53 protein-coding genes, 1 tRNA gene, 1 pseudogene and 1 riboswitch (1 of these 56 cut by a window edge) are annotated in these 56,458 nt (G+C 65.8%); of the genes and pseudogenes, 31 read left to right on the plus strand and 24 right to left on the minus strand.

Annotated elements, in window-relative coordinates:
* Nucleotides 1-15 precede the first annotated feature (15 nt).
* Nucleotides 16-282, minus strand: coding sequence for a hypothetical protein (locus KO490_RS02540; protein ID WP_252726979.1), 267 nt, complete (start codon nt 280-282; stop codon nt 16-18).
* A 191-nt stretch (nt 283-473) separates the two neighbouring features.
* A tRNA-Gln gene (locus KO490_RS02545) sits at nt 474-548 on the minus strand.
* 96 nt (nt 549-644) lie between these two features.
* Between KO490_RS02545 and KO490_RS02550 the strand changes: the two genes are divergently transcribed.
* A complete protein-coding gene (locus KO490_RS02550) occupies nt 645-1,817 on the plus strand; it encodes an NAD(P)/FAD-dependent oxidoreductase (RefSeq protein ID WP_216017837.1) in 1,173 nt (390 codons plus the stop codon).
* Here the strand turns inward: KO490_RS02550 and KO490_RS02555 are convergent.
* Genes KO490_RS02555 through KO490_RS02570 form a run of 4 tightly spaced genes read right to left on the minus strand, consistent with a single transcriptional unit; the run spans nt 1,814 to nt 6,300 of the window.
* Nucleotides 1,814-3,121, minus strand: coding sequence for a mechanosensitive ion channel domain-containing protein (locus tag KO490_RS02555; protein ID WP_216017838.1), 1,308 nt, complete (start codon nt 3,119-3,121; stop codon nt 1,814-1,816). The genes KO490_RS02550 and KO490_RS02555 overlap by 4 nt on opposite strands.
* Nucleotides 3,121-3,963 (minus strand): 3-deoxy-8-phosphooctulonate synthase, encoded by an 843-nt coding sequence (kdsA, locus tag KO490_RS02560; protein WP_216017839.1) that lies wholly within the window; start codon nt 3,961-3,963, stop codon nt 3,121-3,123. Before kdsA ends, KO490_RS02555 begins: the two co-directional genes overlap by 1 nt.
* Complete coding sequence (locus tag KO490_RS02565; RefSeq protein ID WP_216017840.1) at nt 3,960-5,663, minus strand: capsule biosynthesis protein; 1,704 nt, start codon at nt 5,661-5,663, stop codon at nt 3,960-3,962. The genes kdsA and KO490_RS02565 overlap by 4 nt, the downstream gene beginning before the upstream one ends.
* Nucleotides 5,647-6,300, minus strand: coding sequence for an ABC transporter ATP-binding protein (locus KO490_RS02570; RefSeq protein ID WP_216017841.1), 654 nt, complete (start codon nt 6,298-6,300; stop codon nt 5,647-5,649). The genes KO490_RS02565 and KO490_RS02570 overlap by 17 nt, the downstream gene beginning before the upstream one ends.
* Nucleotides 6,301-6,463: 163 nt before the next feature.
* Between KO490_RS02570 and KO490_RS02575 the strand changes: the two genes are divergently transcribed.
* The 4 genes from KO490_RS02575 to KO490_RS02590 all read left to right on the plus strand — a co-directional run bounded on the left by KO490_RS02575 (nt 6,464) and on the right by KO490_RS02590 (nt 11,452).
* Nucleotides 6,464-7,060: a uracil-DNA glycosylase family protein gene (locus KO490_RS02575; RefSeq protein ID WP_216017842.1), complete on the plus strand. Its 597-nt coding sequence runs from the start codon at nt 6,464-6,466 to the stop codon at nt 7,058-7,060.
* A 113-nt stretch (nt 7,061-7,173) separates the two neighbouring features.
* Nucleotides 7,174-8,139, plus strand: coding sequence for a TAXI family TRAP transporter solute-binding subunit (locus KO490_RS02580; protein WP_216017843.1), 966 nt, complete (start codon nt 7,174-7,176; stop codon nt 8,137-8,139).
* An 87-nt stretch (nt 8,140-8,226) separates the two neighbouring features.
* On the plus strand, nt 8,227-11,034 hold the full coding sequence (locus tag KO490_RS02585; protein ID WP_216017844.1) for a TRAP transporter permease: 2,808 nt from the start codon (nt 8,227-8,229) through the stop codon (nt 11,032-11,034).
* A complete protein-coding gene (locus tag KO490_RS02590) occupies nt 11,027-11,452 on the plus strand; it encodes a universal stress protein (RefSeq protein ID WP_216017845.1) in 426 nt (141 codons plus the stop codon). Before KO490_RS02585 ends, KO490_RS02590 begins: the two co-directional genes overlap by 8 nt.
* Here KO490_RS02590 and KO490_RS02595 read toward each other — a convergent pair.
* Nucleotides 11,449-12,735 (minus strand): hypothetical protein, encoded by a 1,287-nt coding sequence (locus tag KO490_RS02595; RefSeq protein ID WP_216017846.1) that lies wholly within the window; start codon nt 12,733-12,735, stop codon nt 11,449-11,451. The genes KO490_RS02590 and KO490_RS02595 overlap by 4 nt on opposite strands.
* Nucleotides 12,736-12,880: 145 nt before the next feature.
* Between KO490_RS02595 and KO490_RS02600 the strand changes: the two genes are divergently transcribed.
* On the plus strand, nt 12,881-14,476 hold the full coding sequence (locus KO490_RS02600) for a peptide chain release factor 3 (RefSeq protein WP_216017847.1): 1,596 nt from the start codon (nt 12,881-12,883) through the stop codon (nt 14,474-14,476).
* A 39-nt stretch (nt 14,477-14,515) separates the two neighbouring features.
* On the opposite strand, the gene KO490_RS02605 is transcribed toward KO490_RS02600, so the two are convergent.
* The gene (locus tag KO490_RS02605) at nt 14,516-14,938 is read right to left on the minus strand and encodes an OsmC family protein (protein WP_216017848.1); all 423 of its coding nucleotides are present in this window, start codon (nt 14,936-14,938) and stop codon (nt 14,516-14,518) included.
* A 55-nt stretch (nt 14,939-14,993) separates the two neighbouring features.
* Nucleotides 14,994-16,163: a deoxyguanosinetriphosphate triphosphohydrolase gene (locus KO490_RS02610; RefSeq protein WP_303462989.1), complete on the minus strand. Its 1,170-nt coding sequence runs from the start codon at nt 16,161-16,163 to the stop codon at nt 14,994-14,996.
* Between the two features lie 77 nt (nt 16,164-16,240).
* Between KO490_RS02610 and KO490_RS02615 the strand changes: the two genes are divergently transcribed.
* Nucleotides 16,241-16,564, plus strand: coding sequence for an iron-sulfur cluster assembly accessory protein (locus KO490_RS02615; RefSeq protein WP_216017850.1), 324 nt, complete (start codon nt 16,241-16,243; stop codon nt 16,562-16,564).
* A 54-nt stretch (nt 16,565-16,618) separates the two neighbouring features.
* On the plus strand, nt 16,619-17,404 hold the full coding sequence (gene xth / locus KO490_RS02620) for an exodeoxyribonuclease III (RefSeq protein WP_216017851.1): 786 nt from the start codon (nt 16,619-16,621) through the stop codon (nt 17,402-17,404).
* On the opposite strand, the gene KO490_RS02625 is transcribed toward xth, so the two are convergent.
* Entirely contained in the window at nt 17,401-18,288 is an 888-nt protein-coding gene (locus tag KO490_RS02625; RefSeq protein ID WP_303462990.1) for a cation diffusion facilitator family transporter, read from the minus strand. The two genes, xth and KO490_RS02625, sit on opposite strands and share 4 nt — an antisense overlap.
* 244 nt (nt 18,289-18,532) lie before the next feature.
* Between KO490_RS02625 and KO490_RS02630 the strand changes: the two genes are divergently transcribed.
* Entirely contained in the window at nt 18,533-19,696 is a 1,164-nt protein-coding gene (locus tag KO490_RS02630; protein ID WP_216017853.1) for a BCCT family transporter, read from the plus strand.
* Between the two features lie 40 nt (nt 19,697-19,736).
* On the opposite strand, the gene KO490_RS02635 is transcribed toward KO490_RS02630, so the two are convergent.
* Nucleotides 19,737-20,072, minus strand: a complete 336-nt coding sequence (locus tag KO490_RS02635; protein ID WP_216017854.1) for a hypothetical protein — start codon at nt 20,070-20,072, stop codon at nt 19,737-19,739.
* A gap of 136 nt (nt 20,073-20,208) precedes the next feature.
* Entirely contained in the window at nt 20,209-21,981 is a 1,773-nt protein-coding gene (locus KO490_RS02640) for an extracellular solute-binding protein (RefSeq protein ID WP_252726980.1), read from the minus strand.
* A 332-nt stretch (nt 21,982-22,313) separates the two neighbouring features.
* Here KO490_RS02640 and KO490_RS02645 point away from each other — a divergent pair, with 332 nt between their 5' ends.
* Nucleotides 22,314-23,096: a 3-hydroxybutyrate dehydrogenase gene (locus tag KO490_RS02645; protein ID WP_303462991.1), complete on the plus strand. Its 783-nt coding sequence runs from the start codon at nt 22,314-22,316 to the stop codon at nt 23,094-23,096.
* A gap of 88 nt (nt 23,097-23,184) precedes the next feature.
* On the opposite strand, the gene KO490_RS02650 is transcribed toward KO490_RS02645, so the two are convergent.
* Complete coding sequence (locus tag KO490_RS02650) at nt 23,185-23,514, minus strand: host attachment protein (RefSeq protein WP_216017857.1); 330 nt, start codon at nt 23,512-23,514, stop codon at nt 23,185-23,187.
* Nucleotides 23,515-23,553: 39 nt separating this feature from the next.
* The gene (locus KO490_RS02655) at nt 23,554-24,765 is read right to left on the minus strand and encodes a pyridoxal phosphate-dependent aminotransferase (RefSeq protein WP_216017858.1); all 1,212 of its coding nucleotides are present in this window, start codon (nt 24,763-24,765) and stop codon (nt 23,554-23,556) included.
* An 81-nt stretch (nt 24,766-24,846) separates the two neighbouring features.
* Between KO490_RS02655 and KO490_RS02660 the strand changes: the two genes are divergently transcribed.
* The 3 genes from KO490_RS02660 (at nt 24,847) to KO490_RS02670 (ending at nt 26,118) form a co-directional block, all read left to right on the plus strand.
* Complete coding sequence (locus KO490_RS02660; RefSeq protein ID WP_216017859.1) at nt 24,847-25,191, plus strand: helix-turn-helix transcriptional regulator; 345 nt, start codon at nt 24,847-24,849, stop codon at nt 25,189-25,191.
* On the plus strand, nt 25,184-25,492 hold the full coding sequence (locus KO490_RS02665) for a succinate dehydrogenase assembly factor 2 (RefSeq protein WP_252726981.1): 309 nt from the start codon (nt 25,184-25,186) through the stop codon (nt 25,490-25,492). The genes KO490_RS02660 and KO490_RS02665 overlap by 8 nt, the downstream gene beginning before the upstream one ends.
* 143 nt (nt 25,493-25,635) lie before the next feature.
* On the plus strand, nt 25,636-26,118 hold the full coding sequence (locus KO490_RS02670) for a MarR family winged helix-turn-helix transcriptional regulator (RefSeq protein WP_216017860.1): 483 nt from the start codon (nt 25,636-25,638) through the stop codon (nt 26,116-26,118).
* A 36-nt stretch (nt 26,119-26,154) separates the two neighbouring features.
* Here the strand turns inward: KO490_RS02670 and KO490_RS02675 are convergent, their stop codons facing one another.
* Nucleotides 26,155-26,583 carry a VOC family protein gene (locus tag KO490_RS02675; protein ID WP_216017861.1) on the minus strand — a complete coding sequence of 143 codons (429 nt, stop codon included), beginning with the start codon at nt 26,581-26,583 and terminating at the stop codon, nt 26,155-26,157.
* 114 nt (nt 26,584-26,697) lie between these two features.
* On the opposite strand from KO490_RS02675, the gene thyX reads away from it, so the two are divergent.
* From thyX to phoB, 7 genes are all read left to right on the plus strand, one after another.
* Nucleotides 26,698-27,603, plus strand: coding sequence for an FAD-dependent thymidylate synthase (gene thyX, locus KO490_RS02680; RefSeq protein WP_216017862.1), 906 nt, complete (start codon nt 26,698-26,700; stop codon nt 27,601-27,603).
* Between the two features lie 139 nt (nt 27,604-27,742).
* Nucleotides 27,743-28,810 carry a substrate-binding domain-containing protein gene (locus KO490_RS02685; protein ID WP_216017863.1) on the plus strand — a complete coding sequence of 356 codons (1,068 nt, stop codon included), beginning with the start codon at nt 27,743-27,745 and terminating at the stop codon, nt 28,808-28,810.
* A 73-nt stretch (nt 28,811-28,883) separates the two neighbouring features.
* The gene (pstC, locus tag KO490_RS02690) at nt 28,884-30,089 is read left to right on the plus strand and encodes a phosphate ABC transporter permease subunit PstC (protein WP_216017864.1); all 1,206 of its coding nucleotides are present in this window, start codon (nt 28,884-28,886) and stop codon (nt 30,087-30,089) included.
* Nucleotides 30,086-31,441 (plus strand): phosphate ABC transporter permease PstA, encoded by a 1,356-nt coding sequence (gene pstA / locus KO490_RS02695; protein WP_216017865.1) that lies wholly within the window; start codon nt 30,086-30,088, stop codon nt 31,439-31,441. Before pstC ends, pstA begins: the two co-directional genes overlap by 4 nt.
* Before the next feature lie 21 nt (nt 31,442-31,462).
* Nucleotides 31,463-32,260: a phosphate ABC transporter ATP-binding protein PstB gene (gene pstB, locus KO490_RS02700; RefSeq protein WP_216017866.1), complete on the plus strand. Its 798-nt coding sequence runs from the start codon at nt 31,463-31,465 to the stop codon at nt 32,258-32,260.
* Nucleotides 32,261-32,279: 19 nt separating this feature from the next.
* Nucleotides 32,280-32,993 carry a phosphate signaling complex protein PhoU gene (gene phoU, locus KO490_RS02705; RefSeq protein ID WP_216017867.1) on the plus strand — a complete coding sequence of 238 codons (714 nt, stop codon included), beginning with the start codon at nt 32,280-32,282 and terminating at the stop codon, nt 32,991-32,993.
* 3 nt (nt 32,994-32,996) lie between these two features.
* The gene (gene phoB / locus KO490_RS02710; protein ID WP_216017868.1) at nt 32,997-33,686 is read left to right on the plus strand and encodes a phosphate regulon transcriptional regulator PhoB; all 690 of its coding nucleotides are present in this window, start codon (nt 32,997-32,999) and stop codon (nt 33,684-33,686) included.
* A 35-nt stretch (nt 33,687-33,721) separates the two neighbouring features.
* Here phoB and KO490_RS02715 read toward each other — a convergent pair whose 3' ends face one another.
* From KO490_RS02715 to KO490_RS02730, 4 genes are read right to left on the minus strand one after another with little or no spacing between them, the layout of a single operon-like run.
* Nucleotides 33,722-34,777 (minus strand): glycosyltransferase family 4 protein, encoded by a 1,056-nt coding sequence (locus KO490_RS02715; RefSeq protein WP_216017869.1) that lies wholly within the window; start codon nt 34,775-34,777, stop codon nt 33,722-33,724.
* A complete protein-coding gene (locus KO490_RS02720) occupies nt 34,774-35,652 on the minus strand; it encodes a lysylphosphatidylglycerol synthase transmembrane domain-containing protein (RefSeq protein ID WP_216017870.1) in 879 nt (292 codons plus the stop codon). The genes KO490_RS02715 and KO490_RS02720 overlap by 4 nt, the downstream gene beginning before the upstream one ends.
* Nucleotides 35,649-37,208 carry a sulfatase-like hydrolase/transferase gene (locus tag KO490_RS02725; protein WP_252726982.1) on the minus strand — a complete coding sequence of 520 codons (1,560 nt, stop codon included), beginning with the start codon at nt 37,206-37,208 and terminating at the stop codon, nt 35,649-35,651. Before KO490_RS02725 ends, KO490_RS02720 begins: the two co-directional genes overlap by 4 nt.
* A complete protein-coding gene (locus KO490_RS02730; protein ID WP_216017872.1) occupies nt 37,205-37,951 on the minus strand; it encodes a CDP-alcohol phosphatidyltransferase family protein in 747 nt (248 codons plus the stop codon). Before KO490_RS02730 ends, KO490_RS02725 begins: the two co-directional genes overlap by 4 nt.
* A gap of 283 nt (nt 37,952-38,234) precedes the next feature.
* Between KO490_RS02730 and KO490_RS02735 the strand changes: the two genes are divergently transcribed.
* The 6 genes from KO490_RS02735 to KO490_RS02760 all read left to right on the plus strand — a co-directional run bounded on the left by KO490_RS02735 (nt 38,235) and on the right by KO490_RS02760 (nt 46,735).
* Complete coding sequence (locus KO490_RS02735; RefSeq protein WP_303462992.1) at nt 38,235-41,312, plus strand: response regulator; 3,078 nt, start codon at nt 38,235-38,237, stop codon at nt 41,310-41,312.
* Nucleotides 41,309-42,172, plus strand: a complete 864-nt coding sequence (locus tag KO490_RS02740) for a protein-glutamate O-methyltransferase CheR (protein ID WP_216017874.1) — start codon at nt 41,309-41,311, stop codon at nt 42,170-42,172. The genes KO490_RS02735 and KO490_RS02740 overlap by 4 nt, the downstream gene beginning before the upstream one ends.
* Nucleotides 42,162-43,991 carry a response regulator gene (locus KO490_RS02745; RefSeq protein WP_216017875.1) on the plus strand — a complete coding sequence of 610 codons (1,830 nt, stop codon included), beginning with the start codon at nt 42,162-42,164 and terminating at the stop codon, nt 43,989-43,991. Before KO490_RS02740 ends, KO490_RS02745 begins: the two co-directional genes overlap by 11 nt.
* Before the next feature lie 203 nt (nt 43,992-44,194).
* Nucleotides 44,195-45,253: a methionine ABC transporter ATP-binding protein gene (locus KO490_RS02750; protein WP_216017876.1), complete on the plus strand. Its 1,059-nt coding sequence runs from the start codon at nt 44,195-44,197 to the stop codon at nt 45,251-45,253.
* Nucleotides 45,243-45,917: a methionine ABC transporter permease gene (locus tag KO490_RS02755; RefSeq protein WP_216017877.1), complete on the plus strand. Its 675-nt coding sequence runs from the start codon at nt 45,243-45,245 to the stop codon at nt 45,915-45,917. The genes KO490_RS02750 and KO490_RS02755 overlap by 11 nt, the downstream gene beginning before the upstream one ends.
* A 44-nt stretch (nt 45,918-45,961) precedes the next feature.
* Nucleotides 45,962-46,735, plus strand: a complete 774-nt coding sequence (locus KO490_RS02760; protein WP_216017878.1) for a MetQ/NlpA family ABC transporter substrate-binding protein — start codon at nt 45,962-45,964, stop codon at nt 46,733-46,735.
* Nucleotides 46,736-46,780: 45 nt separating this feature from the next.
* Here KO490_RS02760 and KO490_RS02765 read toward each other — a convergent pair whose 3' ends face one another.
* From KO490_RS02765 to thiD, 5 genes are read right to left on the minus strand one after another with little or no spacing between them, the layout of a single operon-like run.
* On the minus strand, nt 46,781-47,380 hold the full coding sequence (locus KO490_RS02765) for a thiamine phosphate synthase (RefSeq protein WP_216018091.1): 600 nt from the start codon (nt 47,378-47,380) through the stop codon (nt 46,781-46,783).
* Nucleotides 47,377-48,135: a thiazole synthase gene (locus KO490_RS02770; RefSeq protein WP_216017879.1), complete on the minus strand. Its 759-nt coding sequence runs from the start codon at nt 48,133-48,135 to the stop codon at nt 47,377-47,379. Before KO490_RS02770 ends, KO490_RS02765 begins: the two co-directional genes overlap by 4 nt.
* A gap of 2 nt (nt 48,136-48,137) precedes the next feature.
* Nucleotides 48,138-48,335 carry a sulfur carrier protein ThiS gene (gene thiS / locus KO490_RS02775; RefSeq protein WP_216017880.1) on the minus strand — a complete coding sequence of 66 codons (198 nt, stop codon included), beginning with the start codon at nt 48,333-48,335 and terminating at the stop codon, nt 48,138-48,140.
* On the minus strand, nt 48,325-49,287 hold the full coding sequence (locus tag KO490_RS02780; protein WP_216017881.1) for an FAD-dependent oxidoreductase: 963 nt from the start codon (nt 49,285-49,287) through the stop codon (nt 48,325-48,327). The genes thiS and KO490_RS02780 overlap by 11 nt, the downstream gene beginning before the upstream one ends.
* The gene (gene thiD / locus KO490_RS02785) at nt 49,280-50,080 is read right to left on the minus strand and encodes a bifunctional hydroxymethylpyrimidine kinase/phosphomethylpyrimidine kinase (protein WP_216017882.1); all 801 of its coding nucleotides are present in this window, start codon (nt 50,078-50,080) and stop codon (nt 49,280-49,282) included. Before thiD ends, KO490_RS02780 begins: the two co-directional genes overlap by 8 nt.
* A 50-nt stretch (nt 50,081-50,130) precedes the next feature.
* Nucleotides 50,131-50,233: riboswitch (TPP riboswitch) on the minus strand.
* Nucleotides 50,234-50,445: 212 nt separating this feature from the next.
* Between thiD and KO490_RS02790 the strand changes: the two are divergent.
* The 5 genes and pseudogenes from KO490_RS02790 to KO490_RS02810 form a co-directional block, all read left to right on the plus strand.
* Nucleotides 50,446-52,179, plus strand: a pseudogene (locus tag KO490_RS02790) (DEAD/DEAH box helicase); the annotation flags it as partial.
* 233 nt (nt 52,180-52,412) lie between these two features.
* Entirely contained in the window at nt 52,413-53,516 is a 1,104-nt protein-coding gene (locus tag KO490_RS02795; RefSeq protein ID WP_216017884.1) for an ABC transporter ATP-binding protein, read from the plus strand.
* Between the two features lie 79 nt (nt 53,517-53,595).
* The gene (locus KO490_RS02800; protein WP_216017885.1) at nt 53,596-54,666 is read left to right on the plus strand and encodes an ABC transporter substrate-binding protein; all 1,071 of its coding nucleotides are present in this window, start codon (nt 53,596-53,598) and stop codon (nt 54,664-54,666) included.
* Between the two features lie 92 nt (nt 54,667-54,758).
* A complete protein-coding gene (locus KO490_RS02805; protein ID WP_216017886.1) occupies nt 54,759-55,841 on the plus strand; it encodes an ABC transporter substrate-binding protein in 1,083 nt (360 codons plus the stop codon).
* A gap of 55 nt (nt 55,842-55,896) precedes the next feature.
* Nucleotides 55,897-56,458, plus strand: the 5' portion of a protein-coding gene (locus KO490_RS02810; protein ID WP_216017887.1) for an ABC transporter permease. Its footprint extends 737 nt past the window's final position; the window shows 562 of its 1,299 coding nt (coding positions 1-562); it begins with the start codon at nt 55,897-55,899; the stop codon falls past the right edge of the window.

A 56,458-nucleotide genomic window follows, 5' to 3' on the forward strand; every position in this document is an offset into this window, starting at 1 on the left:
CAAACCCGGCGCGGTTCAGACCGCTTCATCGTCGTGGTTGCCAATAATCAGATGCTTGCGACCTGGCAGGCTGTGAAACCAGCTCTCGAATTGTGCCGTATCGTCAGCGCGACCGAAGGCGAAATCTCCCAAGATCCAGACGTCATCATCATGCGCGACGCAGGCCTGGAAGTTAGCGATCAGGGCCGCGTTCATCTCCGCGGTTGAGGCGAAGGGGCGCTTGCAGAAGTCGATGATGCGGTGGTGGCCGAAGTGCAGGTCGGCCGAATACCAGTTGGCCATATCTGTGCCCTCCGTGCTCGTCAGACCACAGTTTAGGGACGAGATCACACCGGCGCAAATGCCTGTTAGTTCAGAAGGATTCTGTACGGCGAGACGTTTGGAATGTCAGCAGATGCCAGTCTTGCCCGAGCAAGATGCCAAATAGAACCGGATAGGTTCCAATCTTCGGCGAACGTCACATTACTGGAAATTGGCTGGGGCGGTAGGATTCGAACCTACGGTACACGGTACCAAAAACCGATGCCTTACCACTTGGCCACGCCCCAACTGTGTGAGGGTGATTACAAAACCCGTCGGGGGGGTGCAAGTCGAAAATTGCAGAAATGTTGTGACTTTTTTCGAAGCCCGATATGCCCCCTTTCATGGAACATTGGGACATCGTCATCTTGGGTGCCGGCGCGGCTGGTTTGTTCTGTGCTGGCAGTGCGCTGGCGCAGGGCAGGCGGGTTCTGGTGCTGGATCATGCCGCCAAACCGGCCGAGAAGATTCGCATCTCGGGCGGGGGGCGGTGCAACTTCACGAACATGGCGACGGGGCGGGATCGCTTCCTGTCGGCCAATCCGCGCTTCGCGGCCAGTGCGCTGTCGCGCTACAAGCCCGCCGATTTCGTGGGGCTGGTGGATGCGGCGGGAATCGCCTGGCACGAAAAGACGCAAGGGCAGCTGTTCTGCGACGGCAAGGCCACGCAGATCACCGACATGCTGCTGCGCCGGATGCGCGGGGCAGAGCTGCGGCTGGAAACGCCCGTCGATGCCGTCGTGCGGGGGGCGGACGGGTTTCGCCTGACGGGGCAGGGCCTAGACGTCCTGACGCCCCGGCTGGTGGTGGCGACGGGGGGCAAGTCCATCCCCAAGATCGGCGCCACGGGTTTCGCCTATGACCTTGCGCAGCAATTCGGCCTGGAAATGGTGGAGACGCGTCCCGGTCTGGTTCCCCTGACCTTTGCCGAACAGGATCTTGCGCAGACCAAGCCGCTGGCGGGCATCGCGACGGATGCGCGGATCGTCCATGGTGGCGGCAGCTTCCGTGATGCGCTGCTCTATACCCATCGCGGGATCAGCGGGCCGTCAATCCTGCAGATCAGCAGCTTCTGGCGCGCGGGCGAGGAGTTGCGCGTGGATCTGGCCCCCGAAACCGACATGGGTCAGTGGCTGCGCGATCAGCGCGGGCAGGCGGGGCGGGTGGCCATCGCGACGGTTCTTTCGCGCATCCTGCCCGAGCGTCTGGCCCATGCCATCGCCGAGGAGGCCGGCCTGACCAAGGCGCGGCTGGCGGATCAGAACAACAAGCGGCTGGATCAGCTGGCCGCACGGATCAACGCATGGACCCTGCGCCCCGTGGGAACCGAGGGTTATCGCACTGCCGAAGTGACGCTCGGCGGTGTGGATACGCGCGATCTGGATGCCAAGACCATGGAGGCCCGCAAGGTGCCGGGGCTGCATTTCATCGGGGAATGCGTCGATGTCACCGGCTGGCTTGGGGGCTACAACTTCCAATGGGCCTGGGCATCGGCAGATGCCGCAGGCCGCGCCTAGCGCGAGGGGGTCAGCAGGTCGCGCCCGTCATCGACGCGTTCGCGCTCGATGATCTCTTCGAATGCCGCGTCGGGGCCGACATCGCGCAGGCGCGGATCGGCGGGGCGGACCCGGTGTTGCGCCGCAGCCAAGGGCGATGCGTCCGGCTGCTCGATCTGGATTCTGTGGACCAGTTCGGGCGGCAGGAAACCTTTGGCGTCCAGCGCGTGATGCAGCAGACGAAACGCCTCGCCCCGGGCAAGTTCGAAATCCGTGCCCTCTTGCGAGACCCAGCCCCCGGCGCGCAGGATCAGATGTTCGGGGCCTGCGGCATCCAGCCATGCGATGGGTTCGGGACGTTTCATCACGAAATCCATCCCCCCGAGCGTCTTGAGCGCCAGGTCGCGCGCGCGCCCCAGATCCGCCGCGGGGTCCAGCGTAATATCCACCATGAAGCGACGTTCGGGATTGCGGGTGAAGTTCGTCAGCACCGCCTTGTAGATGATCTGGTTCGGAATGCGGATGTGATTGCCGTCCAGCGTCAGCAGCGTGGTGCCCCGGCTGGTCAGGCGAATGACGCGGCCACGCAGGCCGTTCACCTCGATCAGGTCGTTGGGATTGAAGGGCTGACGCAGCGACAGAAGCATGGTCGCGACGAACCCCTCGATCGTGTCGCGCGCCGCAAAGCTGAGCGACAGGCCGAAGATGCCCGCAGCCCCCAGCAGCGTGCCCAGAAGCGCGCGCGCGCCCATCAGGTCCAGCGCCACGACAAGCGCCACGATCCAGGCGATCAGGCGGATAGCCTGCGCCAGGAAACCCGCGATGAAGGGGTTGGGCGCGATGTGCGTCAGCGTTTTTTCACGGCGCGACAGCCAGCCCCCCAGCAGCACGATCACGCTACCGACCAGCAGGCCCAGTGCCACGAAGGGCAGGCCCGCGACCACGGCGGTCATGCGCGACTGAAATCGTGCCCGAACCGTTTCCAACCGGGTGGCAAGGTCGGTCGAGGGATGAACCTCGTTCCGGATCGACACCACGCCGTCGACGCGGCCGATCAGCCCCAGAAGGCGGTCGATCGCGTCCTGTTCGGCGACCTCGCCATCAAGCGTGACGATGCCTGCATCGACCTCGGCCTTGATGCCGTCGAATTCGGGAAGCTGTGCAAGGATGCTGCCGATCCGGTTCAGGATCGCCAGATCGGTCGCGCCGATATCCGCGACCGAGATGGTGCCCGCAGGGGTCGCCAGATCGGTCGCGTCCTGAGCGTATGCGGGCGCCGCCGCAAGCGACAGCGCCAGAAGGGCGGCGTGGAGAAAACTGCGCATCATGCGTTCAGCGGATCGGCCTTTGCCAGCTGATCGAACTGCATCAGCGACCGGATCAGTGCGGGCATCCGGTCCAGATGGACCATGTTCGGCCCGTCCGAGGGGGCGTTGTCGGGGTCCTCATGCGTCTCGATGAAGACGCCGCCCACGCCAAGCGCCACCGCCGCGCGGGCCATGACCGGCGCGAATTCGCGCTGCCCGCCCGATGCGCCGCCCAGGCCGCCGGGTTGCTGGACCGAATGGGTCGCATCCATGATCACCGGGTAACCGGTCCGCGCCATGATGGGCAGCGACCGCATGTCGGCTACCAGCGCGTTATAGCCGAAGCTTGCGCCGCGTTCGGTCAGCAGGATGTTGTCGTTCCCGGTCGAGGCGACCTTGGCGGCCACGTTGGGCATGTCCCAGGGCGCAAGGAACTGCCCCTTCTTGATGTTGACCACGGCGCCGGTCTCGCCCGCCGCCAGCAGCAGGTCCGTCTGACGGCACAGGAAGGCCGGGATCTGGATGATGTCCACGATGCCCGCGGCCTTGCGGGCCTGTTCGGCGTCATGGATATCCGTCAGGACGGGGCAACCGAAGGCTTCGCGCACATCCGACAGGATGCGCAGCCCTTCCTCGATGCCCAGCCCGCGCCTGCCCGCAAGCGAGGTCCGGTTCGCCTTGTCGTAGCTTGCCTTGAAGACATAGGACGCGCCCGCATCGGCACAGGCCCGGGCCATGGTTTCGGCGATCATCATCGCGTGGTCGCGGCTTTCCAGCTGGCAGGGGCCCGCGATCACCGTCAGGGGCAGATCGTTGCCGCAGGTGATCGGGCCGATCTTGATGTGTTTCTGTTCGGTCATGTGGAAACCTGTTCGCGAAGGATGGAGGCCGTCAGCGACAACATCAGGTAGATCCCCGAGAAGATCAGCAGTGCCACGATGGTGTTCTGAAACGCCTTTGGATAGGTCGCCTCGTCCGGGGGGATCGGCGCGACCGAGATGGAAAGATAGCGAACCTGCTTGTTCGCCTCGATGCGCGCAGTTTCCATCTGTGCGGCGGCGGCTGCAAGCAGTTCCTGACGCGTGGCCAATTCCGCTTCGGCCACGCGCAGGCGACCGGCCACGGCGGCAAGGGAGCTGCGTTCCTCGCTGCCCTGGGTCAGGGCGGTGCGGGTTTCCTGGATCAACGCGCGCAATCGGGTGATGTCGCCGCGCACGGCATCGACGCGGCTTTGCACGGGCGAGGGGTTCGCCAGAAGCTGTCCCAGCTCCAGCTGCTTCTCGGTCAGCTGCGCTTCCAGCGCGGAAACCTGGCCCATCACGACACCGCTCTCGGCGGCGGGGTCCAGCACGCCCAGCTGTTCCTGCAATTCCTGAACGCGGATCTGGGCGGCCAGCATCTTCGCCTCGGCATCCTCGTAGGATTGCGCGGCGCCGTCCATCTGGTCCGACCGCAGGCGCGAGGTCAGCGTATCGACCTGCTGTTCCGCATAGGAGATGAGCGCGCGGCTGAATTCCTCGGAGAGTTCGGGCGAGGGTGCGATGACCTTCATGTTCAGCACCCCCTCGGTCGGGTCATAGCCGATCTTGACCGAATCCCTGTAGACGCCGAAGGCCTCTTCGTTCGAGGCGTCTGCGGGAAGGCGCTGCACCGGGTCCATCGAGGGATCCTGAAAGGCGCGCTTGAACCCGTGGTCCTGATCCAGCCGCAGCATCGCGTTGCGAGAGGTGAGATAGCTCTGGACCGCCACGGCGTCGGTATTCGTGGACATCGCGGCACCGGCAAGCGCGGCCCCGATGCCTCCGCCCGATCCGCTGCTGTCGGCGGACTGGATCTGGAACTGCGATTCGGTCGCAAATAGCGGGCTGGCCACGTTCGAATAATACCAGCCGACGACGGCCGTGGGCACGAACACGAAGATCGTCAGGCGGACCGCCAGCATGGTCAGGCGCCGGCGTCTGCGGCGCGCGATATCCTGCTGGATGCGGTAAATCTCGGCGGCGCGGCGGTCCTCGGTCAGCTGTTCGCGCGACGGCAGGTTCGGTGTGGCCTTGTCGCCGGGGACGGGGGCCGGGGGCTGGGCGCGGATGGCGGGCGGGTTCGGGGCGGGTTCGGATTGCGCGCGCTGCCCTTCGGAACTGAGGATCTGGCCCACGGCCCCCCGATGCGACGGGTCGATGCCGCGTTCGCGAAGGCGCAGCACGGCCTCCTCTCCGCTGGCAACGTCGATCTTGTGCAGCTGTGCGATGCGGCGTGCGATCCGAAGCTGTCGGTCGGTCAGCTTCTCGGCCCGGATCGCGTCCAGCCGGGCGTCCGGATCGCCCTTCGCGGGGCCGGGCCCGGCGGCCTTCGCGGGCGCCATGCCCTCGAACCCATCGGGGATCTCCTCGGTCGCGGTGAACCGCTTCAGCTTCTCGGCCCGGATCTGCGTGGCATTGGGCAGCGCCTGCCGGGCTGCGGCCCGGGCCACATCCGGGCGTGCCTCGGGACTGCCGAGGCCCGGCTTGACGGATTCCGCGACCGAACCGTGGAAGCGACGTGCCTTAGGCGGTGTAATCATAATATTGCTTCGCCTCGTCCAGGGATTCGAACATGTACAGCTTGCCGTCGCGCAGAACGGCGGCGCGATTGCAGAACTTCTCGATCGTCTTGGGCTGGTGCGACACGATCACCGTGGTGGAGGTCTGCAAACGCTCGAACAGCACGGTGCCCGCCTTGCGGTTGAATTCCACATCGGTGGTCTGGGGCATCCCCTCGTCGATCAGATAGATGTCGAAATCCAGCGCCAGCAGCAGGGCGAAATTGAACCGCTGCCGCATCCCCGCCGAATAGGTGCCGACCGGCATGTCGAAATATTCCGCGATATCGCAAAGCCATCTTGCAAAAGCCGATACGTAATCGGGGTCCAGCCCGTAAATTCGGGCGATATAACGGGAGTTTTCATTCGCACTGTGCTTGCCGACCAGCCCGCCCATGAATCCCAGGGGGAACGAGATCCGGCAGTCGCGGCGGATGCGGCCCTCATCTGGCTGTTCCAGCCCGCACATCATGTTGACCAGCGTCGTCTTGCCCGTCCCGTTCGGCGCAAGTATCCCGAGCGAACTGCCCAGATCGACCCGGAACGAGGCCCGATCCAGGATCACCTTGTGCCGCTGGCCTGTCCAAAATGCCTTGGAAACGTCGTCGAATTCAAGCATGGCCCTAATTTACCGATCAAAATCATTACGGGGCGGGCCTTGCGGGGACCTCGCCCAATGGTCGTGACGCTAAGGGGCCCTCCGGCATGCTGCCCACCTTTGGACCATTTGACACCGCAACCCCCCGTTGTCGCCAGCATCGAGTGCCACGATATTAGATCAAATGACGGATATCTATCGGCTTCAAGAACGGATTTGCGCCTGCAGGTTGTGCGCCGAACGCTTTGCCGCGACGGCGACGCGGCATCGCCCGCGGCCCGTGGCCTGGTTCGCGCCGGGCGCGCGCATCCTGGTGGTGGGGCAGGCCCCCGGTGCCAGGGTCCATGAAAGCGGACGGCCCTTCACGGATCGGTCGGGGGACCGGTTGCGCGACTGGATGGGCGTGGACGAGGCGACCTTCTATGACCGGTCCCGCATCGCGATCGTGCCGATGGCCTTCTGCTTTCCGGGATATGACGCCAAGGGGACCGACCTGCCGCCGCCGCCGATCTGCGCCGCCACCTGGCGCAATCAGGTGATGGCCGCGCTGGCCCCGCGGCTGACACTGCTGATCGGCGGGCATGCCATGCGCTGGCATCTTGGCCGCCGTTCGGTGACCGAGACGGTGCGCGACTGGCGCAGCTTCGGACCCGACACGATCCCGCTGCCGCATCCCAGCTGGCGCAACACGGCATGGTTGCGTCGCAATCCCTGGTTTGCCGACGAACTGCTGCCCGTCCTGCGTGCGCGCGTCGCCACCGAGCTGCGCGAAAGCCGCTGATGCAGTGCGGGGATTGTCAAGACGGCGCATTTGTCTGACGATGAACGGGTATTGCGTCGAAGGTGGCCCCGGCATATTCGCCCCTTCCGCATAGCGACAAAGGGAGAAGCAGCATGAGCAAACTGAAACCGATCCTGTTCGGCACGGCCTTCGCGTTGGTCGCGGGCCCCGCGCTGGCCCAGGAAGAGCAGTTCATCACCATCGGCACCGGCGGCCAGACGGGCGTCTACTATGTCGTCGGTCAGTCGATCTGCCGCCTGGTGAACCGCGAAACCGCCGAAACGGGCCTGCGCTGCACCGCCCCGGCGACCGGCGGTTCGATCGACAACATCAACCAGATCAAGTCCGGCGGCATGACCATGGGCGTGGCCCAGTCGGATTGGCAGTACCATGCCTATAACGGCAGCTCGGATTTCGAAGGCGACGCCTTCGACAAGCTGCGCTCGGTCTTCTCGGTCCATTCGGAACCCTTCACCGTCGTCGCGCGTGCGGATAGCGGCATCGAGACCTTCGAGGATCTGGCAGGCAAGCGCGTGAACGTGGGCAACCCCGGTTCGGGCACCCGCGGCACCTTCGAGGTCGTGCTGGACACGATGGGCATGTCAATGGACGACTTCTCGCTGTCCTCGGAGCTGCGCCCGGCTGAACAGTCGGCGGCCCTGGGCGACAACCAGGTCGATGCGATCAGCTATACCGTCGGCCACCCGAACGGCTCGATCCAGGAAGCGACCTCGACCGTCGATGCGCGCCTCGTGTCCGTGACCGGCGATGCGATCGACGCCCTGATCGAGGAGAACCCCTATTACGCCAAGGCCGTCATTCCGGGCGGCATGTATGCGGGCAACGACGAGGATACCGAGACCTTCGGCGTCAAGGCCACCTTCGTCACCTCCGAGGACATCCCCGAGGAAACCGTCTATCAGGTCGTGAAGGCCGTGTTCGACAATTTCGACCGCTTCAAGGGCCTGCACCCGGCATTCGCCAACCTGACCCCGGAAGAAATGGTCGCCGACGGCAACAGCGCGCCGCTGCATCCGGGCGCCGAGCGCTACTATCGCGAACAGGGCTGGGTCGAGTGATCCGGACCTGACCAGAAGGGCGGCCCCGGCGGGCCGCCCTTTCATCATGAAGCAATAACGACAAATCCAGATCCAAGGGGTGCCGTGATGAGCGAGACGGACAGAGAGGCGGAGCGACGCCAGCAACAGGCCAGCGCGGTCGAGATGGGCGCCTCGGGGCGAGGGGAGCTGAGCCAGGCCGAGCTGGACGAGCTTGTCGCGTCCTCCGATACCGGCGCAAGGACGCCCCCGGGCATGGTCGGTCGGCTGATCCTGGCCGTCGCGCTCTGCTGGTCGCTGTTCCAGCTGTGGATCGCGTCGCCGCTGCCCTTCATGCTGAACTTCGCCATCATCAGCGCCACCGATGCCCGTTCGGTGCATCTGGCCTTCGCGCTGTTTCTGGCTTTTATGGCCTATCCCGCTGAAAAATCGCCCTTCCAGCTGGGTCTGGGGATCTTCGTTCCGCTGCTTCTCAGCGGGCTGTTCATCTACGGCTCTCCGGATGCGATGCCGATCTGGTTCATCGTGCTGGTGGCTGCGGGGCTGATCGGGGCGATCCTGATGGGGTCCCCCAAATCCTGGGTGCCGCCATGGGAATGGGCGCTGGCAATCCTGGGCGTGGTCGCGACCATGTATGTCTTCGTCTTCAGCGACGAGCTTGGCCGCCGCGTCGGCGCGCCGATCACCCGCGACCTGATGATCGCGGTGCTGGGCATCCTGCTGCTGCTCGAGGCCACCCGCCGCAGTCTGGGGCCTGCGCTGATGATCGTGGCGACGGTGTTCCTCGTCTATACCTTCCTCGGGCCCTACATGCCTTCGATCATCGCGCATCGGGGCAATTCGCTGACCGAGGTGGCCAACCACCAGTGGATCACGACCGAGGGCGTCTTCGGCATCGCCCTGGGCGTCTCGACCAGCTTCGTCTTCCTGTTCGTGCTGTTCGGCGCGCTGTTGGACAAGGCGGGGGCGGGCAACTACTTCATCCAGGTCGCATTCTCGATGATGGGTCACATGCGCGGCGGACCGGCCAAGGCGGCCGTGGTCAGCAGCGCGATGACGGGCCTCATCTCGGGGTCGTCCATCGCCAACGTGGTCACCACCGGCACCTTCACCATCCCGCTGATGAAGAAAGTCGGCTTCAATTCGGAAAAGGCCGGCGCGGTCGAGGTCGCGTCCTCGGTCAACGGCCAGATCATGCCGCCCGTCATGGGTGCCGCGGCCTTCCTGATGGTCGAATATGTGGGCATCCCCTATTTCGACGTGGTCAAGCACGCCTTCCTGCCCGCCACGATCAGCTATATCGCGCTGGTCTACATCGTCCATCTCGAGGCGATGAAGGCCGGGATGCAGGGTCTGCCCCGCGCCTATACGCCGCCGCCGATCCTGCGGCGCCTGATGGGCACCGCCTTCATCGTGGCGGGCGTCTGCGCGCTGTCGCTGATCGTCTACTACACGATGGGCTGGATCCGTCCCGCCTTCGGTGCCGCGGCCCCCTATGTCGTCTTTGCCCTGCTGACGGCTGCCTATGTGGCGCTTCTGTGGGTCGCATCGCGCGAGGAACCGCTGCAGATCGACGACCCGAACGAGCCCGTGACCCAGCTTCCGTTGCCCGGGCCGACGGTGCGTTCGGGTCTGCACTTCATCCTGCCGGTCGTCGTCCTGGTCTGGGCGCTGATGGTCGATCGTCTGTCGCCGGGCCTGTCGGCCTTCTGGGCGACGGCCTTCATGATCTTCATCCTGGTCACGCAGCGCCCGCTGATGGTCATGCTGCGCGGAGAGGATCGGACCGGGAATACAGGCGCGGCATCCGCGTTGCGGTCCGGTATCGACGACCTGGTCGACGGACTGATCTCGGGCGCGCGCAACATGATCGGGATCGGCATCGCCACCGCGACTGCCGGCATCATCGTGGGCGCGGTCAGCCAGACCGGCGTGGGCGCGGCCCTGGCCGATGTGGTCGAGGTGCTGTCGGGCGGCAACTTGCTGGCGATCCTGGGCCTGACCGCGGTGCTGTCGCTGATCCTGGGGATGGGATTGCCGACGACCGCGAACTACATCGTCGTCTCGGCGCTGCTGGCCCCGGTCATCGTGACGCTGGGGCAGCAGAACGGGCTGATCGTGCCGCTGATCGCGGTGCATCTGTTCGTGTTCTATTTCGGGATCATGGCCGACGTGACGCCGCCGGTGGGTCTTGCATCCTTCGCGGCCGCCGCCGTGTCGGGGGGCGATCCGATCCGCACCGGCGTCGTGGCCTTCTTCTACAGCCTGCGGACCGCGGCGCTGCCGTTCCTGTTCATCTTCAACACCGACCTGCTGCTGATCAACGTGGGCTGGGTCCAGGGCATCTTCGTCTTTGCCACCGCGACCATCGCCATGCTGCTGTTCGCGGCATCGACCCAAGGCTGGTTCATCGTCCGCAACCGGATCTGGGAAGGCGTGGCTCTGCTGCTGATCGCCTTCACGATCTTCCGTCCGGGCTTCTTCTGGGGCTATGCCTTCCCGCCCTTCGAGGAACGTCCGCCCTCCGAATTCGTCCAGGCGCTGGAGGACAGCGTCCCGGGCGAGGGTCTGCGCCTGCGCATATCGGGGTTCAACGACATCGGCACCCCGACCGAGTTCTCGGCCCTGCTGAGCGTTCCCGAGGGCGAAACGGGCGAGGATCGCCTGGCAGCCGCAGGGATCGAGCTGATCGAGAATGGCGACGAGGTCGTGATCGACAACGTGGCCTTTGGCAGCCCGGCAGCGGATGCGGGGCTGGACTGGGATCAGACCATCATGGCCGTGCGCGCGCCCGCCGATGCGCCGTCGCGCTACTGGATCTATATCCCGGCATTCCTGCTGTTGGCGCTGGTGGTCTGGGCGCAGCGCCGCCGCGCCACGCCGCTTGCCGATGCGAAAGGGGCACGCCATGCATGACAACATCCTTCTGCCGATCGACCTGCAACATCCCGAAAGCTGGGCCAAGGCCCTGCCGGTCGCCAAGCGGCTGGCGGCCGAACAGGGCGTGATCCATCTTCTGGGAATCGTCCACGATTTCGGAAGCTCGATGGTCGCGACCTTCCTGCCGCGCGGATACGAGGAAAAGATCCTTCAGGCGCAGAAGGTCGAGCTGGACCGATTTGCAGATACGCATTTCGACGACCCCGCACGGGTGAAGGTCCATGTCGGGCATGGTCACATCGCGGAAACGATCCTGCGTGCGCAGGAGAAGTATTCGGCCGACCTGATCGTCATGGCGACCGATCAGCCGGACGAGCTGCGAAGCATTCGCGTCAGCCGTGATGCGAACGCGGTCGCGCGGCATTCGCCCGTATCGGTGATGATCGTCCGCTAGGCCGCGATCCCTTCGCGCATCGCAGGCTCGAACAGGTCGGTCAGCACAACAAGGGCGATCAGATCGTCCGTCGTCGCGGCGCGGGTCAAGGCCCGCGCCGCGACGCGTCTGGCGGCCTGCCCGAGGCGGGGATCGGTCGGGCGTTGCAGGTACCTGCGCGCATGGGTCGCCATCTGCAGAAACCCGCGCTCGTCTTCGTCATCGGCGGTCCGGATCCATTTTTCCAGCATCGCGTCGGGAAACCTTTCCGTCAGGGGGGTGGGGCAGCCTGTCATCCACGCGCCCTCGGGGGTGGCGCTGTCGCGCGCAAGGGCGCGGAAATGCTGCGCGGTTGTCGCATCGCCGAAGCATGCCGCCTCGAGCCGGTCGGGGATGCCGCGATGGCCTGTGGGGGCGGGCAGGTCCGATATGCTTGCGCGCATCAGGGCCGCGATCAGCTCGGGCGTGACCTGCGCGGGGGGATTGTCGGCCAGTTTCCTTGCGACATGCACCATGGCCGCCCGGAAGGGCGTAAGCCGTGGCGGGGCGGGCAGGGGGGCGCAGGGACGTCGCCATGTCAGCGCATGAAGCGCGTGGATCACCGCCAATGTGGGGGTGCCGCCCTGGATCAGCGTCTGTTCCCGGGTGCTGCTGTCCAGGGTCCACCCGAAGGACCCGTCCGGGCATTGTGCCTTCATCAGGTGCGCAACATGATCCGACGCATCGAAATCCGGATCGATCAGGATCATCGCCGCGACGGAGTGGCCGAGCGCCGCCGTGTCCCCCAGCAGAACCGATTGTCGCAGCAGGGTTTGCAGCCGGGCATGCACATCGGCAAGGTCCTGGCCAAGGCGCGTCTGCATCACGATCGTCAGAACCGTTCGTGCATCGGCACGGGGCAGTGCGGCCTGGCAGTCGAGATCGGCCGTGAAGGCCAGGCGGCTGGGCAGGGGCAACGAGATGTCCTGGGCCAGTTCCTCATGTGCCAATTGCGACAGGGGGTCGCTTGCCGCGGCAGCCTGGAGCAGGCTCAACCTGCCGGGATCGCGCGCGCCGTTCAATATCTGCAGGGCCGCATCGCGAAGCAGTTCAGGCGTCAGATGCCGTCCAGCCATCACCTGCAAAACGGATCTGCGTCCCCGCATCGCGGTCAGGATCCTGCCCAGTTGCGCGGCCTGTCCCACCAGCGGCAGGGCGGGATGATCCACCGGGCAGGGCATGGGCAGGCTGGCCAGCCGCGCCTGCAGCCAGCCCAGCCCGCGATTGGCCAGAAGCCGTCCTTGCCGATCCCGCCTGACATCCATCTTCGCCCCCCCGATCCGTCGGGGCGGATCATGCGCCGGCGGGGGGATCTGGCAAACCGGGTTTTACCGACAATTCTAGGGGCACCTTCCGGTCGCTGCGACGTGGCGATTGCCTTGTCCACACGGGCGCGGTAAAGCGCAGGCCATGACAAACCGCCCCGAACTTCCGCCCGAAATCGCACGCCGCCGGACCTTCGCGATCATCTCGCATCCCGATGCCGGCAAGACCACGCTGACCGAGAAGTTCCTTCTCTATGGCGGTGCCATCCAGATGGCCGGACAGGTGCGCGCCAAGGGCGAGGCGCGGCGCACGCGGTCGGACTTCATGAAGATGGAGCAGGATCGCGGGATCTCGGTCTCGGCCTCGGCGATGTCGTTCGATTTCGACGGGTTCCGGTTCAACCTGGTGGACACGCCGGGTCACAGCGACTTCTCGGAAGACACCTATCGCACGCTGACGGCGGTGGATGCGGCGATCATGGTGATCGACGGCGCCAAGGGCGTGGAATCCCAGACCCGCAAGCTGTTCGAGGTGTGCCGCCTGCGGGACCTGCCGATCCTGACCTTCTGCAACAAGATGGACCGCGAATCCCGCGAGACCTTCGAGATCATCGACGAGATCCAGGAGAACCTGGCCATCGACGTGGCGCCCGCCAGCTGGCCCATCGGGGTCGGCCGCGATTTCCTGGGTTGCTATGACATGCTGAACGACCGGTTGGAGCTGATGGACCGCGCCGACCGCAACAAGGTCGCGGAATCCATCGCCATCGACGGGCTGGACGACCCCAAGCTGGCCCAGCACATCCCCGAACAGCTGCTGACCCAGTTGCGCGAAGAGATCGAGATGGCGCGCGAGCTGCTGCCGACCTTCGATCGCCAGTCCTTCCTGGAAGGGCACATGACGCCCATCTGGTTCGGCAGCGCGATCAACAGCTTCGGCGTGCGCGAACTGATGAAGGGCATCAGCACCTACGGCCCCGAACCGCAGCCCCAGAACAGCGCCGACCGCGAGATCGCGCCCGAGGAGAAGAAGGTCACGGGCTTCGTCTTCAAGGTCCAGGCGAACATGGACCCCAAGCACCGCGACCGCGTGGCCTTCGTGCGCCTGGCCTCGGGGCATTTCGAACGCGGCATGAAGATGACCCATGTGCGCACCAAGAAGCCGATGGCCGTCAGCAACCCCGTGCTGTTCCTTGCCGCCGATCGCGAACTGGCCGAGGAGGCCTGGGCGGGCGACATCATCGGCATTCCGAACCACGGACAGCTGCGCATCGGCGATGCCCTGACCGAGGGCGAGGCGCTGCGCTTTACCGGCATCCCCAGCTTTGCGCCCGAATTGCTGCAATCGGTGCGTGCGACCGATCCGATGAAGGCCAAGCATTTGGAAAAGGCGCTGATGCAGTTTGCCGAGGAAGGCGCGGCCAAGGTCTTCAAGCCGATGATCGGCTCGGGCTTCATCGTGGGCGTCGTGGGTGCGCTGCAGTTCGAGGTGCTGGCCAGCCGGATCGAGCTGGAATACGGCATCCCCGTGCGCTTCGAGGCCAGCCAGTTCACCAGCGCGCGTTGGGTGGCAGGGCCGAAGGGCAAGGTCGAGGCGTTCTCGAACGCGAACAAGCAGCACATGGCGCTGGACCATGATGGCGATCTGGTCTTCCTGACCCGGCTGCAATGGGACATCGACCGCGTGGGTCGCGACCATCCCGACCTGTCGCTGACCGCGACCAAGGAAATGATGGTCTGAATTGAAGACGCCCGGTCCTGCTGGACCGGGCGTTTCGCATTACGCCATCTTGGCGTCCATGGTGATCTCGGCATTCAGCAGCTTCGAGATCGGGCAGCCTGCCTTGGCCTTGTCGGCGATTTCCATCACCTTGGCCTCGTCGGCATCCGCCGTGATCGAGGTCTTCAGATGGGCCTTCTTGACGGCGAAACCGTCGCCCTCCTTGTCCATCGAGATCTCCGAGGTCGTCTGGATCGCGACACCCGAGATGCCTTCCTGTTCCAGCATCATCGCCAGCGCCATCGAGAAGCAGGAGGCATGGGCCGCGCCGACCAGTTCCTCGGGGTTGGTGCCGGGCTTGTCCTCGAAGCGGGTGTTGAAGCCGTAGGGCTGGCCCGACAGGGCGCCCGACTGGCTGGAAACCTCGCCCTTGCCTTCCTTCAGGCCGCCTTCCCATTTCGCCGATCCGGTCTTGGTGATCATCCGATCCTCCTTTGGTGTCGGGTTGCGTCGGCCAATCAACGCAACCCGGCCCGGATCAGTTCGAACCGTCGGGAAACAGCCGGTGATGTTCAGAAATGGCGAAGCGGTCGGTCATGCCCGCCACGTAATCGAGGACCAGCCGTGCGCGCTCGGTCCGCTCGGGCAGGGCCAGGGCCGCCTGGTGCCACTGCTCGGGCATGTGTTCGGGCGCGTCGAGGAACAGCGGGAACATGTCGTTCACCATCTGCGTGACCGAGGTCCGCTCGACCACGACCGAAGGGGCGCGATACATGCGCTGGAACAGGAAGGACTTGATCGCCTTGATGTTCTGATAGAGCGGTTTCGAGAAACGGATGATCGGCCCGTCCATCCCGCGGATGTCGTCCACCGATTGCGGCTGAAGGCCCACCAGCCGGTTCTGTGCCACGGCGATCACATCCTCGACCATGACACCGAAGACGCGGCGCAGCGCCTCGTAGCGGCGGCGTTGGGCATCGAGATCGGGATAGAGGCGGTCCACTTCGGCGAAGGCCGGGCCGATGACGGGCAGTTCGGCCAGATCATCCTCGGTAAAGAGGCCCGCGCGCAGCCCGTCATGCAGGTCGTGGTGATTATAGGCGATGTCGTCGGCCACGGCCGCGACCTGCGCCTCGGCGCTGGCATTCGTCTCCAGTTCCAGATCCCAGGCGGCATTCACCTCGGCCAGGGCATAGGGCAGGTCGCCCGTGACGGGCCCGTTATGCTTGGCGATGCCCTCGAGGCTCTCCCAGGTCAGGTTCAGGCCGTCGAAATCGGCATAGTGGCGTTCCAGACGCGTCACGATCCGCAGCGCCTGCGCGTTGTGATCGAAGCCGCCATAGGGGGCCATCAGTTCCGCCAGCGCGTCCTCGCCCGTGTGGCCGAAGGGCGGATGGCCCAGATCATGCGCCAGCGCCACGGTTTCCGCCAGGTCGGTGTTCAGCGACAGCGCGCCTGCGATGGTGCGGGCGACCTGCGCCACCTCGATCGTGTGGGTCAGGCGCGTGCGGAAGTAATCGCCGCGATAGGCCTCGCCGTCCTGTTCGACAAAGACCTGCGTCTTGTGCTTCAACCTGCGGAAGGCGCTGGAATGGATGATCCGGTCGCGGTCGCGTTGCCAGGGCGAACGAAAGGTGGACAGGTGTTCGGGGCTCAGCCGGCCGCGGCTGTCCTCGGGCATGCAGGCATATGGCGCGAGTGCGGTCACGAGATGCAGGGCCTTCCTTGCGAGTGTTCGCATCAGACCCTATATTTCCCGGTGTCGGACGAAAACGGGAACGACCCATGAACCTGCCACCCAAAGTCACCGAACGCGCCTATGAACGGCTTGCGGAAATCAACACGGGCAAGGACCCTGTGGCGCTGCGCGTCGCCGTGTCCGGCGGGGGGTGTTCGGGGTTCCAGTACGACATCCGGCTGGATCAGCCCGAAGATGACGACCTGGTGCTGGAACGCAGCGGCCAGCGTGTCGTGGTCGATCCGGTGTCGCTGCCCTTCCTGGCCAATGCCGTGATCGACTTCACGGACGAACTGATCGGCGCGCGCTTCGTGATCGAGAACCCGAACGCTACCAGCAGCTGCGGTTGCGGGACGTCCTTCTCGATGTAAGCCGCCCATCCGGGGCGGTTGCCAAATCCGGGGGCTGCGCTAAAGATGCCGCCCATGAAAATCGCAAGCTTCAACATCAACGGCGTCAAGGCCCGTATCCAGGCGCTCAGCGACTGGCTGGCCTCGACCGATGCCGATCTGGTCGTCCTGCAGGAAATCAAGTCCGTGGACGAGAACTTTCCGCGCGAACATTTCGAGGATATGGGCTGGCGGGTCGAGACCCACGGCCAGAAGAGCTTCAACGGCGTGGCGATCCTGTCGAAGCTGCCGTTGGAGGATGTGACCCGCGGCCTTCCGGGCGATGACGAGGACGAGCAGGCCCGTTACATCGAGGCCACCGTGGTGGGAAACCATGCGGTGCGCATCGCGGGCCTCTATCTGCCGAACGGCAATCCCGCGCCGGGGCCGAAATACGACTACAAGCTGGCATGGATGGAACGCCTGCGCCTGCGCGCCGAGGAGCTGCTGGCATCCGAGATGCCCGTGATCATGCTGGGCGATTACAACATCATCCCCGAGCCGCGCGACGCTGCCAATCCGCAGAAATGGACCGAGGATGCGCTGTTCCGCCCCGAAAGCCGCGCGGCCTTCCGCCGGATCGTGAACCAGGGCTGGACCGATGCGATCCGCATCCGGGATCCGCATGCCACGCGTGGGCCCTTCACCTTCTGGGATTACCAGGCGGGCGCGTGGAACAAGGATGACGGGATCCGCATCGACCACCTGCTGCTGTCCCCGCAGGCCGCCGACCTGATGATCGAGACGGGCGTGGATCGCGACGCCCGCGCCGGCGAAAAGCCGAGCGATCACGTCCCCGTCTGGGTCCGGCTTCGGGACTAGATCACCAGGACGCCCGAATGCTTGGCCTTGTGTTCGGGTTCGACATGGATGGTGATCTGCGCATCGGGCAGAAGCGCCTTCAGCGATCCCTCTATCCGGTCGCAGATCGCATGGGCGTCGGCCACGCTGGTCTGCCCGTCGATCACCAGGTGGAAATCGATGAAGGTCACCGCGCCTGCGTGTCGGGTGCGCAGGTCATGCGCCTCGATCGCGCCGGTCGCCTTGTCCGAGATGATGTCGCGGATCGCCTGCAGCGTCGCGTCGGGGACGGCCTCGTCCATCAGGCCGCCGATGGATGCGGCCATGACGCGCCAGCCCGACCACAGGATGTTCAACCCCACCAGCATCGCCAGCAACGGGTCCAGCACCGCCCAGCCGGTCGCATGGGCCAAGGCGACCCCCAGCAGCACCCCCGCGGATGAGACGACATCCGACAGCAGGTGCCGCCCGTCGGCCACCAGCGCAGGCGATCGCAGCCTGCGCCCCTGCGTCAGCAACACCTTGCACCATATCGCGTTCAGAACCCCTGCGACGGCGTTGATCGCAAGGCCCGTGGTGGGGGCCTCGATCATGCGGGGCGCGCGGAAGGCCTCCCATGCCTCGTGCAGGATCACCAGGGCCGCCACGATGATCAGGACGCCCTCCAGCACGGCCGAGAAGAATTCAGCCTTGTGGTGGCCATAGGGGTGACCGTCATCGGCCGGGCGCTGCGCCACGCAGATGGCGACCAGCGCCGCGATGGCGGTCGCGACGTTCACGATGCTTTCCAGCGCATCCGACATCAGCGCGACCGACCCCGTCAGCCGCCATGCCAGCGTCTTGAGCGCCAGGACCAGAAGCCCCAGCACGATGCTTCCGATCGCGAGTTTCATCGTCGAAGACATGGGGCGCCCCTGTTCCGCCATTGCCGAGCGCGCCATTTGGCAGAAGCGCGCGTCCTTCTCAACCCGTTCGATGTTTTTGATTGACTAAGCAATCAACTTTGATCATTCTTCGGCCATCAAATCAATTTGCGGCCGTATCCGGTCGCGCCGGTGACGGTCTGGCGGCGGCAGTTCAGTACTGACGCTGTGCTTTCACGCGCCGGTTCGCTGCAAGATCGTTAGATACAAGAAGCAAGAACCGTTCATGACGTCGATCATTACCGTCGCATATCTAAGCGTCCTTGCCTGTGCGCTGTTCGTTCTGATCCGCTGGCCGCGGCTGCCGATGCGGGGCGAATCGCCCGTCGGCCTGTTCACGCTGATCGCATTGCTGTTCACCGCCGGTCTGGACATGGGTCTGGTCATGTTGCCGCTGAGCGAATTCCCCGTCTACGAGGAAGACGCGGCCTTCGGCTTCACCAACGCGCTGGCCGTCGAATTCGGCATGTGGGGGCCGCTGGTCTGGCTGATGTATTTCGTCGCGACCTTCTATTTCGTCGCGATCGAACCGAAGCTGAAACTGTTCGAGATCCCGTTGATCAAATGGGTCTACAACCTGACCGTCATCGCGACCTGCTCGTTCACCTGCTATCTGTTCATGACCAGCCTTCCGAGCTATGCGCCCGCGATGTCGCCGGTCGCGGTCTGGGTGCTGGTCGTCACGGTGATCGCCGCGGCCGTTCTCAGCAGCGGGAACATGGCGGTGATGAAATGGCTGGCCATCATCTCCAGCTATGGGTTCGGGACGCTGGCCTTCACGGCACTGGCGATGATCGCCTTCTTCTACAGCCGGGTGGGGATGTCCGATTTCCTGGGCAATATCGGTCTGCTGATGGATTACTTCGCCCATCTGCCGCGCTTCGCGACCCCGATCTCGGATTACCACGAATTCTATCTGTTCTGGTGGTTCGCATGGTCGATCATGATCGGTCAGTTCGTGTCCCGCTTCGTGGGCGGGCTGGTGACCTGGCAGCTGGCGCTGGCGATGGTGTTCCTGCCTGCCATCCCGCTCGGGCTGTGGTTCAGCGTGCTGTTTGTCTATCATCAGGGCGCGATCACGATCCCCGGATGGCTGAACTGGTTCATGATCGGCGTGGGCGTGGTCTTCGTGATCAATTCGCTCGACAGCCTGATCCGGCTCTATTCCGCCAATCTGGGCTGGTCGCGAGAGAAGCTGGGCGACCGCCGATACTATCCGCTGCATTTCGGGGTGCAGCTGGGGCTGGTCGCGGCCTACATGTTCACCCCGTTCGAGATCCACTGGGTGGGGCTGATCGTCGCCGGGCTCTATGGCGTGATCTATCTGCTGCTGATCGCGCGAATGGGACGGCTGAAGGGCATGGGCAAGGCGCCCGCGCCGCAGGCCTGACATGTGAAGACGCCGCCCTTGTGGGGCGGCGTCTTTCGCATCAGCCGTCTTCCGAATTGTCACCGTCATCGCCAAAGCGGGCATCGTCGGAATATTCATCCTCGCCCTCGTTGACGTATTTCGAGCTGAGCCGGATCGACTGGTCGTCATGCACGGGATCCATGACGATGTCCGACGGGATCTCTCCCCGCAGCCATTCGCGCATCTCCTCGCGGATCTCCTCGGCTTCCTGGCCGGTCACTTCGGTCAGGTATTCGACGAAGGCGCGTTGGTCGCCGTCGATCTCGTCCAGATCGGCCTCGTCGGCCTCGGGCCACTTGTCGGTGATCGCCTCGTAGAAGGCGCTCCAGTTCTCTTGGACGTGATGCCATTTCATCAGTAGTAACTCCCTCCTGCGGGAAGGCTGCCCTGCGTCCAGCGGGCAACCCCGGTGATATCCTCGCCGACACCTGCGACGGTGTTGCAGCCAGCCAACGTTGCGCAGGCCAGAATCGTAACCCACAAGATCCGCATCAGTTCGCCTCCTGCCACCAAACATCCGGCATGAAGCCGGGCCAATCTCCGTAAACCGGGATGTAATCAGGGTATTTCAGCCGTGAATCATGGGCCAGCCGCGAAACGGGCGAATAGTTCACAGGTATGACATAACGCCCCGCCGTCAGGACACGGTCCAGTGCGCGCACCGCCGCGACATAGTCGTCGGGATCGGTGGCGGCGGCCATGGCGTCGATCGCGGCTTCGGCGGCGGAGCTGTCCATCCCCATCCAGTTGCGGCTGCCCGGTTCGGTCACGCCCGACGCCCCCCAATAGAGCCGCTGTTCATTGCCGGGCGACAGCGACAGCGCGCGTTCGTACCAGGCCATGTCGAAGGCATAGTTGTTGGTGCGCTGGATGAACTGCGCAGAATCCAGCATCGTGACGGTCGGACGGATGCCCAGGGGGCGCAGGGCCTCGACGAAGATGTTGACCATCTGAAGCACTTCGGACCCGCCGCGCATGGCGCTGCCGTTCTGGTTCAGCAGGATCTCGAAGGTGAAGGGGCGACCGTTCGCGTCGACCATGCGGCCGTCCTGGATGGTCCAGCCCGCCTCCTCCATCAGGGCCATGGCGCGGCGGATCGCTGCACGGTCCATCGCCCGCTCGGCGCCTTCGGGCAGGGAATAACCCTCGATCGCGCCGGGGGGCAGGGTATCGGCAAAGGGTTCCAGCAGTTCGGCCTGCCGGCCAGCCGCAGCCCCGTGATCCATCGCAAGGTAGCTGTTCGAGAAATAGGACGTGATCCGCGGATCGCCCCCGCCATTCAGGATGCGGTTGATGAAGCGGAAATTGAACATCTCGATCATCGCCTGGCGGACCTGCCAGTCGTCGAAGATCGGGTTGCGGGTGTTCATGACCAGCCCCATGATCCCCGAGGGGCGTTCCTGCGGGATCTCGGACAGGGTCACGTCGCCGCGCCGCACGGCGGGAAAGTCGAACTCGCTCTGCCATTTCTGGGCCGACAATTCGCGCCAGACATCGACCTCGCCGGCCTTGAAGGCCTCGAACATGGCGTTCCCGTCGGCGAAATAGTCGTAGCGGATCGCGTCGAAATTATGCAGGCCCGCATTCAGGGGCAGGTCGGCCCCCCAATAGTCCGGGTTCTTGCGGAAGGTGATCGAGCGCCCCGGATCGACCGCGTCGATGACATAGGGGCCGCTGCCGATGGGGGGGTCCAGGCTGGACTGGGTGAAATCCTGCCCCTCGTACTGGGCCTTCTTCAGGATGGGGCGCATGCCCATCAGAAGGGGCAGTTCGCGGTCGATCTCGGTGAAGGTGAAGCGGATGCTGCGCGGGCCGGTCTTCTCCAGCTTCTCGACCTTGGACCAGGCGCCCAGGTATCGCGGATGCCCCTGGGTGCCCAATGTCTCATAGCTCCAGATCACGTCGTCCAGCGTGACCGGGCTGCCATCCGAGAATCGGGCTTCGGGACGCAGGGTGAATTCGACCCAGGACCGGTCGGGGGCGACATCGACGCTCTCGGCCAGAAGCCCATAGAGGGTGAACGGCTCGTCTATGGACCGCATCATCAGGGACTCGGTCACGTGGACGCCCACGCCCCAGGCGGGATTGCCCTTCAGGACCCACGGTTTCAGGCTGTCGAAGCCGCCCGGTTCGGCCAGACGAATCGTGCCGCCAGACGGCGCTTCGGGGTTCGCATAGGGCAGATGGTCGAAATCGGCCCCAAGCGCGGGTTCTCCATAGATTGCAATGCCATGTGCCGGATCGGCAAGGCTTGTCAGAGGCATTGCTGCAACACCGCAAAACAGCCCCACCGCAGCGGCCCGCAGCCGCGCTGACGCGGATTTGTTAAGGTTTTCGTAGATTCGCATTGCCTGCCGCCCCGAGCCTTCTTCTTTGGCAGCATTATCAACAGGCTTGGGAGGGGTGCGTCAACCGAACCGGCAAGTTCGGTGTTGGACTCGGGCGGTTAGTCGCGTATAAATAACTCACTGCTCGATAGGTTTCTTGCCTGTATGAAACCTGCCTCATGACTTGCGCCCGCCTTGTGCGGGCGCCTTTTTTTTCTCATGCTGCAACCGCGAAGGGCATTCCGCCCATCCACAGCAGGAGGTTTCCCGTGTTCGAGAAGTTCCTTGGCGGCAAGACCGCCGTCATCACAGGTTCCAATTCCGGCATTGGTCTGGGCGTCGCCGAACGCCTTGCGCGGGCAGGGGCGGATGTCGTCCTGAACAGCTTCACCGACCGGGACGAGGATCACGCCCTGGCCGAGAAGATCGCCGCCGAACACGGCGTGACCGCGCGCTATATCAAGGCGGACATGTCCAAGGCCGAGGAATGCCGGGCATTGGTCGAACAGGCGGGCCGCTGCGACATCATCGTGAACAATGCGGGGATCCAGCATGTCGCGGCGATCCCCGATTTCCCGACCGAGAAATGGGATGCGATCATCGCGATCAACCTCAGCTCGGCCTTCCATACCATCGCCGCGGCCCTGCCGATGATGCGACAGGCCGGATGGGGCCGTGTTATCAACATCGCGTCCGCGCATGGCCTGACCGCCAGTCCCTACAAATCGGCCTATGTCGCGGCCAAGCATGGCATCGTCGGGCTGACCAAGGTGACGGGGCTGGAAACTGCGCGCGATCCGATCACCGCCAACGCGATCTGTCCGGGCTATGTCCATACCCCGCTGGTCGAGGCGCAGATCCCCGACACGATGCAGAAATACGGGATGGAGCGTGACGAGGTGATCGAGAAGGTCATTCTTGAACGACAGCCCTCCAAGGAATTCGCGACGACCGACCAGTTGGGCGATACGGCCGTGTTCCTGTGCAGCGACGCTGCCGCCCAGATCACCGGCACGACCATCAGCGTCGATGGCGGGTGGACGGCCTTGTGAAGGTTCCGCGCGGCGTCGGGGAACTGGCATTCTGGCTGCTGGGCGTCCCCTTGGGGGGCGTCCTGCTGATGGCGTTGCTTGCGCAGCTTCAGTGAAGCGCAAGCGCCGCCGCCTCGGGGCGGGGCTCTATCGCCTCGGCGATCTCTCGGCGCAGGCGGAACTGCAGTTCCTTGTGGTAAAGCTTGCGCAGCTTCTCCAAAGCACCGGGTTCGGCGATGATCGCGATATCGTCGAACCGATGCTGGCACGCCAGCACGTTCAGGTGATGGGCCAGCGCCTCGATGAAGCGATCCGTGGCCCCCTCGATCGGGTCGAGGGTTCCCGATGGTTGCAGATGCAGCCCGTGATGCGAGACATTACGGAACAGCGTGGCAGAGCGGCCGTCAGCGACGACCACCATGGCGTCATGTGGCAGCATTTCAGGTCTCCAATACAGGCTTGCAGACCCAACGCGCCATCACGCGGGTAAGTTGCAGCCCTCGCAGAAGCGGCGGATGCGGGAGACGGCTTCGCGCAGCTGTTCGTCCGAGGTGGCATAGCTGATCCGGAAATGCGGCGACAGACCGAAGGCCGCGCCGAAGACCACAGCCACGCCTTCCTCGTCCAGCAGCGCATTGGCAAATGCCTCGTCGTCGTCGATGCGCGTGCCTGCGGCCGTGGTCGCCCCGATCAGCCCCGCGATCGAGGGATAGACATAGAACGCCCCCTGCGGCACAGGGCATTCGATGCCCGGGCATTCGTTCAGGCCCGCCACGACCAGATCGCGGCGGCGCTGGAACACCTCGCGGCTGTCGCGGATGTAATCCTGCGGCCCGGTCAGCGCGGCTTCCGCGGCGAACTGGCTGATGGAACTGGGGTTCGAGGTGGATTGCGACTGCAGCTTGGCCATCGCCGCGATCAGCGGGCGGGGACCCGCGCCATATCCGATGCGCCAGCCGGTCATGGCATAGGCTTTGCTGACGCCGTTCATGGTCAGCACGCGGTCCTTCAGCGCGGGTTCGACCTGCGCAGGCGTGCAGAATTCGAACCCGTCGAAGACCAGGTGCTCGTAGATGTCGTCGGCCAGCACCCAGACATGGGGATGGCGCAGCAGCACCTCGGTCAGGGCCTTCATCTGCGCATGGTCGTATCCCGCGCCCGACGGGTTCGAGGGCGAGTTCAGGATCAGCCATTTGGTGCGCGGCGTGATCGCGGCCTCGAGCGCCTCGGGGGTCAGGCGGAAGCCCGCGTCGATGGTGCAGGGAACGACGACCGGTTTCCCGCCCGCCAGCAGCACCATGTCGGGATAGCTGACCCAGTAGGGCGCGGGGATGACCACCTCGTCGCCATCGTCCAGCGTGGCCATCAGCGCGTTGAACAGGATCTGCTTGCCGCCCGTGCCGACCGTGACCTCGGCCGGGGTATAATCCAGGCCGTTCTCGCGGGCGAACTTGTCCACGATCGCGCGTTTCAGCGACGGCGTGCCGTCCACGGCGGTATATCGGGTCAGGCCACGGTCGATCGCCTGCTTGCCTGCCTCGCGCACGTTTTCGGGCGTGTCGAAATCGGGTTCGCCCGCCGACAGGCCGATGATGTCGCGGCCTTCCGCGCGCAGTTCCGCGGCGCGGGTGGTCATCGCGATGGTGGGCGAGGGCTTGATCCGGGCAAGCCGGTCGGAAATGAGGGCCATGGTCGCTGTCTCGTCGGTTTGAACTGCGGGCCGGACTGGCTTACGCTGCCGGGCATCATGCCACAAGCAGGGATCCCGTTCATGAACAGCTATGCCGATCAGGTCGCGACATTGGGCGATCGACTGACAGCGGCGCGCGAAGGTGCGGACCTGGGGGTCGCGCAGCTGGCCGAGGAACTGGGCATCCGCACCGACACGCTGGAGGGCTGGGAGGTCGATCAGGCCGAACCGACTGCCAGCCTGATGGGACGGATCGCCACGCTGACCGGCGTTTCGCTGGTTTGGCTGTTGACGGGCGAGGGGTCGGGGCCCCAAGACACCGCGGCGGGCGCGGCCCTCCGGGCCGAGCTGACCGAGCTGCGTCGCATCCTTGCCGATGCCAGCGCCCGCGTTGAACGATTGCAGGAGGCCCTTGGCAATGTCTGACACATCCGAGCCGCGCGAATACCGGCTGAAGAGGCTGCACATGCGCAGCTGGCGGCGAGGCATGAAGGAGATGGACCTGATCCTGGGCCATTTCGCCGATGACGGGCTGGACCGCCTGACCGACGACCAGCTGGACCTGTATGAACGCATGATGGGCGAGAACGATCAGGACCTGTATCTGTGGATCACCGCCCGCATCGGGACGGACAGCCCGGTCGATCGCGGAGCGCCCGATCTGCTGGTTCCGATGCTTGATCTGATCGCCGATCACGCCGCTGCGCGCTTTGCCGCGGAAAAATAATTCGGTCGCACCGCTGAAAAATCGGCGGCGTTAACCGTCGGTTGTCTTTCCCGTGTCAGTCATGTGGCATGACGCACAGGACAGGACGATCAGATCCAATGCTTGCTCCAGCACATCGTGACCCGCTTCCGTCGGCGGCCAGCATGGCCGAAGCCGCCGGCATCTCGGAAATGACCGAGGCTTACCTGGAATCGCTGCAGATCCTCGAACGGATGCACCGGCTGATGCTGGATCTCATCAAGGACGAGTTCGAGCGTTTGCGCCGCGCGGATCTGACGCCCGTGCAGGCGATGATCCTCTACAATCTCGGCAGTGCCGAGGTGACGGCGGGCGAACTGCGCTCGCGCGGGATGTACCAGGGCTCGAATGTCAGCTACAATCTCAAGAAGCTCGTGGCGATGGGTTATGTCCACCACGAACGCTGCGACATGGACCGCAGATCGGTCCGCGTGCGCCTGACCCCCGAGGGGCAGGAGGTCCGCAATGCGGTCCACGCGATGTTCCTTCGCCATGCCGAGGGACTGGCGATGTCGGGCGTGCTGGAGGATCCGCCGCTGGATCAGGTGAACCTGCAATCGCGCCGGATCGAACGGTTCTGGTCCGAGCAGATCCGCTACATCTACTGACGCCGCCCGCCTTTCGGGCGGACGGCGCGGGCGACCTTACCAGTGGCCGGTATTCTCCATGCTGGCCCAGGGTTCCTGCGGGGGCAGGTGGTCGCCTTCCTGCAGGATCTCGATCGAGATGTTGTCGGGGCTGCGCACGAAGGCCATGTGCCCGTCGCGGGGTGGGCGGTTGATGGTGACGCCCGCATCCATCAGCCTCTGGCACATTTCGTAGATGTTGCCGACGCGGTAGGCCAGATGACCGAAATGGCGGCTGTCCGAGGGCAGCCCCTCGTCGCCATCCCAGTTCCAGGTCAGTTCGACCGGGCATTCGGGCTGGCCCGGAGGCGCCATGAAGACCAGCGTGAAACGACCTTTCTCGTTCTCGATCCGGCGCGTCTCTTCAAGGCCCAGCAGGCGAAAGAACTCCATGGTCCTGTCCAGGTCCTTCACGCGCACCATCGTGTGCAGATAGCGGATATCCATCGTCGTCTCCTTGGTTCCGATTGCGCGCAGGCTCTCATGTCGGGTCATGGTCGGCAAGCTTGCGATCCGGGCCCCGATGCGGCAAATGGCACAGACCAGCCAGAAAGGACCGCCATGCCCCTGACCCCGGAACAGCAGGCCGAGATCGACGCCCTGCGCGAAGCCCCGCAACAGACGCTGCGTGCCACGGTTCCCGGCATGGAAAAGCATCTCTATGTCGCGCACCAGGTGCTGGATCACGGGCTGGTGCGGGTCATCGACTACATGGGCGACGATTCTGCCATCTGCCAGGCCGCGCGGGTCAGCTATGGCCGCGGCACGAAATCGGTTCAGAACGACGAGGGGCTGATCCGCTATCTGATGCGGCACTGGCATTCGACCCCGTTCGAGATGTGCGAGGTCAAGTTCCACGTCAAGCTGCCGGTCTTCGTGGCCCGCCAGTGGATCCGCCACCGGATGGCCAACGTGAACGAATATTCGGCGCGCTATTCGATCCTCGACCGCGAATTCTACATCCCCGCGCCTGATCAGCTGGCCGCGCAATCCAGCCAGAACCACCAGGGCCGGGGTGACATCCTGCAGGGCGACGAGGCGCAGCGCGTGCTGGACCTGCTGCGCGACGATGCCATGCGGTCCTACGACCATTACGAGAGCATGCTGAGCAATGACGGCCAGCAGGGCCTGGCGCGCGAACTGGCACGGATGAACCTGCCCGCCAACATCTATACCCAGTGGTACTGGAAGACGGATCTGCACAACCTGCTGCATTTCCTGCGCCTTCGCGCCGACAGCCATGCCCAGTACGAGATCCGCGTCTACGCCGAGAAGATGTGCGACATCGTGGCGGACTGGGTTCCCGCGGCCTTCAACGCCTTCCGCGACTATCGCATGGATGCCGTCAGCCTGTCGGCGCAGGCCGCTGCCGTGCTCAAGCGCCGCCTTGCGGGCGAGGTGGTGACCCAGGAACAATCCGGCATGGGTGCGCGCGAATGGCGCGAGTTCACCGAACAGTGGGGCTGAACCCGCGGCCAGGATCGCGTCGCGGTTGATCGACACCCCCAAAAGGCCCCCTTTCGCGATGTGCTTGCATCCGAAAGGGGGCCTTGTCACCTTACTGTCACAATTCTCATACATAGGCGTCACATTGGGGGTCTAGGGCATGCCCCATGCGAAACTCTTCCTGCATCGGAGACAGCAAGTGAAAACTTTCGGCCTTACCGCTACCGCAATTTCGGTGATCGCGCTTTCGGCATCGGCTGCCGCAGCCCGTGACCAGATCCAGGTTGCCGGTTCCTCGACCGTGCTGCCCTACGCGACCATCGTGGCCGAAGCCTTCGGCGAGAACACCGACTATCCGACCCCGGTCGTCGAATCGGGCGGCTCGTCGGCAGGTCTGAAGAAGTTCTGCGAAGGCGTCGGCGAGAACACGATCGACATCGCCAACTCGTCGCGCCAGATCAAGGAAAGCGAAATCGAGGCCTGCGCCGCCGCCGGCGTCGACGAGATCATCGAAGTCCGCATCGGCTATGACGGGATCGTCTTCGCCAACGCATCCGAAGGCCCGGAATTCGCCTATACCCCGGCCGACTGGTTCAACGCCCTGGCAGCCCAGATCGTGGTCGATGGCCAGATCGTCGAGAACACCAACAGCAACTGGAACGAAGTGAACCCGGACCTGCCCGAGCAGGAGATCCTGGCATTCGTTCCAGGCACCAAGCACGGCACCCGCGAAGTCTTCGAGGAGAAGGTCATCCTGGCTGGCTGCGAGGAATCGGGCGCCATGGAAGTCTTCATGGCCGAGATGGCCGACGAGGATGCCGCCGAGACCGCCTGCATGTCGCTGCGCACGGACGGTCGTTCGGTCGATATCGACGGCGACTACACCGAGACCCTGTCGCGCATCGAAAGCGCCGCGAACGGCATCGGCGTGTTCGGGCTGTCCTTCTACGAAAACAACATGGACAAGCTGAAGGTCGGCACCATGTCGGGCGTCACCCCCTCGACCGAGACCATCGCCTCGGGCGAATACCCCGTGTCGCGTCCGCTGTTCTTCTACGTCAAGAAGGCACATATCGGCACGATCCCGGGTCTTGAGGAATACGCCTCGTTCTTCGTCGCCGACGAGCTGGCAGGCCCGGACGGCCCGCTGGCCCAGTACGGCCTGGTGTCGGACCCGGAACTGGCCGCGACGCAGGACGCCGTCGCGAACCAGGAAACCATCCAGTAATCGACCATCGGCGGCGCGGCACCGGTCGCGCCGCCAGTCCTTCCCCCCATGCTTTGACGCAAGGAAACGCCTTATGCCGTTGTCCTGGGCACTTATCGCCAGCCTGATCCTGGCCATCGCCGGCTATTTCGCCGCGCGAGGCCGGGCTTTTGCCGCTGCCGGCCCCGATATCCGCCGCCTGCACAGCCGACCCACCTATCACGGCTACAGCGTTGCCCTGACGACCCTGGCACCGGCCCTTGCGATCATGGTCATCGCCTCTTTCCTGCGCATGACGGGCGTGCTGGCCGAACAGGCGGGCGCCTATGTGGGGCTTGTCGTCACGGCCGCGGCCGTGGTCGGTCTGGTCTGGGGGCTGACCCGCATCGGGATCGAATACAAGGCCCGCAACACGGTCGAACGTATCGTGCTGGGCCTGCTGATCCTGTGTTCGACCATCGCCATCCTGACCACCGCGGGCATCGTCCTGTCGCTGGTCTTCGAGACTGGGCATTTCTTCCAGAAGTACAGCTGGACCGAATTCTTCTTCGGCACCAACTGGACGCCGCGCTTCCAGGGAAATTCGAACCTGGGTGTGCTGCCGCTTCTGTGGGGCACGCTCTATATCAGCCTGATCGCGCTGCTGGTGGCCGTGCCCATCGGGATGTTCGCCGCGATCTACATGTCCGAATACGCCAGCAAGCGCGTGCGGGGCATCGCCAAGCCCGCGATCGAGATGCTGGCCGGCATTCCGACCATCGTCTACGGCCTTTTCGCGCTTATCACCGTGGGCCCGATGCTGCGCGACTATTTCGCCCAGCCGCTGGGCCTGGGCAACTCGGGCGCATCGGTGCTGACGGCGGGCCTCGTGATGGGGATCATGCTGATCCCCTTCGTCAGCTCTTTGTCGGACGACATCATCAACGCGGTGCCGCAATCGCTGCGTGACGGCGCGCTGGGGCTGGGGTCCACCCCGTCCGAGACGATCAAGCAGGTCGTCCTGCCCGCCGCCCTTCCGGGCATCGTGGGCGCCGTCCTGCTGGCCGCCAGCCGCGCCATCGGCGAGACGATGATCGTCGTCTTGGGGGCAGGGGCCGCCGCCCGGATGAGCCTCAATCCCTTCGAGGCCATGACCACGATCACCGTCAAGATCGTCAGCCAGCTGACCGGCGACAACGACTTCGCCGCCCCCGAGACGCTGGTCGCATTCGCCCTGGGTCTGACGCTGTTCGTCATCACCCTCGCCCTGAACATCGTCGCGCTCTACATCGTGCGCAAGTATCGCGAGCAGTACGAATGACCGATTTTCCGATGCCCTCGGACGCGTCGCGCAAGCCGTCCAAATCCTCGCTGCTGGTGGCCGATGCCCGCACCCGCAAGCGCAACGCCGCCGAGAAACGCTTTCGTGCCTATGGCGCGGGTGCCATCGCCATCGCCATGCTGGCGCTGGTCATCCTGCTGACCACGATCATCGGCGGCGGTGCGGGCGCGTTCCGCCAGACCTATCTGTCGATCCCCGTGGCGCTGGACGCCGAGGTTCTGGACCCCAAGGGCAACCGCGACCCGGCCGAGATGTCTAAGGTGCTGACCCTGTCCTATGGCCGCGTCCTGGACGCCGCCGTGGTCGAGGCCGTCAAGGCCAACGGGATCGAGATCGACGGTCTGACCCCCAAGGACATGAGCGGCCTCATCTCGAAGGAGGCATCGGCCCAGCTGCGCAACCGCGTGCTGGCCGATCCCGAGCTGCTGGGACAGACGGTCGACGTGAACGTCCTGGTGAACGGCCGTGTCGACGGCTATTTCAAGGGTCGCGTCACGATGGAAAGCGCGGCGGCCGACGGCAACACCTCGCCCGAGCAGCTGAAGCTGGCCAACGTCCTCAAGGAGGGTGGCATGCTGGTCACGCGCTTCAACTGGGATTTCGTGACCAATCCCGACGCGTCCGACCAGCGCCCCGAGGCCGCGGGCGTGGGCGTGGCGATCCTCGGTTCGCTCTACATGATGCTGGTGGTGCTATTCCTTGCCGTGCCGATCGGCGTCGCCGCCTCGATCTATCTCGAGGAGTTCGCGCCCAAGAACCGCTGGACCGACATCATCGAGGTGAACATCTCGAACCTGGCGGCGGTGCCCTCAATCGTCTTCGGCATCCTGGGCCTTGCGGCCTTCATCAACTTCGCGGGCCTGCCGCAATCGGCACCCATCGTCGGCGGCCTCGTGCTGACGCTGATGACGCTGCCCACGATCATCATCTCGACCCGCGCGGCGCTGAAGGCGGTTCCGCCCTCGATCCGCGACGCGGCACTGGGGGTCGGCGCATCGAAGATGCAGTCGGTGTTCCACCACGTCCTGCCGCTGGCCATGCCGGGCATCCTGACGGGCACGATCATCGGCTTGGCGCAGGCCCTGGGCGAAACGGCGCCGCTGCTGCTGATCGGCATGGTGGCCTTCGTCCGCGAATTCCCGGGCGCCCCGCTCGAGGGGCTGTTCGACCCGGCCACGGCGCTTCCGGTGCAGATCTACAACTGGACGCAACGTGCCGATCCGGCCTTCATCGAACGGGCATCCGGTGCCATCATCGTTCTGCTGGTGTTCCTGCTTTGCATGAACGTCCTTGCCGTCATCCTTCGCCGCCGCTTCGAGCGCCGCTGGTGATCCCGGCCGAAAGGAAGAAAAATGTACGACACTAATCGATTGGAGAACGCCGTGGGCCAGGACGACATCAAGATCTCGGCGCGTAAGGTTCAGGTCTTCTACGGTGACAAGCACGCGATCAAGGATGTCGACGTGGACATCCAGGACAAGACCGTGACCGCGTTCATCGGCCCCTCGGGCTGCGGCAAGTCGACCTTCCTGCGCTGCATCAACCGCATGAACGACACGATCCCGATCGCCCGGATCGAGGGCGACATCAAGCTGGACGGCGAGGATATCTACGACAAGCGCGTGGATCCGGTTCAGCTGCGCGCACGCATCGGCATGGTGTTCCAGAAGCCGAACCCCTTCCCGAAATCGATCTATGACAACGTGGCCTATGGCCCCCGCATCCACGGCCTGTCGCGCAACCGCGCCGAGCTGGACGAGATCGTCGAACGTTCGCTGCGCGGCGCGGCCCTGTGGAACGAGGTCAAGGACCGCCTGCAGGAACCGGGCACCGGCCTGTCGGGCGGTCAGCAGCAGCGCCTGTGCATCGCGCGTGCCGTCGCCACCAGCCCCGAGGTGCTGCTGATGGACGAGCCCTGCAGCGCGCTGGACCCCATCGCCACCGGCCAGGTCGAGGAACTGATCGAACAGCTTCGCCAGGAATTCTCGGTCGTGATCGTGACCCATTCGATGCAGCAGGCCGCACGTGTCAGCCAGAAGACCGCCTTCTTCCACCTGGGCAACCTGGTCGAATACGGCGATACCGACGACATCTTCACCAAACCGCAGGACAGCCGGACCGAAGCCTACATCTCGGGCCGCATCGGCTGAACGCGCGAAAGGACAGGACATGAACCGCGACAAGCATATCTCGTCGGCCTTCGACCGCGACCTGGAGACCATCCAGGCACTGGTCGTGAAGATGGGCGGCATGGTCGAGGCCGCCATCACGGATGCCGCCACCGCGCTGGATTCCCGCGACGAGGAGCTGGCAGAGGACGTCCGCCGCAGGGACAAGTCCATCGATGCGCTGGAAATGCAGATCAACGAAGGCGCGGCGCGGCTGATCGCGCTGCGCGCCCCCACGGCGACCGACCTGCGCATGGTGCTGGCCGTGATGAAGATCGCCGCCTCGTTGGAGCGTGTGGGCGATTTCGCCAAGAACATGGCCAAGCGGTCGAACGTCCTGGCCCAGCTGCCCGCGATCGACGGCGCGGGCATGGCGCTGCGCCGGATGAGCCATGCGGTCAGCAAGATGCTGCAGGATGCGCTCGACAGCTATATCCGCCGCGATGCCGACCTGGCCGAGGACGTGCGCCAGCGCGATCTGGAGGTGGACCAGATGTACAACGCCCTGTTCCGCGAATTCCTGACCCACATGATGGAAGACCCGCGCAACATCACGGCCTGCATGCATCTGCATTTCATCGCCAAGAACGTCGAGCGGATGGGCGACCATGCCACCTCGATCTGCGAGCAGGTGATCTATCTGGTCACCGGCGAGCTGCCCGACGAGGCGCGTCCCAAGGCCAACAGCGTTCCGCTGATCGCGGACGAGGCCTGAGCCATGGCGCGTCAGGCCCCTTGCGTTCTGGTCGTCGAGGATGAGGGCGCGCAGCGCGAGGTTCTGCAATACAACCTCGAGGCCGAGGGCTTCGAGGTTGTCGTCGCCGACAACGGCGAGGACGCGCTGCTGCTGGTGCAGGAGGAACAGCCCGACCTGATCGTGCTGGACTGGATGCTGCCCCGGGTTTCGGGCATCGAGGTCTGCCGTCAGGTCAAGGCCGATCCCGCCACGCGCCAGATCCCCATCATCATGCTGTCCGCGCGCAGCGAAGAGGTGGACCGTGTCCGCGGCCTGGAAACGGGTGCGGACGATTACGTCGTCAAACCCTATTCCGTGGTCGAGCTGATGGCCCGCCTGCGCACCCAGCTGCGCCGGACCCGTCCGGCCAGCATGGGCGAGAGGCTGAGCTTCGGGGACATCCTTCTGGATGCTGCCGAACACCGCGTCTTTCGCGCGGGGTCGCCCCTGCATCTGGGTCCGACCGAGTTCCGGCTGCTGTCCACGCTGATGGAGAAGCCCGGCCGCGTCTGGACGCGAGAGCAGCTGCTGGACCGCGTCTGGGGGCGTGACATCTATGTCGACACGCGCACCATCGACGTTCATGTCGGCCGCCTGCGCAAGGCTCTGATGCAGAACGGTGGCGACAACCCGGTCCGCACCGTGCGCGGAACCGGATATTCCCTGGGCTAGGGTATCGGGCGGGGCGCGCGATGCGCCCTGCCGCCTCAGTCGATGCCTTCCAGCGCCATGCCGACGGTTCGCGCCGTGTCGTGCCAATCGGGCAGGTCGCGCCCCGCCATCCACGCGGCCTCTGCCATCCGATCGCGGCGGGCATCGTCCTGCAGCAGCTGGCGCAGCGCCTCGGACAGTTCGGCGATGTTTTCGGGCGCGACGAGGATGCCCGCATCGCCCGGCACCGTATCCGGGACGGCTCCGACGCGGGTGCTGACGATGGGCACTCCATGGGACAACGCCTCGTCGAAGACGATGCCATACCCTTCGTAGCGGGTCGCCAGCGTGAAGATCGAGGCGCGGGAATACAGGTCCTGCAGCCGTGCATCATCCACCCGCCCCGCAAGGTCCACGCGATCCGCGAACCAGGAAGCGGCGATCTGATCCTTCAGCATGCGGACGTGATCGTCATCCCACGGGTTGCCCGCGATCACTGCCCGCCACTCCATATCCGTCAGCCTTGCCAGTGCCGCCAGCAGCAGGTCGTGCCCCTTGCGCGGGTGCAGGATGCCGACCGACAGGATCAGCGGTGGTGTCCGGTGCCGGGCCGGTGCCGCGGCGCGCGCCTGCGTGCCGGGACGCGCAACGGTGATCCGATCCGCTGCGACGTCATAGCGGTCGATCAGCATCTGGCGGGTATGCGGGCTGGGAACCAGGATATGGCGCACCAGCCGCAGGTTGCCGCGTTCGGTCGTGAACAGGTGCTGGCGCAGATCGGCGGGCAGGGCGCTTTCCTGCGCCAGCGGGTGGTGGATCATCGCGACCATCGGCGCTGCCACCCGTTTCAGTTCATCCGTGCGTAGCGCGCCCAGGGCCAAACCGTCGATGATGGCGATGCGGCCGGGGTCGATGCCCTGCAATGCCTTCGTGGCATGGGCCATCTGCGCGTCATCGGGCGTCGGAAAGCTGTCGGCCAGGGACAGCACCTGCATGTCGCGCCCCGCCAGCCGCAGATGCTCGACCAGGTTGCGGTCATAGAGATAGCCGCCGGTCACGGTCTCGATATTGCCAGGAAGCACGAAGGTCGTGGGTCTTTGATGTGAAGTCATGTCCTCGTCCGGGTCAGGGCGACGGTTTCGGCACGCAGGATCACCGCGATGCCGGGCAATGTGGCGGTCAGAAAGACCAGCCCGAAACAGAGACTGGCCGCAAGACCCGCCTCGGGGGTGGCGCCGATCAGCGGGAACATCGCGGCGGCGGCCCCCTCGCGAAGGCCCCAACCCGCCACGGTGACGGGCAGGATCATGGTCAGCAGGATCAGCGGCACGACGATGGCGGCCTCGGCGGGCGCAAGTCCGGTGCCCGTCGCATGGGCGGCAAAGGCGAAGCCCGCGATGTTCAGTGCAGCGATCCCGATGTTCAGCCCGATCTGAAGCGGCAGCATCCGGGCCGAGGTGACGGCTGCATGGATCGCATCGCGGGCGGTCCGCATCGCGACAAGGGCCGCAAGCGCCGCCAGCAGCGCGGCGCCCTCGATCGCCATGCGCAAACCCTGCGGCAGGCGCAGATCATGGGGCAGGGCCAGCGCTGTCAGCAGAATGGCCAGCAGGGCCACCTGACCCAGGCCACGCTCGATCGCGACGGCGGCACCTGCACGGCGCAGCCCACCATCACCGCGCGCCCGCAGCGCGCGTCCAGCATCGCCGACCACGCCCCCGGGCAGCGACTGGTTCACGATCTGCGCAAGGTAATATTCCGATACGGCCCGGCCTAATGGGATACCCTGGCCAAGCGCACGCGCCGTGATCTGCCAGCGCAGCGCCGACAGCAGCGTCTGGGCCGTCAATGCGGCCAGCGCCGCGACCAGCCAGCGCGGATCCGCAGCCGCCAGCAGCCCGACCGCCTGCCGCCCGTCCAGCCCCCACCACAACAGCGACAGGATGCACAGGGCCGCAATGAATTGAAGGCTGCGACGGACATTCATGCCGGGGGCGGTTCCCTGCGACCCGAGAAGGCATTCAGGAACCACATGCGGAAATCCTCCATCGGGTGGGCGGGGCTGGCCTTGGGTGGGATCAGGCCGGAATGCAGGCCCCAACTGGCGGTCAGGTCGACCAGTTCCGCAGGCCCGATGACATGGATCGGCACCTCGTGCCGTTCGTCCAGCCCGATCGAGCTTGCCGCCTGGTGGTCCCCGACCAGCACCAGAAGCGGCGGATCATCGGCATGCCGCAGCGCGTATCCGGTGACGACCCGCAGGATATAGTCGATGGATTTCGCGTATTGCTCGCGCACCCGTTCCCGGTCGCGCCAGACCTCTCTCGGGGTGTCGCCGGATGTGGCCATCGCGTCGAACTGGCGCCCGTCGGTGATGCCGTTCCAATCGACCATGTCGGGGATGGGCACCCAGGGGGCATGGGACGAAATAAGCGCGACCTGCGCAAAGAGATGGCGGGGATCGCCGTCGTCCAGCAGCCGGTCCATCGCGATCATGGTGAACTGATCGGGCATCGTGACCCAGTTGAAGGGCTGGCCACGATACTGCAATGCCTCGGCATCCAGGACGCTGTGGAAGCCCATCTCCTGCGCCTCGGGCCAGGGGCGGGTGATGGCGGGCATGACCGCCGCCGTGCGGAAACCCGCATCCTGCGCGATATGGAACAGGGTCCGCCGGCCGCTGGCCAACGCCGCGCGATACCGCGTCTGTCCGTCGATCCGCAGCCCGTTCGCCAGCGTCGCATGGGCCAGCCAGCTTTGCCCGCCATGGGTGGGCGATGTCAGGAACCCCGAACGCATCGCGATCCCGGCATCGGTCAGGCGCGACTGGGCATCCTGCAGGATGGGCAGATGGCGCGACGCAAATCGCTGCGTGTCGAAGCTGGTCCTGCCATAGCTTTCGAGGAAGACGATGACCACGTCCCGGTCAATCCGGGCCAGCGGCGCCTCGATGGCCAGCGCCTTGTCCTGCTGCGCGGCCACGCGGAAATCGGCAAGTTGGGTCAGGGTATCGCGGGCGGTCGCGATCTGTCGCGCGGCATAGCTGCCCAGAAGCGGGGCGGGTTGCAGCGCGAAGGCGGCTCCGGTGATCAAGACGACTGGAACGGCGGCGATCCGGGGCAGGCGCTGCCAGACGCCGAACGCCCACCAGAGCACCGCGAATATGGCGCAGGTCAGCAGAATTGCCGCGATCACGGTCGCCACGGCCCCGATCGTGCCCACGGACCCCGCGATCAAGCGCAACGACGCATCGATCAGCGGGATGTCGGCCACGATGTTGAACCGCCGCCCAAGGCTGAGCGTCATGGCGATGTCGGCAATCTTCAAGACCGTCAGGCCCCCGATGACCACCACCAGGACCGCTTGAAGCGAACGCGCGGCAAACCCTCGCCCCAGCAGGATCAGCGCAGCGATGCCGATTGCCAGCTCGGGGGCAGGGCGCGCCCATGTTGCGGGGCGGAAGGCGTCGGGCGCGGAAGGCAGCGCGACGATCGCGTGCAGTGTCAGGACGGACAGGATCAGGATGGGCAGCCGTCTGATCAACGATGTCTCCAGAGCCAGATGGCATCCGTGCCGAAGGACCATATCAGCGCGCCCGCCGCAATCCGTCCGATGATGATGCCCGCATCCGGCGACACCATCGGCAATTGCAGCAGGATCAGCGCACCCAGTTGCATCACGCAGATCGCCTTGCGCAGGAAGCTGGGCGGCAGGGGCTGGCGGAACGCATGATGGCAGATGCCCGCCAGCACGAAGAGGTAGCGCATGACGCCCAGCAGCAGGACCTCGGGGCCGATGGGACTGCCCACCAGCGCGTGCAGCGACAGGACGAGGGCCAGCGCGGCATCCACCTCCATGTCGAAACGCGCGCCGAATTCCGAAGACAGGCCGCTGCGGCGGGCAAGCCAGCCGTCGATGCCGTCCATGATCAGGGCGATGCCCGCGACGCTGGCAACCCACCATCCTGCGGGATTGCCAGCGATCAGCGGAACGATCAGCGCGACCGTCAGCGCCGTTCGCATCAGCGTCACGGCATTGCATCCGCCAAACACGCGATGGGGGTAATGCCAGCGCATCAGCTGCGCGATGCCTGCACCTGTCAGGGCGAAGATCGCCATCCCGACGCTGGCCGCCGCGGCAGTGCCCAGAAAGGTGCCCACGGTGGCCGTCAGAACCAACCCCGCGATCAGCGCGACGGGCAGCCCCTTGGGCAGTCGGCCATCACCCACATGCATCAGGGCAGGTCTTCGCAGGTAAGAGATGATCGGCACGGCGAAGATCGGCATGGGGGTGGCCTGTCAAATTGGCATGGCGGTTCGGCTGAACTTATCCCGACTGAACGTATCTTGGTGGCACGATGTTCCGCCAAGCCTTGTGTGCGGACTGCGGCGAATGGGCGCGTCTCTCGACATGGAAGGGCAACGGGTATATGCCGTTTCGAACCGCCCCGGATGACGACCGGGCGGCGAATTTTCGAAAATTTCCGAAATTCTACTGAACCAAACCGACCGTTCGGGGTTTGCGTTATGCAGTCGTTTGTCCTGATGAGGCGTTAATACAGGAATGTCCGTGAATTCCAAGGATCTGACCATTTTCGGGGCGGTCTTCGCCTCGTTGCTTGTGTTGCTGATAATCGAGCCGAACGTGCCGCTCGGGACCGCCGTCTGGCTGGGTTACGCCATTCCGCTGGCGCTGTCCTTTGCCAGCCATCGCCAGTGGCTGCCGCCCATCGTGGCATTGGTCGCATGTGCTGGAATGGTCTATGGTTTCGCCGCGGACCGGACGGGCATCGATCCGCGCGTCGCCATGGTCAACCGCACGATGGCGGCTGCAATCTTCCTGACGCTGGGCGTGATGGGGCGGGCGCTGATCCGCAACCGGACCCGGCTGCTGCGCGACGAATGGACGAACGAGGCCCGCATCGACCTTGCCCGTGCGATCGAGGGTGAACTGTCGCCCGAAAAGCTGTCGCATCGCGTGTTGGAAACCCTGTCGCCGCGTATCGGGGCGCGGGCGGGGGTGCTCTATATCCGGCGTAACGGCATCTTCGAACGTGCATCGAACTGGGGCGTGGACGAGGACAGCCTGCCGGGCAAGATCATGCCGTCCGGTGGACATCTGGCGCGCTGCGTGTCCGAGGGACAGGCGCTGACCCTGCAGGTCAAGGCCGACGAGGCCATCGGCTGGGGGTCGGGGCTGGCACGGGGACGGGCCGCGCATACGCTTCTGATTCCGCTCAAGGATGGGCGTCAGGTCAATGGCGTGGTCGAGTTCGGTCTGGACCGGTTGCCCTCGGACCGGCTGGAACAGCTGGCCGACCTGATCTCGGAGCAGCTGGGCATCGGCGTGCGCACCGCCCTGATCCGTGAACAGGTTCAGGAACTTCTGGAAGAAACGCGCCGCCAATCCGAGGAACTGCGCAGCCATACCGAGGAACTGGCCGCCACGAACGAGGAGCTGGAGGAGCAGACCCGCGCGCTGCAGGACAGCCAGCAGCGGCTGGAGACCCAGCAGGCCGAGCTGGAACAGCAGAACGCCGAGCTGGAAGGTCAGACGCAGGAGCTGGAGGAACAGCGCGACGCCCTGGCCGGCGCCCGCCGCCTTCTGGAGGATCAGGCCGCCGAACTGGAACGCGAGAGCCAGTACAAATCCGAATTCGTCGCGAACATGTCGCACGAACTGCGCACGCCCTTGAACGCGCTCCTGATCATGTCGCGCCTTCTGGCCGAAAATCGCGGCCGCACCATGTCCGACGAACAGGTCCGTTGGGCCGAGACGATCGAAAGCTCGGGCAAGGATCTGCTGGCCCTGATCAACGACATCCTGGACCTGTCCAAGATCGAGGCGGGCAAGCTGGATCTTGCGCGCGATCATATCGACCCGTCGCAGCTGACCGACAAGTTGCTGCGCGGCTTCGAGGTGCAGGCGCGGTCGAAGGGGCTCAAGATCGCAGCCGAGATCGCACCCGATCTGCCGGTTTTCGAGACCGACCGCACGCGCCTGGAACAGATCCTGCGCAATTTCGTGTCCAACGCGCTGAAATTCACCGAGAAGGGCCGCATCACGCTGGCCATCACCCGTCACGGTCAGGAAATCGCCTTTGCCGTCAAGGATACCGGCATCGGCATCGACGCGGCGCAGCACGAGGCCGTGTTCGACGCTTTCCGGCAGGCCGACGGCACGATCTCGCGCCGGTTCGGCGGCACGGGGCTGGGGCTGTCCATTTCCCGCGAACTCGCGGACCTGCTGGGCGGGCGCATCACGCTGCACAGCACCCCGGGCGAGGGCAGCACCTTCACGCTGATCCTGCCCGCCACGCCCGTGCGCCAGCAATCCGCACCGGCCCCTGCGGCACGTCGCAACACGATGCCCGCGATGCAGGACGACGACGATACGGGCAGCCTGATGTTCCATGCCCTGCAGGGGATCGAGGACGACCGCGCCCAGATCACCGGCGACGACCGCGTGATGCTGGTGGTCGAGGATGACGTCGCATTCGCGCAGATCCTGCTGGACCTTGCGCGAGAGCTGGGCTTCCGCGCGGTCTGCGTGGGTCGCGCGGATGATGCCGTGCGGGCCGCGCGGCATTTCCTGCCCCATGCGGTCGTGCTGGACATGGGCCTGCCCGACCATTCGGGTCTGTCGGTCCTCGACCGCCTGAAGCGCGACACGCGTACGCGGCACATTCCCGTCCATGTCGTCTCGGCCGAGGATCGCACCAAGGAAGCTCTGGCCCAGGGTGCCATGAGCTACATGCTGAAACCGGTCGAGCGGGTCGAGCTGGCAAGTGCCATCCGCAACCTGGAGGCGCGGCTGGAAAGCCGTATGCGCCGGGTGCTGATCGTCGAGGACGACCCCGCCCAGATGGAAGGGCTGCGCGCGCTGCTGGCCAGCGACGAGGTCGAGACGATCGGGGCGGGCACCGCCGCCGAGGCGCTGAAGGTCTGCCGCAGCCAGACGATCGACTGCATCGTGCTGGACATGACGCTGCCGGATGCGTCCGGCTTCGATCTGCTGCAGCAGCTGGACGGCGACGGGATGGCCTCTTTCCCGCCGGTCATCGTCTATACCGCCCGTGCGCTGTCGGATGTCGAGGAACAGCGCCTGCGCCGCTATTCGAAATCCATCATCATCAAGGGCGCGAAATCGCCCGAACGCCTGATCAACGAGGTCACGCTGTTCCTGCACCAGGTCGTCACCGACCTGCCCGAGAAGCAGCGCGAGATGCTGGCCGCATCGCTCAGTCGCGACGCGCAGCTGGAAGGGCGGCGCATCCTCGTGGTCGAGGATGACATCCGCAACGTCTATGCCCTGACCGGCGTGTTCGAGCCGCACGGGGCCACGGTCCAGATCGCGCGGAACGGGCGCGAGGCGCTCGAAGCGCTCGGGCGCGTGGCGGACGGGGGCGCGCCATCCGTCGATCTTGTGCTGATGGACGTGATGATGCCCGAGATGGACGGCCTGACCGCCACGCGCGAGATCCGCCTGATGGACCGCTGGAAGTCGTTGCCGATCATCATGCTGACCGCCAAGGCCATGGCCGAGGATCAGAACCAGTGCCTTGCCGCTGGCGCGAACGATTACCTGCCCAAGCCCCTGGACGTGGACAAGCTGCTGTCGCTGGTCCGCGTATGGATGCCGCGATGAGCATCGATCCCGTTCCCGCAAGCCCGACCGAAGGGATCGAGCTGGACCTGTTCCTCGAGGCGCTGCACCGCAGGCATCATTTCGATTTCCGCGCCTACAGCCGCGCATCGCTGGCACGCCGTGCCGATATCGCGCGCGAGCGGCTGGGCTGCGCCACCCTGTCCGAGGCCCAGTCCCGCGTGCTTCACGACCCGGCGGTCCTGCCCGAGATCATCGACGCGATGACCGTGCAGGTCAGCGAGATGTTCCGCGATCCGTCCTATTACCTGTCGTTGCGGCGCGAGGTGATCCCCCATCTGCAGACCTATCCCTCGCTCAAGGTCTGGATCGCGGGCTGCGCGGACGGAGAGGAGGTCTATTCCATGGCCATCCTCTTTCACGAGGAAGGTCTTCTGGATCGCACGATGTTCTACGCGACCGAGATCAACCGCCGTGCCCTGGCACGGGCCGAGGCCGGGATCTACGATATCGACCGGCTGGCGGTCTTCTCGCGCAACTATCAGCAGGCGGGGGGCAAGGGGTCGCTGTCGGATTACTATACCGCGGCCTATGGGCGCGCGGCCATCGACAGGTGGCTTCGCCAGCGGGTGCTGTTCAGCGAACACAACCTGGCCAGCGACCAGGTGTTTTCGGAAATGCATCTGATTTCCTGCCGCAACGTGCTGATCTATTTCGACAATGCTCTTCAGGATCGGGCCATCGGCCTCTTCTCCGAGGCATTGACCCGAGGCGGGTTCCTCGGCCTCGGCGCACACGAGACGCTGCGATTCTCGTCCCATGCGCCGGGTTTCCAGGCCTTCGACGAACCCCAACGCATCTGGCGACGCAGCCCCCAATACGAGACGAGCCATGCCCGATAGACCGATCCGCTTCCTCATCGTCGACGACATCGCAGAAAACATCGCGGCGCTCGAGGCGCTGCTGCGTCGTGACGGGCTGGTCGTGGACCAGGCGCGTTCCGCCGCCGAGGCGCTGGAACTGATGCTGGTGCACGACTACGCGCTGGCCTTCCTCGACGTGCAGATGCCCGGAACCGACGGCTACGAGCTGGCCGAGCTGATGCGCGCGACCGAACGCACGCGCGGCGTGCCCATCATCTTCGTCACTGCGGCCGAGATGGACGAGGCCCGCCGTTTCCGCGGCTACGAGGCGGGCGCGGTCGATTACATCTTCAAGCCGATCGATCCGCTGATCCTGAAATCCAAGGCCGAGGTCTTCTATCGCATCGGTCGGCAGGCCAAGGATCTGCTGCGCCAGCGCGACGAGATGCAGGCCATCGCGCGTCACCGCGACCAGGTGGCGGCCCAATTGCGCGCCCATGTCGACAATTCGCCGCTGGCCTTCGTGGCGCTGTCGCCCGAATTGCAGGTGCGGGCCTGGTCGAAGGGCGCCGAACGCGCCTTCGGTCGCAGCGCCGCCGACATGCTGTCGCAATCCGCACGACAGCTGGGCTGGCTGGACGAGGACGGCGCCCGCCAGCTGACCGAATGGCTGGAGGCCGCGGACGAGGAAGCGCCGCGCTTCTCGACCGAGCTGATGCTGGATCACGCCGATATCGGACCGATCCCTTGCGAGGTCTACGGCTCGGTCCTGAACGACGGCTCGGGCAGCCCGTCCCTGTCGTTGCAGATCCTCGACATCACCGAACGCAAGCAGGCCGAAGAGGTGCGTTCCCTGCTGATCGGGGAATTGAACCACCGCATCAAGAACACGCTGGCCAATGTCCAGGCCATTTCCCGTCAGAGCCTGCGCCAGGCCTCCAGCCTGCCCGACTTCGAACAGAGCTTCGGCGGGCGACTGCAGGCGCTTGCGCGCGCCCATTCGATCCTGTCGGACGCCACCTGGGCCAGCGCGCCACTGGATCAGCTGATCGACGATCAGGTCAGTTCGGGGACGCTGGACGGCGACCGGCTGCATCGCGACGGCCCCTCGGTCGAACTGACGCCCGAGACGATGCTGCGCCTTGCCCTGACCCTGCACGAGCTGGGCACCAATGCCGCGAAATACGGCGCGCTGTCGGTTCCCGACGGGCAGGTCTATCTGAACTGGCAGCTGGACGGTCCGCGCCTGACCCTGATCTGGCGCGAGGAGGGCGGCCCCCCGGTCCATGCGCCAAGCGGTTCCGGCTTCGGGACGACCCTGATCACCGCCGTGGGCGGTGGCGATCCGCGCGCCGTCAGCGTGGAATGGCGCCCCGAGGGCGTGATCTGGACCATCCGCCTGGCCGATGGCGTGCGCCCGCAGCAATGCGCCGAACGCGAGCCCGCCCCCGAGGCCGCGCCCATGCATCACCGCGCCCAGACCCTGAGCGAGAGCCGCATCCTGCTGGTCGAGGACGAGCCCCTGGTCGCGCTGGACCTGCGCCACGAGCTGGAGGATGCGGGGGCCGAGGTCGTGGGCATCGCCCGCACCGTCCCCGAGGCGCTGGAGATGGCAGGGCAGGTGCAGGTTGATCTGGCGATCCTGGACGGGAACCTGAAGGGGCAGCCCGTGGACGAGGTCGCCGACCTGCTGTCACGCGGCGGCGTGCGCTTCTGCTTCCTGTCGGGATATGGCCGCGAACATCTGCCCCAGGGCCACGGCGCGGCCCCGCTGATCGAAAAGCCCTTCCGCCCCGATCACCTGCGCAGCGTGCTGAACGACCTGCTGGCCGAACCGCGCGCGACCGCCGCCGAATAAGAACGCCGTTCCGCGCAGGGCGGTGCGGTGCGGATCGTTCTTGCGCGCTGCTCGGGGCCCGCAGGACCGATTTTCCCGGGCAAGCCGCCGGTATCGGGTGGCGTTTCGATGACGGCCTGCAGCATGCGGGCATGCGGGCTTGAACCTTCGCCTGCTTTCGGGCATCTGCGCCTATCGCGCGACACCGGTTGAACGGGACGAGTATGAGCAGCACCACCAAAGACGCCGCGATCCTGTTCGAGGGGGTCGGCAAATCATTTCCCAAGGGCGACGGCACGCGGGTCACGGCCCTGTCGGGCATCGACCTGGCGGTCCCGCAGGGCAGCATCACGGGCATCATCGGCCGCTCGGGTGCGGGCAAGTCCACGCTGCTGCGCATGGTCAACGGCCTTGAACGCCCGACCGAGGGTCGGGTGACCGTCGCGGGCCGCGACGTGGGTGCCGCGCGCGGATCGGCGCTGCGCCACATCCGCCGCGATGTCGGCATGATCTTCCAGCACTTCAACCTGCTGGCCTCTCGCACGGTGCGCGACAACGTGGCCCTGCCGCTGGAGGTCGCGGGCACGCCCCGGTCCCGCATCCGTCCCCGCGTGGACGAACTGATCGAGCAGGTGGGCCTGCAGGCGCTGGCCGACCGTTACCCCGCCGAACTGTCGGGCGGGCAGAAGCAGCGCGTGGGCATCGCCCGCGCCCTTGCCACCGACCCCAAGGTCCTGCTGTCGGACGAGGCGACCAGCGCGCTGGACCCCGAGACCACGCAGACCGTCCTTGAACTGCTGGCCCGCATCAACCGCGATCTGGGGCTGACCATCCTGCTGATCACCCACGAGATGGCCGTGCTGCGCGACATCGCCAGCCACATGGCCGTGATCGAGGGCGGCAGCATCGTCGAGGCGGGCGAGACGCACAAGGTCTTCACCCGGCCCGCCCATGCGACCACGCGGTCCTTCCTGTCGGGCGTGACCGGTGCGACGCTGCCCGCCTTCATCGCCGACCGCCTGCTGTCCGAACGCCCCGAAGGGCCATCCGAACAGGTGATCCGCGTGACCTTCGCGGGCGATCATGCCACCGATCCCATGCTGTCGCTTCTGGCCACGGAACTGGGCATTTCCGCCAACATCCTTGCCGGCGCGATCGAGGAGGTGGGCAGCCATCCCTTCGGCAACCTGCTGATCTCGGTCGATGCCATGCGCGCCGACGAGGCGCGCGCCTATCTCGAACGCCACGGACTGCTGACGGAGGTGCTGGGCCATGTCCGCTAACCTGATCCCCATCCTGTGGGACGCCACGCTGCAGACGCTCTACATGGTGGCGCTGTCGGCCATCCTCGGCACGGTCGGGGGGCTTCCGCTCGGGGTCTATCTGGCGACCTCGCAGCGGGGCGAACTGCTCAGCAGCCCCTGGGTCAACTGGGTGCTGGGGCTGGTCGTGAACGCCACCCGGTCCGTGCCCTTCATCATCCTGGTCGTCGCGATCATTCCCTTCACGCGGATGATGGTCGGCACCTCGATCGGCACCGATGCGGCCATCGTGCCACTGACCATCGCCGCCATTCCCTTCATCGCGCGCCTGGTTGAGAACGCCATCCGAGAGGTCGATGCCGGCCTGATCGAGGCCGCCCGCGCGATGGGTGCGACGCCCTTCCAGATCATCCGCAAGGTGCTGATCCCCGAGGCGCTGCCCGCGATCACGCTTGGGCTGACGCTGGCCGTGGTCAGCCTGATCGGATATTCCGCGATGGTCGGTGCCGTCGGCGGGCAGGGCCTGGGCGATCTGGGCATCCGCTACGGGTATCAGCGCTTCATGCCCGAGGTGATGCTGGCCGTGGTCGTCATCCTGATCGTGCTGGTCCAGCTGGTGCAATCGCTTGGCGAACGCCTTGCCGCCCGCGTGGACCGCCGCGCCGCCCGAAATCGTGGCAACTGATCCGCCCACGACACGTTTTCCGCAGACAAGAAAGGACCAATCCCATGCTGCGTCTGACTGCATTCACTTCCGCCCTTGCCCTGAGCGCCGCCGCCGCCATGGCCGAGGATATCAAGGTCGGCGTCTCGCCCGGCGAACATGGCGAGATCATGGAAGAGGTGGCCAAGGTCGCCGAGCCCATGGGCCTGAACATCGAGGTCATCGAGTTCTCGGACTATGTCGTGCCGAACCAGGCGCTGGCCGATGGCGATCTGGATGCCAACAGCTTCCAGCACCGTCCCTATCTGGAAAACCAGATGAAGGATCGCGGCTTCGAGCTGGTCGAGGTGGGCACCACCATCACCACCCCGATGGGCGTCTACTCCGACAGCCTGACCGATATCGCGGATCTTGAGGACGGCGCGCAGGTCGCCATCCCGAACGACCCGACCAACGGTGGCCGCGCCCTGCTGATCCTGCAGGATCTGGGTCTGATCACCCTGGCCGAGGGCACGGGCCTGGTCCCCAGCCCGCTGGACGTGCAGGACAACCCCAAGGGTCTGCGCTTCCTGGAACTGGACGCGGCACAGCTGCCCCGTGCGCTGGCCGATGCCGATATCGCGGTCATCAACACGAACTATGCGCTGGCCTCGGGCCTGTCGCCCAAGGACGATGCCATCGCGATGGAGCAGGACAGCCCCTATGTGAACATCATCGTCGTGCAGGACGGCCGTCAGGACGAGCCTTGGGTCAAGACCCTGGTCGAGGCCTATCACAGCGCCGAGGTGAAGGCCTTCATCGACGAGAAATACGAAGGCGCCGTGCTGACCTCCTGGTAAGCCGCGACGCATTGGGATCGGGCCGCCCCAACCGGGCGGCCCGTTTCATTGCGCGGTGACGCGCAGCCATTGCCGGATGCGACCCTCGGGGTCGGGGTTCAACGTGATGTCGGTCACCGCCGACACGATGTCGGCCCCCGCCGCGAAGGCATCCGCCGCCCGGTCCGTGTTCAGCCCGCCGATGGCCACCAGCGGCAGATCGCCCACCAGCCTGCGCCATTCGGCGACCTTGCCCAGGCCCTGTTCGTGCCAGCGCATCTTCTTCAGGATCGTGGGCCAGACCGGCCCGAGCGCGACGTAATCGGGCGCCAGCGCCAGCGCGCGGTCCAGTTCGGCGTGGTCATGCGTCGACACGCCCAGCCGCAGCCCCGCGCGCCTGATCGCGGGCAGGTCGGCATCCTCCAGGTCCTCCTGTCCCAGATGTAGCCAGTCCGCGCCAAGGTCGATCGCCGCCTGCCAATGGTCGTTCACCACCAGCGTCGCGCCATGGTCCCGGGCCATCGCGATGCCGCGCCGCAGATGGTCGCGAATTTCCGCGTCGGGGCGGTCCTTCAGGCGCAGCTGCACCAGCCGGACCCCGAGGGGCAGGGCGCGTTCCAGCCAGTCCGCGCTGTCGAAGATGGGATAGAAGCGCGGCAGTTTCACAGCCATGCCTTTCCGATGACGGGGGTCGAGGGGACGGCCATGTCACGCGGGGCCATCGGATCGGCACCGCGCGCCATGCGTCCGGCCTCGATCGCCTGCCCGAAGGCCTGTGCCATGGCCGCAGGATCGCCCGCCTGCGCGACGGCGGTGTTCAGGAGGACGGCGTCGAAACCCATCTCCATCGCCTCGGCGGCGTGGCTGGGCATCCCGATCCCGGCATCGATCACCATCGGCACATCGGGAAAGGCCGCGCGCAGCATCCGCAGGCCGTGGCGGTTGTTCAGCCCCAGCCCCGACCCGATGGGCGCGCCCCAGGGCATCAGCACCTTGCAACCCGCATCCAGCAGGCGCTGTGCCAGGACCTGATCCTCGGTCGTATAGGGGAAGACCTCGAACCTTTCGGCGGACAGGGTCTCGGCGGCGTCCAGCAGGCCGAACGGATCGGGCTGCAGCGTGTCGGAATGGCCGATCACCTCCAGCTTGATCCAGTTCGTCTCGAACATCTCGCGGGCCATGCGGGCGGTGGTGACGGCCTCCTTCGCGCTGTGGCACCCGGCGGTGTTCGGCAGCACATGGACGCCCAGCCCGCTGATGATGTCCCAGAAGCCCTGGCCGCGACCGCCCTCGCGCCGCAACGACACGGTTGCGACCGATGCGCCGCTGCGGCGGAACGCATCCTCCATGATCGCGGGCGAGGGGTATTGCGCCGTCCCCAGCATCAGCCGCGATGACAGCTCGGTTCCGTAGAACAACATGCTCAGCCCCCCTGCATGGGCGTCAGGACCTCGATCCGGTCGCCATCCTGCAGCGGTTGCGTCGCGCGCGCCGACAGGGGCACGAAATCGCCGTTCACGGCGGTGACGATGCGGGCCTCGGCCCAGCCCAGTTCCTTAATCGCGGCCGCCAGCGTGGCCGAGGCGACGTCGCGGGGTTCGCCGTTGACCTCAATCCTCATGGACAAGTTCTCCTTTGATGTCGTTCAGCAGCAGGTCCGCGGCCTGCCGTGCAAGGGCGGGGGCCAGCAGGAAGCCGTGCCGGAACAGTCCGTTCAGACGCAGGATCCGGCCCGTGCGCGTCACGCGCGGAATGTTGTCGGGATAGGCCGGACGCAGATCGGCCCCGGTCTCGACCAGCTCGGCCTCGGCCAGGCGGGGGTCCAGCGCATAGGCCGCCGACAGCAGCTCCAGCAGGGACCGCACCCGGATGGCACCGCGCGCGGCGCTTTCCAGTTGCGTGGCCCCCAGCATCAGCCGCCCGTCGCCGCGCGGCACGACATAGAGCGGATGGCGCGGATGCAGCAGCCGCACCGGGCGCGTCAGCGTGATCTCGGGGGTGCGGATGACCACCATCTCGCCGCGGACGCCGCGGAGGCCGGGGGCCTCCATGCCGCGCGCGTCGATGACGATGCCCGACAGGTTCTCGGGGGGGGTCTGGCTGCGTTCGACGGTGATCCCGCGCGACGACAGGTCCGCCAGCAGATCGGACAATGCGACGCGCGGGTCCAGATGCGCCTCGGAGGGGAAGAACAGCCCCTCGCGATGGTCCAGATCGGGTTCCAGCGTGGCAATGCCCTGAGCGTCCAGCCGCCTTGCGCCGGTGGTGCGGCGGGCAAACCGGTCCAGTTCGGACCGGTCGCGTTGCAGGGCGATGACCAGCGTGCCGCGATGGGTGACGGGGGTGATGCGGGACCAGGCCTCGGCGGCCTCGCGGCCCAGCCGCGTGATGACGGGTTCCGCCGTCGCGCCTTCGCATTCGGGGGCCAGCATTCCGCCCGCCCACCAGGAACAGCCATGCGGCCCCGGGGCCCCGTTCCGGTCGAGGATGCGGACCTGTGCGCCGCGCCGCGCCAGTTCATGCGCCGCAAAGAGACCCGCCACGCCCGCGCCGATGATCGTGACCTCAATCATGCCAGACCGCGTGGAAATGGTGAACGGGACCATGCCCCTGGCCGATCTGCAGACCGTCCGCCGCAGCGATCGCCCCCTGCAGATAGGAATGCGCCGCCTGCACGGCCTCGGGCATCGCCATCCCGCGCGCAAGGCCCGCCGCGATGGCCGCCGACAGGGTGCAGCCCGTCCCATGGGTGTTCCGCGTGTCCCGGCGGGGCGCGGTCATGCGCAGCGTGCCGCGATGCGTCACCAGCAGGTCGGGACAGGTATCGCCCGCCAGGTGGCCCCCCTTCATCAGCACCGCCCGTGCGCCCAGATCCAGCAGCGCACGCCCCTGATCGGCCATCTCGGGTTCCGATGCGGCATCGGTGCAGCCCAGAAGGCAGGCGGCTTCGGGGATGTTCGGCGTCAGCAGATCGGCGCGCGGCATCAGCCGGTCGCGCAGGGTGCGGATGGCCGCGGGGCGCAGCAGCGCATCCCCGGATTTCGCGATCATCACGGGATCAAGCACGACCGGCATCGCATCGGGCAGACCTTCGGCCACCGCCTCGATGGCGGCGGCGCAGCCCAGCATCCCCAGCTTGATCGCGCCCACGTCCAGATCGTCCAGAACCGCCGCGATCTGTGCCGCGATCATGGCGGGGCTTGCGGGTTCGACCAGGCTTACGCCGCGGGTGTTCTGCGCGGTGAGCGCCGTCACCACGCTGGCGCCATAGACGCCCAGGGCCGAGAAGGTCTTCAGATCCGCCTGTATCCCGGCGCCCCCGCCGGAATCGGAGCCTGCGATGGTCAGGGCAATGGGGGTCTTCACGTCGTCCTCCTGTCGGGCAGAGGCGACGGAGGATCTGGCGCGGGCGTCCCGCGGCGATCTGAACCGTTCCCTCCGCCGGTGCAAACCGGATCAGGTTCGATGGGTTGGCATGACGCCTCTCAGCCCCCGGACGGGGCACCCCAACGGTCGTTGCGCGAAGGCTAGTCCCCGTGTCGCGGGCGTTCAAGGGGAAAAAATGGAACACCGGGCGGATGGGGCATGGACTTTGACGGCCCCAGGCCCTAGAAGGCGCGCTTCGGTGCCGCATGTCCAAGGCGCGATGGCCCAGGGCTTGGGGCGGATCGCAAGGGCTGGGGGTGCCACCCATCGGGGTTCATGACGTTCCCCCACAATTGGCGATTTCAATGACCGACCATAAACTTCCTGCACCGCTTGCCGCGGCGCTGGCCGAAAAGGGCTATGACAGCCTGACCTCCGTGCAGACCGCCGTCCTGGAAGAAGAGGCCCAGGGCCGCGATCTTCTGGTTTCGGCACAGACCGGTTCGGGGAAAACCGTGGCCTTCGGCCTGGCCATGGGCCCCGAAGTCCTGAAGAACGACACCCTTCCCGAGGCCGCCCTGCCGCGTGCGCTGGCCATCGCGCCGACGCGCGAACTGGCGCTGCAGGTGGCCCGCGAACTCAGCTGGCTCTATGCCGGGGCGCGCATCGCGACCTGCGTGGGCGGGATGGATTACCGCAACGAACGCCGCGCATTGCAGCAGGGCGCCCAGATCGTCGTGGGCACGCCCGGGCGTCTGCGCGACCATATCGACCGCGGCGGTCTGGACCTGACCGCACTGAAGGTCGCCGTCCTCGACGAGGCCGACGAGATGCTGGACCTGGGCTTCCGCGAGGACCTGGAATTCATCCTGGGCGCCGCGCCCGAAAGCCGCCGCACGCTGATGTTCTCGGCCACGGTGCCGCCCGCGATCGAGGCGCTGGCCCGCGACTTCCAGAACGACGCGCTGCGCATCAGCGCCATCGGTGAATCGCGCCAGCATGGCGACATCTCCTATCGCGCGATCACGGTCAGCGGCCGCGACCGCGAACCGGCGATCTTCAACCTGCTGCGCCTGCACGAGGCCCAGACCTCGATCATCTTCTGCAAGACGCGCGCCAACGTGAACCACCTGCTGTCGCGCATGTCGAACCGCGGCTTCAAGGCCGTCGCCCTGTCGGGCGAGCTGAGCCAGCAGGAACGCAACCACGCGCTTCAGGCACTGCGCGACGGCCGCGCCCGCGTCTGCATCGCGACCGATGTCGCGGCGCGCGGCATCGACCTGCCGGGCCTGGAACTGGTGATCCACGCCGATCTGCCGACCAACCCCGAAACCATGCTGCACCGTTCGGGCCGCACGGGTCGGGCAGGGGCCAAGGGCGTTTCGGCGCTGATCGTGCCCGTGGCCGAACAGTCGCGCGCGCAGCGTCTGCTGCAACGCGCCCGCGTCGTGGCGGAATGGGCGCCCGCACCCACCGCCGAAGAGGTCGAGGCCCGCGACGAGGCCCGCCTTCTGGACAGCCCCGCGCTGAACGACCCGATCGGTGACGACGCCGCCAACATCACCGCGCTGATGGAGCGTTTCACCCCCGAGGCGCTGGCCGCCGGCATCCTGCGCCTGTGGCGCGAGGGTCGTCCCGCCCCCGAAGAGGTGACGCCGGTTCAGCCGCGCACATCGACCGACCCGCGCGCACCGCGCGAAGCCCGCGAACCGCGCCCCGCGCGCGAGATCGGGCCCTCGGTCTGGTTCAAGCTGACGGTCGGGCGCACCGGTCGTGCCGAACCCCGCTGGCTGCTGCCCAAGATCTGCGATGCGGGCGGGATCGGCCGCGAATCCATCGGTGCGATCCGCATCCGCCAGGATGACAGCTTCGTCCAGATCGCGGCCAAGGACGCCAAGCGCTTCGGCGAGGCATCCGAGCTGACCGACGAGATCTCGATGATGCGGATCGAGGGCGAGCCCGACCTGACGCCGGAACCGCGCCGCACGCCGGGCAGCAAGCCCGCCAAGTTCCAGCGCCCGAACAGCCGCCCCGGTCCGGGCAGCAAGGACGGCCCCCGTCGCGACGGCAAGAAGCCGCATCGCAAGGGGCCGAAGAAGGCCTACTAAATACTTGGACTGACGACTGAAATGACCGCTGCCCGTTCCTCGGGCAGCGGTTTGCCTTTTGCGGGGCAGCGAAAGATTCCGCACCGCTTCACCCCCGATCCGGGGCTGTGCGGGTCCGGCCCTTCGGCGCAACCATGTCGCAAATAATGTTGCCAGCTCGGCTCGGGGGCGCTTAACCTTCCGAACAAGCGGCAGCGAAAAGCCGACAACAGGGAGAGCGCCTATTGCTGGACGACCGTAATGGCGACGCATTCGTCGCCTTCGAGCATGTGCAGAAGAGCTATGACGGACAGACGCTTGTCGTGAAGGACCTGAACCTTGCCATCGGCAAGGGCGAATTCCTGACCATGCTGGGCCCGTCGGGGTCGGGCAAGACGACCTGCCTGATGATGCTTGCAGGGTTCGAGACCGCCACCCATGGCGACATCCGCCTGGACGGACGCCCCATCAACCAGGTCCCGCCCCACAAGCGCGGCATCGGAATGGTCTTCCAGAACTATGCCCTGTTCCCCCACATGACGGTGGGCGAGAACCTGTCATTCCCGCTGGAAGTGCGCGGCATGACCAAGGCTGAACGCGAGGGGCGGATCAAGCGCGCGCTGGACATGGTGCAGATGGGCAGCTTCGCCAACCGCCGCCCCGCCCAGTTGTCCGGGGGGCAGCAGCAGCGGATCGCCCTGGCGCGTGCGCTGGTCTTCGATCCCGAACTGGTGCTGATGGACGAACCGCTCGGGGCGCTGGACAAGCAGCTGCGCGAACATATGCAGTTCGAAATCAAGCAGTTGCACGAGGATCTTGGAATCACGGTCGTCTATGTCACCCATGACCAGGGCGAGGCGCTGACCATGTCGGACCGCATCGCGGTCTTCAACGACGGGCGTATCCAGCAGCTTGCCCCGCCTGCGCAGCTCTACGAGGCGCCCGAGAACAGCTTCGTCGCGGGCTTCATCGGGGAAAACAACGCCCTTGCCGGCGTGATCGAGGATCTGCAGGGCGACAAGGCGCTGGTGCGGCTGGATGGCGGCGGCCTGATCGACGCGACCGCCGTGAACATCCGCGAGAAGGGTCAGCGCACCACCGTCTCGATCCGCCCCGAGCGGGTCGAGTTCAAGCCCGAGATGATGTCCCCCGACGCCCATACGATCGAGGCGCGGGTGCTGGACGTGGTCTATATGGGCGACATCCTGCGCGCCCGGCTGTCGGTGGCGGGCAGCGATAATTTCGTCATCAAGATGCGCAACACGATCGGCCAGACCCGGCTGCAGCCCGGTCAGCACATCCGCATCGGCTGGCACCCCCAGGACGCCCGCGCGCTGGACCCCGTCTGAGCGCGCGACGGCCCGCCGCCGGAACGCGGCCAAGAATGACGGCGAAATCGCCGCATCCATCATCTTCGGGAGTTTTTCGATGAAACGTATTCTGATGCTCGGCACCGCCATCGGCCTGGTCGGTGCGCCCGCCATGGCCGAGGTCAACCTGCTGTCCTGGGGCGGTGCCTACGGGAACAGCCATCTCGAGGCCTATGCCAAGCCCTTCATGGCCGAAACGGGCACCGAGGTGGTGATGTCCGATGCCGACAACCCCGCGACGCCCATCAAGGCGCAGGTCGAGGCGGGCAACGTCTCGATCGACGTGGCTTCGGTCGAATATGCCGACGCGGTGCGCCTGTGCGACGAAGGTCTGGTCGAACCCATCGACCCCGCGATCCTGAAGGCGGCCGATGACGGCACCGAGGCGATGGACGATTTCATCGAGGGCGCGGTCACGGAATGCTTCGTGGGCACCGATGTCTATTCCATGGTGCTGGCCTTCAACGACGACGCGTTCAGCGATGCCAAGCCCGCGACGCCTGCCGATTTCTTCGATCTCGAAGGTTTCCCGGGCAAGCGCACCATGCGCAAGGGCGCCAAGTTCAATCTTGAGCTGGCGCTGATGGCCGACGGGGTTCCCGCCGCCGATGTCTATGCGACGCTGGACAGCGACGAGGGCGTGGACCGTGCCTTTGCGAAGCTCGACAGCATCAAGGACGAGGTGATCTGGTGGGAGGCCGGCGCCCAGCCGCCGCAGCTTCTGGCGGATGGAGAGGTCAGCATGGCCTATGCCTTCAACGGGCGGATCTTCAACGCCGCGCAGGCCGACGGCCAGCCCTTCGAGATCATCTGGGACGGCCAGATCTACGAGATGGAAGGCTGGGTGATCCCCGCAGGCGCGCCGAACATGGAGGACGCGATGGAGTTCGTGGCCTGGACCACGGCCCCCGCGCCGCAGGCCCGTGCGGCCGAATTCATCAGCTATGGCCCGCCGCGCCGTTCGGCCGCCGCGATGGTCGGCAATATCGAGGGCACCGATCAGCCGATGGGTCCGCATCTGCCGACGACCGATGCCAACATGACCAACGCGCTCGGGTCGGACCTGGAATTCTGGGTCGATCACGATGCCGAACTGAACGAGCGTTTCAACGCCTGGCTGGCCGGCTGACGCGAATGCCGGGCGGGGTCGCCCCGCCCGGACCGGCCCCCGTGACGGGGCCAATGACAGGGCGCGACAGACGCCCGAACCAATAGGGAGAAATGCACGTGAAATCGACGCTTATCCTGTCCACCGCATTGGCCGGGCTGGCCTTTTCGGCCGCGGCCCAAGAAGTCAACGTCGTCTCGTGGGGCGGCGCATATGAAAAGAGCCAGGTCGAGGCCTACAACAAGCCCTTCGCCGCCGAGACCGGCATCAAGGTCAACATGATCGCCGCCGACAATCCGGCCACGCCCCTGAAGGCGCAGGTCGAGGCCGGCAACGTCTCGGGCGACGTCTTCGACATCGAGGTCTCGGACGCGATCCGCCTTTGCGACGAAGGCGCCCTGGTCGAGATCGACCCGGCCAGCCTGCCCGCCGCACCCGACGGCACCGCCGCGAGCGAGGATTTCGTCGAGGGTGCGCTTCTGGACTGCGCGGTCGCCAATATCGTCTGGGGGACCGTCATCTCCTACAACACGACGAAGTTCGAAGGCGACGCCCCGACCAGCGCCGTCGATTTCTTCGACACCGAGACGTTCCCCGGCAAGCGTGGCCTGCCCAAGAACCCCAAGCGCACGCTGTATCTGGCGCTGATCGCGGACGGGGTCGCGGCTGCCGATGTCTATGACGAACTGGGCAGCGACGAGGGCGTGGAACGCGCCTTCGCGAAGCTGGACACGATCAAGGACGATGTCGTCTGGTGGGAAGCAGGCGCGCAGCCCGTGCAGCTTCTGGCCGACGGAGAGGTCAGCATGACCACCGTCTATAACGGGCGCATCTTCGACGCGATGGTGGCCGAGGGCCAGCCCTTCGAGGTGATCTGGGACGGGCAGTACATGGACATGGACATGTTCGTGATCCCCAAGGGCGCGCCCAACCCCGAAGCCGCGATGGATTACCTGAAATTCGCGACCGACACGCAGCGGCTGGCGGATCAGGCGAAATACATCGCCTATGGTCCGGCGCGGCAATCCTCGGCCGATCTGGTCGGCCTCTATCAGGATGGCAAGACCGAGATGGCGCCGCATATGCCGACCAGCCCCGAGGCGCTGGAGAATGCCGTCATGGACGATCCGGAATTCTGGGCCGACCACGATGCCGAGCTGAGCGAGCGCTTCAACGCCTGGCTGGCATCGTCCTGATCACGCGGGCCGCCGCGTTCGATGCGCGGCGGCCCCATAAATTCTCGGGGAATACATGGCGAACGCAGCCCTTGATCCACATGCAGCCATCGCCACGACCGCATCGGGTGCGCCCGACCGGCTGACCACCGCGGATGGCCGGCCGCTGGTGCGGGCGCTGGCGCGCAGCCAGTCGAAGGCCCGGCGCCGCGCGTTCCTGCTGGTCGCGCCGCTTCTGGCCTTCATCCTGATCACCTTCGTCGTGCCCATCGGGCAGATGCTGCAGCGGTCGTTCCACAATGACGGGTTCTCGGCCAACATGCCGCAGATCTCGGCCTGGTTCGCCGAAACCCCTGCGGGCACCGTTCCGGACGATGCTGCATGGACGGCGCTTGCCGCCGACCTGACCGCCAGCGCCGAGGCGCGCAGCATCGGGGTTGTGGGCACGCGCATCAATTACGACCTTGCGGGGTCGCGATCGCTGTTCACCTCGACCGGGCGCAAGGTCCGCCGGGGGATCGAGCCGCCATATCGCGACGCCCTGCTGGAGATGGACGAGGATTGGGGCGACCCGCAGCTGTGGTCCGCGATGCGCGGCGCATCCAGCGCGGTGACGGGCAACTTCTATCTGGCCGCCG

The sequence above is a fragment of the Paracoccus sp. C2R09 genome (genome assembly GCF_018860625.1).
GTDB lineage: Bacteria > Pseudomonadota > Alphaproteobacteria > Rhodobacterales > Rhodobacteraceae > Paracoccus.

Bases quoted from the DNA above. Each gene is read 5' to 3' on its own strand.
- KO490_RS02540 (WP_252726979.1), bottom strand. From the start codon at position 282: ATGGCCAACTGGTATTCGGCCGACCTGCACTTCGGCCACCACCGCATC.
- KO490_RS02550 (WP_216017837.1), top strand. From the start codon at position 645: ATGGAACATTGGGACATCGTCATCTTGGGTGCCGGCGCGGCTGGTTTG.
- KO490_RS02555 (WP_216017838.1), bottom strand. From the start codon at position 3,121: ATGCGCAGTTTTCTCCACGCCGCCCTTCTGGCGCTGTCGCTTGCGGCG.
- kdsA (WP_216017839.1), bottom strand. From the start codon at position 3,963: ATGACCGAACAGAAACACATCAAGATCGGCCCGATCACCTGCGGCAAC.
- KO490_RS02565 (WP_216017840.1), bottom strand. From the start codon at position 5,663: ATGATTACACCGCCTAAGGCACGTCGCTTCCACGGTTCGGTCGCGGAA.
- KO490_RS02570 (WP_216017841.1), bottom strand. From the start codon at position 6,300: ATGCTTGAATTCGACGACGTTTCCAAGGCATTTTGGACAGGCCAGCGG.
- KO490_RS02575 (WP_216017842.1), top strand. From the start codon at position 6,464: ATGACGGATATCTATCGGCTTCAAGAACGGATTTGCGCCTGCAGGTTG.
- KO490_RS02580 (WP_216017843.1), top strand. From the start codon at position 7,174: ATGAGCAAACTGAAACCGATCCTGTTCGGCACGGCCTTCGCGTTGGTC.
- KO490_RS02585 (WP_216017844.1), top strand. From the start codon at position 8,227: ATGAGCGAGACGGACAGAGAGGCGGAGCGACGCCAGCAACAGGCCAGC.
- KO490_RS02590 (WP_216017845.1), top strand. From the start codon at position 11,027: ATGCATGACAACATCCTTCTGCCGATCGACCTGCAACATCCCGAAAGC.
- KO490_RS02595 (WP_216017846.1), bottom strand. From the start codon at position 12,735: ATGGATGTCAGGCGGGATCGGCAAGGACGGCTTCTGGCCAATCGCGGG.
- KO490_RS02600 (WP_216017847.1), top strand. From the start codon at position 12,881: ATGACAAACCGCCCCGAACTTCCGCCCGAAATCGCACGCCGCCGGACC.
- KO490_RS02605 (WP_216017848.1), bottom strand. From the start codon at position 14,938: ATGATCACCAAGACCGGATCGGCGAAATGGGAAGGCGGCCTGAAGGAA.
- KO490_RS02615 (WP_216017850.1), top strand. From the start codon at position 16,241: ATGAACCTGCCACCCAAAGTCACCGAACGCGCCTATGAACGGCTTGCG.
- xth (WP_216017851.1), top strand. From the start codon at position 16,619: ATGAAAATCGCAAGCTTCAACATCAACGGCGTCAAGGCCCGTATCCAG.
- KO490_RS02625 (WP_303462990.1), bottom strand. From the start codon at position 18,288: ATGTCTTCGACGATGAAACTCGCGATCGGAAGCATCGTGCTGGGGCTT.
- KO490_RS02630 (WP_216017853.1), top strand. From the start codon at position 18,533: ATGACGTCGATCATTACCGTCGCATATCTAAGCGTCCTTGCCTGTGCG.
- KO490_RS02635 (WP_216017854.1), bottom strand. From the start codon at position 20,072: ATGAAATGGCATCACGTCCAAGAGAACTGGAGCGCCTTCTACGAGGCG.
- KO490_RS02640 (WP_252726980.1), bottom strand. From the start codon at position 21,981: ATGCCTCTGACAAGCCTTGCCGATCCGGCACATGGCATTGCAATCTAT.
- KO490_RS02650 (WP_216017857.1), bottom strand. From the start codon at position 23,514: ATGCTGCCACATGACGCCATGGTGGTCGTCGCTGACGGCCGCTCTGCC.
- KO490_RS02655 (WP_216017858.1), bottom strand. From the start codon at position 24,765: ATGGCCCTCATTTCCGACCGGCTTGCCCGGATCAAGCCCTCGCCCACC.
- KO490_RS02660 (WP_216017859.1), top strand. From the start codon at position 24,847: ATGAACAGCTATGCCGATCAGGTCGCGACATTGGGCGATCGACTGACA.
- KO490_RS02665 (WP_252726981.1), top strand. From the start codon at position 25,184: ATGTCTGACACATCCGAGCCGCGCGAATACCGGCTGAAGAGGCTGCAC.
- KO490_RS02670 (WP_216017860.1), top strand. From the start codon at position 25,636: ATGGCCGAAGCCGCCGGCATCTCGGAAATGACCGAGGCTTACCTGGAA.
- KO490_RS02675 (WP_216017861.1), bottom strand. From the start codon at position 26,583: ATGGATATCCGCTATCTGCACACGATGGTGCGCGTGAAGGACCTGGAC.
- thyX (WP_216017862.1), top strand. From the start codon at position 26,698: ATGCCCCTGACCCCGGAACAGCAGGCCGAGATCGACGCCCTGCGCGAA.
- KO490_RS02685 (WP_216017863.1), top strand. From the start codon at position 27,743: ATGCCCCATGCGAAACTCTTCCTGCATCGGAGACAGCAAGTGAAAACT.
- pstC (WP_216017864.1), top strand. From the start codon at position 28,884: ATGCCGTTGTCCTGGGCACTTATCGCCAGCCTGATCCTGGCCATCGCC.
- pstA (WP_216017865.1), top strand. From the start codon at position 30,086: ATGACCGATTTTCCGATGCCCTCGGACGCGTCGCGCAAGCCGTCCAAA.
- pstB (WP_216017866.1), top strand. From the start codon at position 31,463: ATGTACGACACTAATCGATTGGAGAACGCCGTGGGCCAGGACGACATC.
- phoU (WP_216017867.1), top strand. From the start codon at position 32,280: ATGAACCGCGACAAGCATATCTCGTCGGCCTTCGACCGCGACCTGGAG.
- phoB (WP_216017868.1), top strand. From the start codon at position 32,997: ATGGCGCGTCAGGCCCCTTGCGTTCTGGTCGTCGAGGATGAGGGCGCG.
- KO490_RS02715 (WP_216017869.1), bottom strand. From the start codon at position 34,777: ATGACTTCACATCAAAGACCCACGACCTTCGTGCTTCCTGGCAATATC.
- KO490_RS02720 (WP_216017870.1), bottom strand. From the start codon at position 35,652: ATGAATGTCCGTCGCAGCCTTCAATTCATTGCGGCCCTGTGCATCCTG.
- KO490_RS02730 (WP_216017872.1), bottom strand. From the start codon at position 37,951: ATGCCGATCTTCGCCGTGCCGATCATCTCTTACCTGCGAAGACCTGCC.
- KO490_RS02740 (WP_216017874.1), top strand. From the start codon at position 41,309: ATGAGCATCGATCCCGTTCCCGCAAGCCCGACCGAAGGGATCGAGCTG.
- KO490_RS02745 (WP_216017875.1), top strand. From the start codon at position 42,162: ATGCCCGATAGACCGATCCGCTTCCTCATCGTCGACGACATCGCAGAA.
- KO490_RS02750 (WP_216017876.1), top strand. From the start codon at position 44,195: ATGAGCAGCACCACCAAAGACGCCGCGATCCTGTTCGAGGGGGTCGGC.
- KO490_RS02755 (WP_216017877.1), top strand. From the start codon at position 45,243: ATGTCCGCTAACCTGATCCCCATCCTGTGGGACGCCACGCTGCAGACG.
- KO490_RS02760 (WP_216017878.1), top strand. From the start codon at position 45,962: ATGCTGCGTCTGACTGCATTCACTTCCGCCCTTGCCCTGAGCGCCGCC.
- KO490_RS02770 (WP_216017879.1), bottom strand. From the start codon at position 48,135: ATGTTGTTCTACGGAACCGAGCTGTCATCGCGGCTGATGCTGGGGACG.
- thiS (WP_216017880.1), bottom strand. From the start codon at position 48,335: ATGAGGATTGAGGTCAACGGCGAACCCCGCGACGTCGCCTCGGCCACG.
- KO490_RS02780 (WP_216017881.1), bottom strand. From the start codon at position 49,287: ATGATTGAGGTCACGATCATCGGCGCGGGCGTGGCGGGTCTCTTTGCG.
- KO490_RS02800 (WP_216017885.1), top strand. From the start codon at position 53,596: ATGAAACGTATTCTGATGCTCGGCACCGCCATCGGCCTGGTCGGTGCG.
- KO490_RS02805 (WP_216017886.1), top strand. From the start codon at position 54,759: ATGCACGTGAAATCGACGCTTATCCTGTCCACCGCATTGGCCGGGCTG.